The organism is Saccharomonospora sp., assembly GCF_027317685.1.
Taxonomy (GTDB): domain Bacteria; phylum Actinomycetota; class Actinomycetes; order Mycobacteriales; family Pseudonocardiaceae; genus Saccharomonospora.
On record NZ_DAHVQP010000026.1, the window covers coordinates 1 to 56,214 of the forward strand.

General features: G+C 68.0%; 61 protein-coding genes (1 of these 61 only partly in view). 22 read left to right on the forward strand and 39 right to left on the reverse strand.

Annotated features, from left to right (window positions below; genetic code table 11):
• The first annotated feature begins 103 nt into the window (after positions 1-103).
• The 3 genes from M7H19_RS02570 (at position 104) to M7H19_RS02580 (ending at position 3,040) form a co-directional block, all read left to right on the forward strand.
• The gene (locus M7H19_RS02570; protein WP_298176637.1) at positions 104-799 is read left to right on the forward strand and encodes a sigma-70 family RNA polymerase sigma factor; all 696 of its coding nucleotides are present in this window, start codon (positions 104-106) and stop codon (positions 797-799) included.
• A gap of 81 nt (positions 800-880) precedes the next feature.
• On the forward strand, positions 881-2,008 hold the full coding sequence (locus M7H19_RS02575) for a DUF5667 domain-containing protein (RefSeq protein ID WP_298176640.1): 1,128 nt from the start codon (positions 881-883) through the stop codon (positions 2,006-2,008).
• Positions 2,009-2,068: 60 nt separating this feature from the next.
• Positions 2,069-3,040 (forward strand): HAD-IB family hydrolase, encoded by a 972-nt coding sequence (locus tag M7H19_RS02580; protein WP_298176642.1) that lies wholly within the window; start codon positions 2,069-2,071, stop codon positions 3,038-3,040.
• A 53-nt stretch (positions 3,041-3,093) separates the two neighbouring features.
• Here the strand turns inward: M7H19_RS02580 and M7H19_RS02585 are convergent, their stop codons facing one another.
• From M7H19_RS02585 to M7H19_RS02660, 16 genes are all read right to left on the reverse strand, one after another.
• Positions 3,094-3,960, reverse strand: coding sequence for a lysophospholipid acyltransferase family protein (locus tag M7H19_RS02585; RefSeq protein ID WP_298176790.1), 867 nt, complete (start codon positions 3,958-3,960; stop codon positions 3,094-3,096).
• A 77-nt stretch (positions 3,961-4,037) separates the two neighbouring features.
• The gene (locus M7H19_RS02590) at positions 4,038-5,033 is read right to left on the reverse strand and encodes an NAD-dependent epimerase/dehydratase family protein (RefSeq protein ID WP_298176644.1); all 996 of its coding nucleotides are present in this window, start codon (positions 5,031-5,033) and stop codon (positions 4,038-4,040) included.
• A gap of 159 nt (positions 5,034-5,192) precedes the next feature.
• Complete coding sequence (locus M7H19_RS02595) at positions 5,193-5,294, reverse strand: AURKAIP1/COX24 domain-containing protein (RefSeq protein ID WP_298176646.1); 102 nt, start codon at positions 5,292-5,294, stop codon at positions 5,193-5,195.
• Between the two features lie 87 nt (positions 5,295-5,381).
• Positions 5,382-5,597, reverse strand: a complete 216-nt coding sequence (locus M7H19_RS02600; RefSeq protein ID WP_298176647.1) for a helix-turn-helix domain-containing protein — start codon at positions 5,595-5,597, stop codon at positions 5,382-5,384.
• 208 nt (positions 5,598-5,805) lie between these two features.
• A complete protein-coding gene (gene proC, locus M7H19_RS02605) occupies positions 5,806-6,615 on the reverse strand; it encodes a pyrroline-5-carboxylate reductase (RefSeq protein ID WP_298176650.1) in 810 nt (269 codons plus the stop codon).
• 63 nt (positions 6,616-6,678) lie between these two features.
• On the reverse strand, positions 6,679-7,503 hold the full coding sequence (locus M7H19_RS02610; RefSeq protein ID WP_298176652.1) for a thioesterase family protein: 825 nt from the start codon (positions 7,501-7,503) through the stop codon (positions 6,679-6,681).
• On the reverse strand, positions 7,500-8,426 hold the full coding sequence (locus tag M7H19_RS02615; RefSeq protein ID WP_298176654.1) for a proline dehydrogenase family protein: 927 nt from the start codon (positions 8,424-8,426) through the stop codon (positions 7,500-7,502). Before M7H19_RS02615 ends, M7H19_RS02610 begins: the two co-directional genes overlap by 4 nt.
• 88 nt (positions 8,427-8,514) lie before the next feature.
• The gene (locus M7H19_RS02620; RefSeq protein WP_298176656.1) at positions 8,515-9,315 is read right to left on the reverse strand and encodes a sugar phosphate isomerase/epimerase family protein; all 801 of its coding nucleotides are present in this window, start codon (positions 9,313-9,315) and stop codon (positions 8,515-8,517) included.
• A 15-nt stretch (positions 9,316-9,330) separates the two neighbouring features.
• Positions 9,331-11,130, reverse strand: a complete 1,800-nt coding sequence (locus M7H19_RS02625) for a hypothetical protein (protein WP_298176660.1) — start codon at positions 11,128-11,130, stop codon at positions 9,331-9,333.
• A gap of 52 nt (positions 11,131-11,182) precedes the next feature.
• Positions 11,183-12,154 (reverse strand): Ppx/GppA phosphatase family protein, encoded by a 972-nt coding sequence (locus tag M7H19_RS02630; RefSeq protein WP_298176662.1) that lies wholly within the window; start codon positions 12,152-12,154, stop codon positions 11,183-11,185.
• Positions 12,155-12,248: 94 nt separating this feature from the next.
• Positions 12,249-12,935: a response regulator transcription factor gene (locus M7H19_RS02635; RefSeq protein WP_298176665.1), complete on the reverse strand. Its 687-nt coding sequence runs from the start codon at positions 12,933-12,935 to the stop codon at positions 12,249-12,251.
• Positions 12,932-14,218 (reverse strand): ATP-binding protein, encoded by a 1,287-nt coding sequence (locus M7H19_RS02640; protein WP_298176667.1) that lies wholly within the window; start codon positions 14,216-14,218, stop codon positions 12,932-12,934. Before M7H19_RS02640 ends, M7H19_RS02635 begins: the two co-directional genes overlap by 4 nt.
• 179 nt (positions 14,219-14,397) lie before the next feature.
• Positions 14,398-15,147 carry a phosphoglyceromutase gene (locus M7H19_RS02645; protein WP_298176670.1) on the reverse strand — a complete coding sequence of 250 codons (750 nt, stop codon included), beginning with the start codon at positions 15,145-15,147 and terminating at the stop codon, positions 14,398-14,400.
• 539 nt (positions 15,148-15,686) lie between these two features.
• The gene (locus tag M7H19_RS02650; RefSeq protein WP_298176672.1) at positions 15,687-16,232 is read right to left on the reverse strand and encodes a YbjN domain-containing protein; all 546 of its coding nucleotides are present in this window, start codon (positions 16,230-16,232) and stop codon (positions 15,687-15,689) included.
• Positions 16,229-17,524, reverse strand: a complete 1,296-nt coding sequence (gene mshA / locus M7H19_RS02655; protein WP_298176676.1) for a D-inositol-3-phosphate glycosyltransferase — start codon at positions 17,522-17,524, stop codon at positions 16,229-16,231. The genes M7H19_RS02650 and mshA overlap by 4 nt, the downstream gene beginning before the upstream one ends.
• A gap of 4 nt (positions 17,525-17,528) precedes the next feature.
• Positions 17,529-18,374 (reverse strand): alpha/beta hydrolase, encoded by an 846-nt coding sequence (locus tag M7H19_RS02660; RefSeq protein ID WP_298176679.1) that lies wholly within the window; start codon positions 18,372-18,374, stop codon positions 17,529-17,531.
• Between the two features lie 95 nt (positions 18,375-18,469).
• Between M7H19_RS02660 and M7H19_RS02665 the strand changes: the two genes are divergently transcribed.
• The gene (locus M7H19_RS02665; protein ID WP_298176682.1) at positions 18,470-19,201 is read left to right on the forward strand and encodes an SDR family NAD(P)-dependent oxidoreductase; all 732 of its coding nucleotides are present in this window, start codon (positions 18,470-18,472) and stop codon (positions 19,199-19,201) included.
• Between the two features lie 18 nt (positions 19,202-19,219).
• Here the strand turns inward: M7H19_RS02665 and M7H19_RS02670 are convergent, their stop codons facing one another.
• Entirely contained in the window at positions 19,220-20,275 is a 1,056-nt protein-coding gene (locus tag M7H19_RS02670) for a UDP-N-acetylmuramate dehydrogenase (RefSeq protein ID WP_298176685.1), read from the reverse strand.
• A 25-nt stretch (positions 20,276-20,300) separates the two neighbouring features.
• Here M7H19_RS02670 and M7H19_RS02675 point away from each other — a divergent pair, with 25 nt between their 5' ends.
• Both M7H19_RS02675 and purU read left to right on the forward strand, forming a co-directional pair.
• Positions 20,301-20,795 (forward strand): DUF2505 domain-containing protein, encoded by a 495-nt coding sequence (locus M7H19_RS02675; protein ID WP_298176688.1) that lies wholly within the window; start codon positions 20,301-20,303, stop codon positions 20,793-20,795.
• 100 nt (positions 20,796-20,895) lie between these two features.
• On the forward strand, positions 20,896-21,753 hold the full coding sequence (gene purU / locus M7H19_RS02680; protein ID WP_298176689.1) for a formyltetrahydrofolate deformylase: 858 nt from the start codon (positions 20,896-20,898) through the stop codon (positions 21,751-21,753).
• Here purU and M7H19_RS02685 read toward each other — a convergent pair.
• From M7H19_RS02685 to M7H19_RS02705, 5 genes are all read right to left on the reverse strand, one after another.
• Positions 21,706-22,620: an ABC transporter ATP-binding protein gene (locus M7H19_RS02685; RefSeq protein WP_298176692.1), complete on the reverse strand. Its 915-nt coding sequence runs from the start codon at positions 22,618-22,620 to the stop codon at positions 21,706-21,708. The genes purU and M7H19_RS02685 overlap by 48 nt on opposite strands.
• Entirely contained in the window at positions 22,617-23,687 is a 1,071-nt protein-coding gene (locus M7H19_RS02690) for an iron chelate uptake ABC transporter family permease subunit (protein ID WP_298176792.1), read from the reverse strand. Before M7H19_RS02690 ends, M7H19_RS02685 begins: the two co-directional genes overlap by 4 nt.
• An 11-nt stretch (positions 23,688-23,698) precedes the next feature.
• Positions 23,699-24,754 carry an iron chelate uptake ABC transporter family permease subunit gene (locus M7H19_RS02695; protein WP_298176694.1) on the reverse strand — a complete coding sequence of 352 codons (1,056 nt, stop codon included), beginning with the start codon at positions 24,752-24,754 and terminating at the stop codon, positions 23,699-23,701.
• A 175-nt stretch (positions 24,755-24,929) separates the two neighbouring features.
• Positions 24,930-25,136, reverse strand: a complete 207-nt coding sequence (locus M7H19_RS02700) for an MbtH family protein (RefSeq protein ID WP_298176697.1) — start codon at positions 25,134-25,136, stop codon at positions 24,930-24,932.
• A gap of 66 nt (positions 25,137-25,202) precedes the next feature.
• Entirely contained in the window at positions 25,203-26,570 is a 1,368-nt protein-coding gene (locus M7H19_RS02705; RefSeq protein ID WP_298176701.1) for a lysine N(6)-hydroxylase/L-ornithine N(5)-oxygenase family protein, read from the reverse strand.
• Positions 26,571-26,739: 169 nt separating this feature from the next.
• On the opposite strand from M7H19_RS02705, the gene M7H19_RS02710 reads away from it, so the two are divergent.
• Positions 26,740-27,690, forward strand: a complete 951-nt coding sequence (locus M7H19_RS02710) for a methionyl-tRNA formyltransferase (protein ID WP_298176703.1) — start codon at positions 26,740-26,742, stop codon at positions 27,688-27,690.
• A 40-nt stretch (positions 27,691-27,730) separates the two neighbouring features.
• On the opposite strand, the gene M7H19_RS02715 is transcribed toward M7H19_RS02710, so the two are convergent.
• From M7H19_RS02715 to M7H19_RS02755, 9 genes are all read right to left on the reverse strand, one after another.
• A complete protein-coding gene (locus M7H19_RS02715) occupies positions 27,731-28,729 on the reverse strand; it encodes an NADP-dependent oxidoreductase (RefSeq protein ID WP_298176706.1) in 999 nt (332 codons plus the stop codon).
• Positions 28,729-29,172 (reverse strand): SRPBCC family protein, encoded by a 444-nt coding sequence (locus M7H19_RS02720; protein WP_298176709.1) that lies wholly within the window; start codon positions 29,170-29,172, stop codon positions 28,729-28,731. Before M7H19_RS02720 ends, M7H19_RS02715 begins: the two co-directional genes overlap by 1 nt.
• Before the next feature lie 42 nt (positions 29,173-29,214).
• Positions 29,215-29,754, reverse strand: a complete 540-nt coding sequence (locus M7H19_RS02725; RefSeq protein WP_298176711.1) for a YbaK/EbsC family protein — start codon at positions 29,752-29,754, stop codon at positions 29,215-29,217.
• A gap of 43 nt (positions 29,755-29,797) precedes the next feature.
• Entirely contained in the window at positions 29,798-30,097 is a 300-nt protein-coding gene (locus tag M7H19_RS02730) for a DUF2516 family protein (RefSeq protein WP_298176713.1), read from the reverse strand.
• Positions 30,098-30,162: 65 nt separating this feature from the next.
• Positions 30,163-30,843 (reverse strand): hypothetical protein, encoded by a 681-nt coding sequence (locus M7H19_RS02735; protein WP_298176715.1) that lies wholly within the window; start codon positions 30,841-30,843, stop codon positions 30,163-30,165.
• Positions 30,844-30,849: 6 nt separating this feature from the next.
• Positions 30,850-31,242 (reverse strand): helix-turn-helix transcriptional regulator, encoded by a 393-nt coding sequence (locus M7H19_RS02740; protein ID WP_298176794.1) that lies wholly within the window; start codon positions 31,240-31,242, stop codon positions 30,850-30,852.
• Positions 31,243-31,411: 169 nt separating this feature from the next.
• Positions 31,412-32,074, reverse strand: coding sequence for an AAA family ATPase (locus tag M7H19_RS02745; RefSeq protein WP_298176716.1), 663 nt, complete (start codon positions 32,072-32,074; stop codon positions 31,412-31,414).
• 8 nt (positions 32,075-32,082) lie between these two features.
• Complete coding sequence (locus tag M7H19_RS02750) at positions 32,083-32,493, reverse strand: zf-TFIIB domain-containing protein (RefSeq protein ID WP_298176718.1); 411 nt, start codon at positions 32,491-32,493, stop codon at positions 32,083-32,085.
• A 221-nt stretch (positions 32,494-32,714) separates the two neighbouring features.
• Positions 32,715-34,019, reverse strand: coding sequence for a DUF445 family protein (locus M7H19_RS02755; protein ID WP_298176720.1), 1,305 nt, complete (start codon positions 34,017-34,019; stop codon positions 32,715-32,717).
• Positions 34,020-34,048: 29 nt separating this feature from the next.
• Between M7H19_RS02755 and M7H19_RS02760 the strand changes: the two genes are divergently transcribed.
• From M7H19_RS02760 to M7H19_RS02780, 5 genes are all read left to right on the forward strand, one after another.
• Complete coding sequence (locus M7H19_RS02760; protein ID WP_298176722.1) at positions 34,049-35,212, forward strand: pyridoxal phosphate-dependent aminotransferase; 1,164 nt, start codon at positions 34,049-34,051, stop codon at positions 35,210-35,212.
• A gap of 151 nt (positions 35,213-35,363) precedes the next feature.
• Entirely contained in the window at positions 35,364-36,665 is a 1,302-nt protein-coding gene (locus M7H19_RS02765; RefSeq protein WP_298176724.1) for a hypothetical protein, read from the forward strand.
• A 520-nt stretch (positions 36,666-37,185) separates the two neighbouring features.
• Positions 37,186-37,824 (forward strand): hypothetical protein, encoded by a 639-nt coding sequence (locus M7H19_RS02770; RefSeq protein ID WP_298176796.1) that lies wholly within the window; start codon positions 37,186-37,188, stop codon positions 37,822-37,824.
• A 76-nt stretch (positions 37,825-37,900) separates the two neighbouring features.
• A complete protein-coding gene (locus M7H19_RS02775; RefSeq protein ID WP_298176725.1) occupies positions 37,901-38,692 on the forward strand; it encodes a protein phosphatase 2C domain-containing protein in 792 nt (263 codons plus the stop codon).
• A gap of 35 nt (positions 38,693-38,727) precedes the next feature.
• A complete protein-coding gene (locus M7H19_RS02780; protein ID WP_298176727.1) occupies positions 38,728-39,480 on the forward strand; it encodes a DUF998 domain-containing protein in 753 nt (250 codons plus the stop codon).
• Positions 39,481-39,593: 113 nt separating this feature from the next.
• Here the strand turns inward: M7H19_RS02780 and M7H19_RS02785 are convergent, their stop codons facing one another.
• Entirely contained in the window at positions 39,594-40,073 is a 480-nt protein-coding gene (locus M7H19_RS02785) for a hypothetical protein (protein WP_298176729.1), read from the reverse strand.
• Positions 40,074-40,225: 152 nt separating this feature from the next.
• On the opposite strand from M7H19_RS02785, the gene M7H19_RS02790 reads away from it, so the two are divergent.
• Both M7H19_RS02790 and M7H19_RS02795 read left to right on the forward strand, forming a co-directional pair.
• Positions 40,226-40,432 carry a hypothetical protein gene (locus tag M7H19_RS02790; protein ID WP_298176731.1) on the forward strand — a complete coding sequence of 69 codons (207 nt, stop codon included), beginning with the start codon at positions 40,226-40,228 and terminating at the stop codon, positions 40,430-40,432.
• A complete protein-coding gene (locus M7H19_RS02795; RefSeq protein WP_298176734.1) occupies positions 40,429-41,766 on the forward strand; it encodes a cytochrome P450 in 1,338 nt (445 codons plus the stop codon). Before M7H19_RS02790 ends, M7H19_RS02795 begins: the two co-directional genes overlap by 4 nt.
• Here M7H19_RS02795 and M7H19_RS02800 read toward each other — a convergent pair.
• On the reverse strand, positions 41,739-41,942 hold the full coding sequence (locus M7H19_RS02800; RefSeq protein ID WP_298176737.1) for a hypothetical protein: 204 nt from the start codon (positions 41,940-41,942) through the stop codon (positions 41,739-41,741). The genes M7H19_RS02795 and M7H19_RS02800 overlap by 28 nt on opposite strands.
• A gap of 155 nt (positions 41,943-42,097) precedes the next feature.
• Here M7H19_RS02800 and M7H19_RS02805 point away from each other — a divergent pair, with 155 nt between their 5' ends.
• Genes M7H19_RS02805 through glcF form a run of 3 tightly spaced genes read left to right on the forward strand, consistent with a single transcriptional unit; the run spans position 42,098 to position 45,971 of the window.
• A complete protein-coding gene (locus M7H19_RS02805; protein ID WP_298176740.1) occupies positions 42,098-43,549 on the forward strand; it encodes an FAD-linked oxidase C-terminal domain-containing protein in 1,452 nt (483 codons plus the stop codon).
• Positions 43,546-44,694: an FAD-binding protein gene (locus M7H19_RS02810; protein WP_298176743.1), complete on the forward strand. Its 1,149-nt coding sequence runs from the start codon at positions 43,546-43,548 to the stop codon at positions 44,692-44,694. Before M7H19_RS02805 ends, M7H19_RS02810 begins: the two co-directional genes overlap by 4 nt.
• Positions 44,691-45,971 (forward strand): glycolate oxidase subunit GlcF, encoded by a 1,281-nt coding sequence (gene glcF / locus M7H19_RS02815; protein ID WP_298176745.1) that lies wholly within the window; start codon positions 44,691-44,693, stop codon positions 45,969-45,971. The genes M7H19_RS02810 and glcF overlap by 4 nt, the downstream gene beginning before the upstream one ends.
• 138 nt (positions 45,972-46,109) lie before the next feature.
• Here the strand turns inward: glcF and M7H19_RS02820 are convergent, their stop codons facing one another.
• Genes M7H19_RS02820 through M7H19_RS02835 form a run of 4 tightly spaced genes read right to left on the reverse strand, consistent with a single transcriptional unit; the run spans position 46,110 to position 50,373 of the window.
• Complete coding sequence (locus M7H19_RS02820) at positions 46,110-46,703, reverse strand: ATP/GTP-binding protein (RefSeq protein WP_298176747.1); 594 nt, start codon at positions 46,701-46,703, stop codon at positions 46,110-46,112.
• Entirely contained in the window at positions 46,684-47,070 is a 387-nt protein-coding gene (locus tag M7H19_RS02825) for a DUF742 domain-containing protein (protein ID WP_298176751.1), read from the reverse strand. Before M7H19_RS02825 ends, M7H19_RS02820 begins: the two co-directional genes overlap by 20 nt.
• Complete coding sequence (locus M7H19_RS02830; RefSeq protein WP_298176753.1) at positions 47,067-47,477, reverse strand: roadblock/LC7 domain-containing protein; 411 nt, start codon at positions 47,475-47,477, stop codon at positions 47,067-47,069. The genes M7H19_RS02825 and M7H19_RS02830 overlap by 4 nt, the downstream gene beginning before the upstream one ends.
• A 7-nt stretch (positions 47,478-47,484) precedes the next feature.
• Complete coding sequence (locus M7H19_RS02835) at positions 47,485-50,373, reverse strand: nitrate- and nitrite sensing domain-containing protein (RefSeq protein ID WP_298176755.1); 2,889 nt, start codon at positions 50,371-50,373, stop codon at positions 47,485-47,487.
• Between the two features lie 606 nt (positions 50,374-50,979).
• On the opposite strand from M7H19_RS02835, the gene M7H19_RS02840 reads away from it, so the two are divergent.
• From M7H19_RS02840 to M7H19_RS02860, 5 genes are all read left to right on the forward strand, one after another.
• Positions 50,980-51,174, forward strand: coding sequence for a hypothetical protein (locus tag M7H19_RS02840; RefSeq protein WP_298176757.1), 195 nt, complete (start codon positions 50,980-50,982; stop codon positions 51,172-51,174).
• 138 nt (positions 51,175-51,312) lie between these two features.
• Positions 51,313-52,221: an ABC transporter ATP-binding protein gene (locus M7H19_RS02845; protein ID WP_298176759.1), complete on the forward strand. Its 909-nt coding sequence runs from the start codon at positions 51,313-51,315 to the stop codon at positions 52,219-52,221.
• Positions 52,218-52,955 carry an ABC transporter permease gene (locus tag M7H19_RS02850; RefSeq protein WP_298176761.1) on the forward strand — a complete coding sequence of 246 codons (738 nt, stop codon included), beginning with the start codon at positions 52,218-52,220 and terminating at the stop codon, positions 52,953-52,955. Before M7H19_RS02845 ends, M7H19_RS02850 begins: the two co-directional genes overlap by 4 nt.
• Positions 52,952-54,079 (forward strand): sensor histidine kinase, encoded by a 1,128-nt coding sequence (locus M7H19_RS02855; protein ID WP_298176763.1) that lies wholly within the window; start codon positions 52,952-52,954, stop codon positions 54,077-54,079. The genes M7H19_RS02850 and M7H19_RS02855 overlap by 4 nt, the downstream gene beginning before the upstream one ends.
• Positions 54,079-54,699, forward strand: a complete 621-nt coding sequence (locus M7H19_RS02860) for a response regulator transcription factor (protein WP_298176765.1) — start codon at positions 54,079-54,081, stop codon at positions 54,697-54,699. The genes M7H19_RS02855 and M7H19_RS02860 overlap by 1 nt, the downstream gene beginning before the upstream one ends.
• A 72-nt stretch (positions 54,700-54,771) precedes the next feature.
• Here M7H19_RS02860 and M7H19_RS02865 read toward each other — a convergent pair whose 3' ends face one another.
• Positions 54,772-55,644 carry a spermidine synthase gene (locus M7H19_RS02865; RefSeq protein ID WP_298176768.1) on the reverse strand — a complete coding sequence of 291 codons (873 nt, stop codon included), beginning with the start codon at positions 55,642-55,644 and terminating at the stop codon, positions 54,772-54,774.
• A gap of 103 nt (positions 55,645-55,747) precedes the next feature.
• Positions 55,748-56,214, reverse strand: partial view of a peptide chain release factor 3 gene (locus M7H19_RS02870; protein WP_298176770.1) — the 3' end only. 1,150 nt of this gene lie beyond the right edge of the window; the window shows 467 of its 1,617 coding nt (coding positions 1,151-1,617); its start codon lies off the right edge, out of view; it ends in the stop codon at positions 55,748-55,750.

Below are 56,214 nucleotides of genomic sequence, written 5' to 3' on the forward strand. Positions count from 1 at the left end.
CACACCACTACCTACTTCGCGGTAACAACACGTATGCTCCATCGGGCGACGTAGTGGCGATGATCACGCAAAGCCGGGAAAGGGCCCGGAGGAGGTGCGACACGTGAGCATGCCGATCGCTGTTGCGGCTGGTCCAGCGCCCGCGAGACTGAAATCGGTACGGCTGTCGAAAGCACGGCCCGACCACGACGCCCGGAACACCACGACCGACACCACCGAACCCACCGACTCGGCCGTGGCCGAGAACTGGGAACTCGTCCACGCCGCACAACACGGCGACACCACCGCCTTCGCCACGCTCTACCACCGGCACGTCGACAACGTCTTCCGTTACGTGCTCCTCCGCGTCGGCGACCGACACCTCGCCGAGGACGTCACCAGCGAGACGTTCCTGCGCGCCCTGCGCCGCATCACATCGATCTCCTACCAAGGCCGCGACGTGGGCGCCTGGTTCACCACCATCGCCCGCAACCTCGTGCTGGACCACGTCAAGTCCAGTCGGTTCCGACTCGAGATCGTCACCGACGAGGTCAGCGACCCCGGCGCACGCGACACCCGCGCCAACTCGGCCCCCGGGCCCGAACAGGAGGTCATCAGCAGGACCACCAGCGACGAACTGCTGCGCTGCATCGCCGACCTGGGTGATGACCAGCGCGAATGCATCATCCTCCGGTTCATCCAGGGCCACTCGGTGGCCGAAACGGCCGCGATCATGCAGCGCAACGAAGGCGCCGTGAAAGCCCTGCAGCACCGCGCCGTGCGCCGCCTCGCCAAACTGCTGCCCCACGGCCTGCGCTGAAAGCCCGCCGCGTAACCACAGCGGGCCGTGGCTCGTTGCTCGTTGCGACGAGGTCGACGAACGGTTGTGGAGGCGGAGGCGGTGAGCCGAGCGGCATGGTTCCGCACCCACAGACGTGACGACGAACGGTTCGCCCGCGCCGTCGACTCCGGGGTCGACTCGGACTCCTTCGACGCCGAACTCGCCGTCGTCGCGGCACTGCGCAAACTCGGTGACTCCGTCACGGTCGACGACCGGTCCCGCGAACGCATCGCCCAACGCCTCACCGCCTCGGCCCAGCCTTCCCGGGCTCGACCTCGGACCCGGACTCGGACGGCATCCGTGCCAGCCATCGCGTTCTCCGTGCTCTCCGTGCTTCTCGCGCTGACCGGTTGGGGAACATCGCTGGCGCAGGACGCCCTCCCCGGCGAACCGCTCTACCACCTCAAACTCGCCCAGGAGACCGTCACGCTCGGACTGACCTTCGACGCGGAGGACGATGCCGTCCGAAGACTGTCCTACGCCTCCCGCCGCCTCGACGAGATGACCACGCTAGGCCGACACGGAGCCCACGACGCCGACTACCACCTCGCCCTGCGAGAGTTCACGGAACACGCCACCGAAGGCACCTCCCGCCTCACCGCACTGGCCACCCGATCCGACGGAAAACTACTCTCCGTGTTGTCCTCTTGGGCTCAGCGGGAATCCTCTCGACTCGGTGAACTCGACCATGCCCTGCCCGCCACCGTGAACGACGACCTCGACACGCTCCTACGCCGCATCGAACACCGCACCACGGCGCTGTCCGAACGCATGGACTGCTACGAGATCACCTCGACACGCACCGACGACCTCGGCTCCCTACCCGCCACAGGGAGGTGTGCCGCCCCGCCTTCCCTCTCTCCCCACATCGAGGAGCCGCGCACCCAGGGACCACCGACCCGAACGGAACGCAAAGAGCGGACCGAACACACTCGACACGGCGTGCCACCGGCCCCGGAACCGCCACAGGTCACAGTCGTGGACCTGCCCCACACGACACGGGAACTCACCGACCCCGAACGACCCGAAGGGTCCATACACCCTGCCGACGTGGCACCGCCACCCGCCGTGTCCGCCCCCGTCCCGGCCCCCACACAGGCCCACATGCCCGACTCACCGCCGGAGGAACCCGCCCTGGTCAGCATCGCTCCGCTGCTACCGGGATTGCCCACCGTAACGATCGGATAGCCCTCCGGTGCACGCCCGTCTCTCGTTACTCTGTGACAAGGCGCCGGAGGCAACCTACGTATGGAGGCGGTGTGCGTGTCTCGATGGTGGGGGCGCGGTAAGAGACGGGAACGCGAGCGACTCGCGGCACTCGCGGGCGAGGCTTCGGCCGACGCCGCCGTCGCGATGGAAGCCGCTTCGCTCGCGACGGCCGAGGCGGAGACCGAACCGGATGCCGAACCGGAGCCACACGAAGCTGCCAAACCCCCGTCCGTTCCCCAAGACCTCACGGCAGCGGCGTTCTTCGACGTCGACAACACGATGATGATGGGCGCGTCCATCTTCCACTTCGCCAGAGGACTGGCCGCCCGCAAATACTTCAGCACCTCCGACCTGGCCGGGTTCGCCTGGCAACAGGTCAAGTTCCGCGTCGGTGGCAGGGAGAACCACCAGGGCATGCAGTCCAGCCGGGAGCAGGCGCTGTCCTTCGTGGCAGGCCGCACCGTCGAGGAGATGGTGGCCATCGGCGAGGAGATCTACGACGAGCTGATGGCCGACAAGATCTGGGCGGGCACCCGTGCACTCGCCCAGATGCACCTCGACGCGGGACAGCGGGTGTGGCTGGTGACCGCCACGCCCGTGGAACTCGCGGCGATCATCGCGCGCAGGTTGGGCCTGACCGGAGCACTCGGCACCGTCGCCGAGAGCGTGGACGGCGTGTACACGGGCAGGCTCGTCGGCGATCTGCTGCACGGCCGGGCCAAGGCGCACGCCGTGCGGGCACTCGCCGCGCGCGAGGGTCTCGACCTGCGTCGCTGCACGGCCTACTCCGACTCCCAGAACGACGTTCCGATGCTGTCGGTGGTGGGCACGGCCGTGGCCGTCAACCCCGACGCGGGGCTGCGGGAGGCCGCCCGCGCCCGGGGCTGGGAGATCCGCGACTTCCGCACCGGCCGCAAGGCCGCCAAGATCGGCGTGCCCTCGGTATTGGGAGCGGGTGCCGTGGCGGGCGCCGTGGCCGCGGGCCTGGCCCACCGCAAACGCGTCGCCTGACCCCTCCCCAGTCGTGTCCGCAGGCTGCGGACACGGCGTCGGTGTGTCGCCGTTCAGCCGGTGAACACACCTCGGCGCTGGGACAGCCTGCGGTACAGCAGGGTCTGGATGCTCTCGCGGATGCGGTCGGTGAGGGTCAGCACCAGCAGCTGGTCGTCGGCGGCGTCGGCGGCGTAGTCGTCGGTGCGGATCGGCTCACCGAACTCGATGTGCCATTTCGTCGGCAGTGGGATCGTCCCCAGTGGCCCCAGCAGCGGAAAAAACGGTGTGACGGGGAAATAGGGCAGTCGCAGTAGCCGGGCCAACGGTCGGATGTCGCCGATCTTGGGGTAGATCTCCTCGGCCCCCACGACGGCGCACGGGATAATCGGCACTCCGGTCCGCAGGGCCGCCGACACGAACCCCCCGCGTCCGAAGCGTTGGAGCTTGTACCGTGCCGAGAACGACTTGCCGACGCCTTTGAACCCTTCCGGCCACACTCCCACCAGCTCGCCGTCACACAACAGGCGCTCGGCGTCGGGGTGGCATGCCAATGTCTGGCCCGTCTTACGCGCCAGCGATCCGAGCACGGGGGTGTCGAACACGAGGTCGGCGCCGAGCATGCGCAGGAACCGTTGGGCGGGGTGTTCGTCGTGGATGGCGAGCGCGGTCATCACGGCGTCGAGCGGCAGCACGCCGGAGTGGTTCGACACCAACAGTGCGCCGCCTTCGGCGGGGATGTTGTCGAGGCCGTGGGTGCTGACACGGAACCAGTGGTCGTAGAGCGGACGCAGCAGCGGGAACAACACGGTTTCGGTGAGCTCAGGGTCGAATCCGAACTCGTCGACCCGGTAGTCGCCGGTGATCCGGCGGCGCACGAAATCGGTGAGGCTCGACGGACCGGTGCTTCGTTGGGGGCCGACGCGGCCGGGAAACGGCACCACATTCGCTCCTGTGTTCGGTTCGCCGCGCGAACCCGCCGAGGGCAGCGGCACCACCCGGGCCGCACCTTGCGGCTTCACTGTCGCAACCTCCCCCTCAAAGACGTGGTCGCTCTCACGGCCTCGTCGAACGCCTGTCGAGTCGTCCACCGAGGCGAGTACCCGAACTCACGGGTCAGTCTCGTCGTGTCCACGACACGGCCGAAGTTCAGTAGCCGCACGAGGTCGGCCGAGACGTTCACGGTGCGCGCGTTGCGGAGCACTTTGCCGACGGGTGACATGGCGAGGCGAGGAAGGGGTAGTGGCGCCCGCCCGGCTCGCCTGATCGCTTGGGACAGCGTGAGCACACCGTCGCCCGCGACGTTGAACACGCCCGGCTTCTCTTCGGTCGTGGCCCGTTCGAGCACGGCGAGCGCGTCCTCGGCGTGCAGAAACTGCAACCGCGAGTCGAATCCGAGCACGGTCGGGACGAGCGGCAGTGAGAAGTACCGGGAGAAAACGGTGTCGAAGTCGGGAGCCACGATGTCGGCGAATCGCAGCGTGGTCACTTCGACGTCGAGGCGGCGACGCGCGAAGCCGCGCACGTAGCCTTCCAGTTCGACGGCGTCCTTCGAGTAGCCGGACGCCACGGTGGGGATGAGTTCCGCGTCCTCGGTGAATACGGCCTGCGAACGCGGTGAGGCCCCGTAGACCGCCGTGGTCGAGGCCACGACGAGTTTTCGGACGTACGGCGAGTTCTGGCATGCCGCCAGCAGCCGCATCGTGCCGATGACGTTGGTTTCCTTGGCGGAGGAATCTCCGCCGGAGCCCGCGGGGTGGCACATGGGACCGGCGTGGACCACCGTGTCCACCTTCGCGGATGTCATGATCTTGGCTAACAGGGGGTTGCGGATGTCGGCCCGGACGAACTCGACCCGACCGAGTCGGCCGAGTTGACGTAACACACCTCTGCTCGGAGGCGAGGTGTCCACGCCGACGATCCGGTCGAAGCCGGGACAGGCGCCCAACCTCGACAACAACCGTCCGCCCAGCTCACCGGAGACTCCGGTGACCAGGACGATGTTCGACGGCATCAGACCCCCGTGTGACAGGCGCGGTCGCGACCCCGGACAGTGCTGGCCAGGGCGGATGCTACCCCGACACAGAGGCGCCGGGGTCGATCCGGCGCATGCGCCCGGCCTCTTCGACGATCGCTTCGTCGCGGCCGTGCCGACACCCGCGGGCCTGCGGCCTCACTTACCCTGCTTGCGACGCTGCACTCGCGTGCGGCGAAGCATCTTGCGGTGTTTCTTCTTGGACATGCGCTTACGGCGCTTCTTGATTACCGAGCCCACGCCACGCTCCTAACGGTCGGTCTCAAACGACCTTCCAGGTTACTCGGGCACTTCGGCGTGGCTGCGCGGCCCTCCTACCTCGAAGTGCTATCCCGCATCGAAGTAGGCGTTGTCGAGGTACCCGTGGACGGCCTTCTCGGGCACCCGGAACGACTTGCCGACGCGTACGGCGGGCAGCTCTCCGGAATGTACGAGTCGGTAGACGGTCATCTTGGAGACCCGCATCAGCGTGGCCACCTCGGCGACCGTCAGAAACTGGACGTGTCGGGTTTCCGGCCTGTCCTCTTGCTCATTCGGCGGCATAACAGTTCACCGTGTCCCTTGCCACGCGCCGTGCCGCTCGACTTCCCCACCGAGCGGTACCGACACGCGCGTGCTTCTGTCGAGGGTAGCGGGACCAACGGGGCTGGTGCGACGCCTGTCGAGGGGAAACAGGACACCCGGACGGAGGCAACACCGCAAGTCACCGACCGTGTGAGTAGCGAAGTGAGCGCCGAAACCGCCCTCGAAATCAGTCCTGCTGGGCCCGGCCGAGTTCGACCGACCGGTCCCGGGCCGCCTCGATGGCCGCCAGCAACGCCGCGCGCACACCGTGGTTCTCCAGTTCGCGGATGGCGTTGATGGTGGTGCCCGCGGGCGAGGTCACCGCTTCCCTCAGCAGAACGGGATGGCCCGTGCCCTCGTCGAGCATCTTGGCCGCGCCGACGGCGGACTGGACGATGAGTTTTTCGGCCACCGCCCTGGGCAGGCCCAACAGAATGCCCGCGTCGATCATCGCCTCGACGAGGTAGAAGAAGTAGGCCGGTCCCGAACCCGACAGCGCGGTGACCGCGTCCTGCTGCGATTCCGGCACCTCGACGACCTTGCCGACACAGCTCAACAGTTCGGTGACGATCCGCACGTGTTCTCGGGTGGCGTGGCTGCCGGGTGACACGGCGCTCATGGCCTCACCGACGAGCATCGGGGTGTTGGGCATCACCCGCACCACGGGTGTGTTCGCGGGCAGCCGTCGTTCGAACAGCGACGTGGGCAACCCGGCGCACAGGGAGACCACGAGCGAGGACGGCCGCAGGATGGGCGCGAGTTCGGCGAGCACGGGGTCGATGTCCTGCGGTTTGACCGCGAATACGAGCAGCTCGGCCCGGGCCGCGGCCTCCTCCAGGGTCACGTTCGTGATGCCGTAACGCGACTCCAGTTCCGCCGCCCTCTCGGGATGGCGTTCGGTGAACAGCAGGTCCTCCGCGGAACGGCCCCCGTTCAACAGTCCCGACAGCAGCGCCTCACCGATCTTGCCCGCACCCAGTACCGCGATGGTTCCCATACCCGCAACAGTAAGCCGTGTTTTCCCGGGCCCGCGCACCGGCCGCACGGGCCCGGCCGGCTGTCACGGCAGGGGCGACAACGCCAACTGCCTGGCCTGACACACGATGCGGCCCTGGCTGTCGACCACGATCGCGTCGGAGTCGAACCAGCCTTCCTGGACCACTCGGGAGTCGACCTGGATACGCAACCACCCCGGGTGTGGTCGGGCCCGCAGCAAAGCGGTGAGTTGGACCGTCGGCGCCCAGCCCGTTCGGCCGAGGTTAAACACCACAGGAGGGTTGAGATCACCGGCCAGCAACGCGAAGTACGGGTCGATGTCGCCGCGTCGAGGCCGGGCCCACAGCCGCAGTCGCGGCGGGTCGTCCTTGCGTCCGACGAGATAGCCGGCCGTGGCCGGGTCCACTCTCACATCGCAACCCCGGGCGAGGTGGAACAGACCTTCGGAGGTCCTGCCCGACAACATCACCGCGTTCGGGGGTGGTTCGGCGGGCAATGCGGGAACGTCGTTCCACGCGGGGGGCCTCAGAGGCAGTCTGCCCGCTGTCACGCGCGCCTCCACGCAACTGCGTCCCCGCTGTTCCAGGCTGACCGCCACCACGGTGACCCGCCTACCGATCTTGCGGATGTCGGTGCGCAACAACACCGGGCCGAGAGCGGGAGCGTACAAGAATTCGGCGCTCACCGCGAGTGGGTCCACGGGCGGTTCACCCGCCTCGGACAGTGCCCTGATCGCGGCCTTCGCCAACAGCGCCAACAGAAACCCGCCGTGCGGGTGCTTGTCGATCGACCACTCCTGCCGCAGATCGGCGGTGAACGTGCCATCCCCCAACGAACGCACGTCACAGGCGGCGGCGAGCGACACCGGCTCCGAGTCGATCGAGTTCACGAACGGCTGACCAAGGCTCGGAGGAACAACGCCAGGTTCGCGGGACGCTCCGCGAGCCGCCGCATCAGATAGCCGTACCACTGCTCCCCGAACGGCACATACACGCGCACGGTCTCCCCTTCCGCGGCCAGCCGACGCTGTTCGTCCGGCCGGATTCCGTACAGCATCTGGTACTCGTAGCTGCCTCGTTGCCTGCCGTACCAACGGGTCCGCTGCCGCAACACGTTCACCAGTCGGGGATCGTGCGTTGCGAACATGGCGTAGGCACCCCCTTCCAGCAAGGCGTTGGCGCACCGCACGTAGCTGAGGTCGACCTCGTGGTCGTCGACGAACGCGACCGCGGCGGGCTCGGCGTAGGCCCCCTTGCACAGTCGGACCCTCGACCCCTCGTACGCCAGCGCGGCGACGTCCGACTCGGTGCGACGGAGGTACGACTGCACCACGGCCCCCACCCACGGCCGGTTGCGGCGTGCCTTCTCGACCACCCGTAACGTCATGTCGGTGGTGGTGTGGTCCTCCATGTCGACGGTCACGGTGGTGCCGCAGTCGGCGGCGGCTTCGCAGATCCGGCCGAGGTTGCGGGAAGCCAGCACCTCGTCGCCGTTCACCGTCAGTGCGGACAGTTTCACACTCACCTCGGCGTGCTCGGCCAGCTTGCGCGCGGCCAACTCGTCCAACAACCGCAGGTAGGTACCAACCGTCCGTTCGGCCAACTCGGGATCGCTTGTGTACTCGCCCAGATAGTCCAATGTGGCGTGCCTGCCGTCGGCAGCAAGGGTCTGGACCACCCTCAACGCGTCCGCGACGGTGTCACCCGCGACGAAACGTGCGACGATCTGTCGACTACCCGGCGCTGTGGCGACCACCCGCCGGATCACGTCGTTGTCGGCGGCGGCGAGGATCAACGATCGCAGCGGCTCCACAACGCAAACTCTACGGGTCTGGAGCCGAAAAGTGGTGCCAACCCGCCCGATGATCATATTTTCCCCGGTTCGGCCGAGGGCCGCCCGGTCACTGGCCGAGATGAAGGCGGGCGAACAACAACGCCTCGGCGAGATCGGCCACCCGGCGGGCGGGGTACTTGGCCGCTCGCGTGTTGACCTCCAACACCACGCTGCCTTCGTAGCCCTGCTTCACCAGCCGCTCCAACAGTTCGGCACACGGCTGGTTGCCGCGGCCGGGCACCAGATGCTCGTCCTTGGGGGCTCCCGTGCCGTCGGCCAGGTGCACGTGCGACAGACCGGACCCCATCCGGTCGGCAAGCGCCAACGCGTCCATGCCCTCGGCGGCCGTGTGCGACAGATCGAGCGTGTAGTGCGCGTAACCGACATCGGTCGGGTCGATGGACGGCCGGAACGCCGACACCCGCACGTTGCGGCCACTACCGGGCGGACGCACCGTGAACATATTCTCCACCGCGATGGCCACCCCGCTCTCCTGTTCCAGCTCGGTCACGAGGTCGGCGAAGGCCGCGCCGTAGCGGCGCTGCCAACGGAACGGCGGGTGCACGACCACGGTGCGGGCCTCCAACTCCAGCGCGGCTTCCACCGAACGCCGCAGGCGCACCACGGGATCCGGCGACCACACCCGCTGTGTGATGAGCAGCGAGGGCGAGTGCACCGACAGCACGGGAACGCCGGTGGACTTGCTGTACTGCCGCAGCGCGCCCACGTCCTGGCTGTCGGGGTCGACCCACACCATCACCTCGACCCCGTCGTAGCCGAGGTCCGCGGCCAGTTCGAAGGCGCTCTTCGCTCTCAGCGGCCACACCGAGGCCGTGGAAAGCGTAACCGCGATCTCCGGACTCGCCACGTCAGAACATGCTCTCTACCGGGACACCAGCAACAACGCCGCGGGCGACACGGTGACCACCAATCCGACGAGCAGTGCGAGCACGGTGGTCTGGGTGTCCTCCGCCCTTCGCACCTTGCGCACCACCCACACGAGCCCGACGGTGACCACCAACGCCGCGATCAACGCGGCGGCGGGCAACCTGCCCCACAGCCAGTTGAAGCCCAGCCACACACCGGCGCCACCGGCCACGCCGAGTGCGAGCTGTCCGGCAAGCACGAGCCATTGCTTGGCCGGCGAACCGTCCACGTCGTCGGCGTCATCCTCGGCGGCGTCGGACGTATCGGCGGCGTCGGCGGTGTCGGCCTTGCGTGCTCTGCCGAACCTGCGTTTCCTGGGCGCGGGCTCGTCGTCGTTCTCGTCGTTCTCACCGCCCTCGCCGTCCTCGGAATCGTCGGCGCGCTCGTCGGAGTCGGCGTCACCGTAGTCGTAGTCGTCGGCGTACGAATCGGCGTACAGATCGTCGCCGTAGGCCGCGTACCGCGTGCCGTAGTCGCCAAGCGAATCGTCATCGTCCTCGCCGAGCGGATCGTCGCTGAGCACACCGGTCCGGTTACTCGGACCGTCGAAATCGTCCTCGTCGTCGTCGAAGTCGGGCACGTAGTAGCCCGTGTCCGCGCCGTCGTCATCGTCGGAATCGGACTCCAGGACGGCAGCGACACCGACCTGTGTGGCCTCGTTCGCCGACTCGGGCGAGTCCGTGGGTCGGCCGGTCTTACCGTCGCCACCGCGTCCGCCCGGCCAGCTCGACAATCCCGCGGGCGGCTCGTCGGGATGCACCGGCTCGGCCAGCGCCGTCTTCTCGGCGTCGTTCTCCGCCACGGCCGGAAACTGCTCGGTGCTGGGCTCCGGCGGCGGCGCGGGCGCCGTCCTCGGCGGCCTGCGCCTGCGCGACGGCATCGGAAACGCGCCGGAACGCGGCGTCGGACCGCCCTGCTGCGGCGTCGACGACTGGGCGGGCTGCTGGGTGTCCGGCTCGTCGGTGTCGTCGAGACCGTCGAGCCGTGCCGCCAACGTCCCCTCCTGCGCGGGTGCCTTCGTGGGCGGCGGCACCGGTGCGGGCACTCGGCGGGTGGCGTTCATCCGGTCCGCCACGTCACGCGGCGGCCCCTGCTGCGCCTGGTTCGGTTTCTGCGCGCCGGGACCCCCCGGCTGCGGACCCGCACCTCCCGACACGGCACCCCCACCGGGCGGCATCGGGCTGGACCCGGTGTTCTGCGGCGGCTGCTGTGGCGGCTGTGGCTGCTGTGGCGGCCGGAAACCGTTGGCCACCGGCTTGCCGTACCCGGTGCTGTGGGTGCTGCTGGGAGGAAGACTCGACTGCGTCGGTGGGGACGTCGGTGGGGACGCGGGCTGCGCGCCCTGCTGCCTGGCACCGCGGCCACGGGGCGGCAACGGCGGCCGCCCGGCGTCCTCACCGCCGGGAGCGGGATAAGAACCCGAGCCCTGCGGCGGCCGGGGCGGCAACTTCTGCGGTCCCGTACGCGGCTGGCCGACACGGCCACGACGAGGTTCCTCGCCTGCCTGGGAACGCCCGTTCGCGGGGCCACCACCACGTGAGGTCGGCCCGGGAGGCGGCGCCTCAGCACGGACCCGATCGATGATCGCCTGCGGAGCCGTGTCGGCGATCCCGGGCTGACGACCACCGGATGCGTCGCCGTCCTCGGCAGCGCGACGCCGCCGGCGGCGTGGTGTGCCACCGACCTGTCCGCCATGCTCGGCGAGAAGCTCGGCCACAGTCTTCTGTGCCCGCTCGCCGCCGCTGTCTCGAGTCATCCCTTCCACCGTGCCCGTCGCCTGCTCGTTACGTCCAGTCTGAACCCAGGCATCATGCGCCCCGCCTCCAGCCGGTCAACAGCGCGGTCCGGTCTGCGCCGTCGGAGTGGTCCAACCGTTGCAGAATGACACCCTCCCGGAGTGCCCAGGGGCAGATTTCCAGGGAATCCAAAGACAGCACCCGCATCGTGCTTTCCGCCACAAGAGCACCCGCGACGAGCTGGTGGGCCCTGCTGACGCTCACGCCCTCCAGCTGCGCCAGGTCGTCTGACGACATACGGGAGATGAAAGCGATGAGCTGGCGCAGCCCGGTGTGGTTGAGCACCCGACGGACATGAGGACCCGCCGACGACGGTGCCGCCCCGGTCAACCGCGCCAGGGACCGAAGAGTCTTGGAGGTCCCCACGACCCTGTCCGGCACGCCCACTGCGGAGACATGGTCGGCCAACTCACCGAGCCGGTCGTCCAACCACGCGGTCGTCGAAACCACTTCCGCCCGGGTCGGCGGGTCGTTGGCGAACCGGGTCCGGGTGATGCGCCCCGCCCCCACCGGCAACGACTCGGCCAGTTCGGGCTCCTCGTCGGCCCCCATGGCGACCTCCAGCGAGCCACCACCGATGTCCAGCACCAGCAGTCTGCCCGCCGACCAGCCGAACCAGCGGCGCACCGCCAGAAACGTCAACCTGGCTTCCTGCTCACCGGTCAGCACGCGAAGCTCGATGCCGGTCTCGTCGGCGATCCGCGCCAACACCGCGTCGGCGTTGTCGGCGTCCCTGATCGCCGAGGTCGCGAACGCCAGGAGCTCCTCGCAACCCAGCCGCTGAGCCGAGTCACGAGCCTGGGCGACCGCGAGCACCAGCTCGTCGACCACCTTCTTGTCCAGCTCGCCGTCGACACCTATCCGCTCGATGATCCTCAGCACCGCCTTCTCGGAGTGCATCGGCATCGGGCGGGCACCACGATGGGCGTCCACCACCAACAGGTGGACGGTGTTCGACCCGACGTCGAGTACCCCTAGGCGCACAAAGCCCTACGGTACCGTCCGCCCACGTGATCCCGCTGTGACCTAGGCGGTCGGACGTTCGGCGGTCGCCGTACTGCGGCGAACGACGCCTCGTTCAGGGCTCGAACTTATAGCCGAGGCCGCGCACGGTGACCAGGTAGCGGGGCGAACCGGGCTCCGGCTCGATCTTCGACCGCAGCCGTTTGACGTGCACATCCAGCGTCTTGGTGTCTCCGACGTAGTCGGCTCCCCACACCCGGTCGATGAGCTGGTTGCGGGTCAGCACTCGTCCGGCGTTACGAAGGAGATACTCCAAAAGGTCGAACTCCTTCAGCGGCAGCGACACCTCTTCGCCGTTCACCGTCACCACGTGCCGATCGACGTCCATACGCACGGGGCCACCGGTCAGCACGGGCTGCTCCTGCTGGGCATCGCCCGCCTCCCCGCCTCTGCGCAACACGGCCCGCACCCTGGCGATGAGCTCGCGCGCCGAATACGGCTTGGTGACGTAGTCGTCGGCTCCCAGCTCGAGGCCCACCACCTTGTCGATCTCGCTGTCCCGCGCCGTCACCATGATCACCGGCACGCTGGAGCGCTGGCGCAACTCCCGGCACACGTCGGTGCCGCTCATCCCGGGCAGCATGAGATCGAGCAGGACGATGTCGGCGCCGTTGCGGTCGAACTCCTCGAGAGCCTGCTGTCCGTCGGTGGCGACCGCCGCCGTGAATCCCTCCTTCCGCAGCAGGAAGGCCAGCGGGTCGGCGAACGACTCCTCGTCCTCGACGATCAGCACCCTCGTCACGACGCTTCTCCTCCTCCGGTGCTTTTCTGTGGGACCGCGTGCACGGCCTGCTCGACCCGCCTGTTCGGCTCGGGCGGAACGGCCGGGGCGGGCATGGCCGCCGGGACGGACGTGGCCGCCGGGGCGGACATGGCCACCGGGGCGGACGGGACCTGTTCCCGTACGTCCGTGGCCTCCGGGTGAACGGGGACGCGCAGTGTGAACGTGGAGCCCACGCCCGGGCTGCTCCACAACCGCACCTCCCCGCCGTGGTTGGCGGCGACGTGCTTGACGATGGCCAGCCCGAGGCCGGTGCCGCCCGTGGCACGGGAACGCGCCTTGTCGGAACGGTAGAAACGCTCGAACACGCGCTGCTGGTCGGCCTCGGCGATGCCGATCCCCCTGTCGGTGACGGCGACCTCGACATAGCCGTCCACCAGCTTTCGGCTGATCGACACGGGCGAGCCCGCCGGGGAATACGCCACAGCGTTGTCCAACAGGTTCGACAGCGCGGTGACCAACAAGGTGCGGTCGCCTTCCACGGCAAGACCGCTGGCGCTGTCGGTGGTGATGTCGATGCCGGCCGACTCGGCGGCGAGTCGCGTACGTCCCAACGCCTCGTCCACCACCGTGTCGATGTCCACGACGGTGAGCTCGGGCAGCTTCTCGGCGCCCTGTAGCCGCGACAGCGCGATCAGTTCGGTCACGAGCTTGCCCAGCCTGGTGGACTCGCGCAGGATCTTCTCGCCGAACCGGCGGACCTCGTCGGCGTCGTCGGCCGCGTCGAGCACCGCTTCGGCGAGCACCGCGATGGCTCCGACCGGGGTCTTCAACTCGTGACTGACGTTGGCCACGAAATCCCGCCGCGTGGCCTCCAACCGCACGGCGTCCGAATGGTCGGCGGCCTCCACCACGGTGAAACCGTCCCCGAGCGGTCTCACTTCGCCGAGCACGGCCTCGGGCCCCCGCCTGCGCACGGCCAGCGGGGACAGATCGATCTCGGTGGGCACTTCACTGTCCGCGACCTGCTCGGCTGCCTTACGCGCTCGCACGTCGACCCGGTTGTTCCGGACGAGACCGAGATCCTCGGCGCGGTGGTTGTGAAGCACCAGGTCGCCGAACCGGTTGAGCATCAGAACGCCGCTGTTGGACGAGCGGACGAACCGTTCCAGTAACTGAGCTGTCGTAGGTCCTTGCGGGCGCATGCGGTTGTAGGTGAGTCGGAACCGGCCGATGAGGAAGCCGACGAGCAGGCCGACCACTGAAGCGGCAAGGGCCAGCGCGAACGAAGCGGGCGCCGTCACGCTCGCATCGTAGACACGAAAACAGCCGAAAAGCCTAGTCTTGGAAGCCTTCTCGTGATGGTCGTGACACCTTCACGGCACTTGTTAGCCGTCGTGTCACCGACCGTTCACCGAATGGCCGTGGACGGCCCGGACGACGCCCGTCCGTCCACGGTCCTCGACACGACTCGGCGCTCGGCTCAACGCCCTTGGCTCGCCACGGCCGCGGCGGCCTTCTTCGCCTCCTCGGGGTCGAGGTAGGTACCGCCGGGGTTGGTGGGCTTGAGGGTCTCGTCGAGGTCGTAACGCAGGGGGATACCGGTGGGGATGTTGAGTCCTGCGATGTCGTCGTCGGAGATGCCGTCGAGCTGCTTGACCAACGCCCGCAGCGAGTTGCCGTGCGCCGCGATCAGCACCGTCTTCCCGGCCCGCAGGTCGGGGACGATGGCGGACTCCCAGTACGGCAGCAGCCGTTCCACCACGTCCTTGAGGCATTCGGTGGCCGGCATCCTGTCGCCGAGTCCGGCGTAGCGCGCGTCGCCGTCCTGGCTGTACTCGCTGCCGGGCTCGATGGGCGGCGGCGGAGTGTCGTAGGAACGGCGCCACAGCATGAACTGTTCCTCGCCGAACTGCTCCAGCGTCTCCTTCTTGTTCTTGCCCTGCAGGGCACCGTAGTGACGCTCGTTGAGCCGCCAGTCGCGCCGCACGTCGATCCAATGGCGGTCGGCGACGTCGAGGGCGATGTTCGCCGTCGAGATAGCGCGCCGCAGCAGAGACGTGTGGACGACGTCGGGCAGCAGGCCCGCCTCGACGAGCAACTCACCGCCGCGCCGGGCTTCGGTCTCCCCTTGTTCGGACAGCGGGACGTCGACCCAGCCGGTGAACAGGTTCTCCGCATTCCACGTGCTCTGCCCGTGTCGCAGCAGCACCAGGGTTCCAAGTTCGGCCATGCTCCAAGCCTGCCATGCGGCCGTTCGGGTGGGCGGCCCCGCGCTCACGCTCCGAAAAATCTACTGACCGTTGCACAGAGAAAGGTTGATCTTCACCCACTCCCCTGGCACGAGGTCAACAAACGTGTCGTCCCGGTTAAGAGAATCGCGGCGCGTTAACGATAGGGGCGAATTTCACCCGAACGAGGGACTGGGTAGTCTTGTGATTACAGCCCCGAGTCTGACAAGTTGACTACAACCCGCTCGGTCGGTCACCACGCACTCCCCGGCCGAAAGCGGGCACAGACGCAGCTCGTCTTCCCCCTGCCGAGCTGCGACCCGCCGGCCCCGTTGGCATCCCCCTCGCCACCGGGTCCAATGCGGCGGGACAGTCAGCGGGGCGGCTCGAGTTCGCGCCTCCCCCCTCCCTCGAGCCGCCCCGCGACACACAGCACGGGTACAGAGCACACAGCGCGTGTCGATGCGGTGTCCTCTCGGACCTCTCACCTTCTGCAACGTGCAGAACCGCGCTCCGGTTCCCGGTGTGACATCCGTCCTGTCTAGTCGGACATGAGTGAACCCGGAGTGTGAGGCGTCTCGGGGCGCACCAGATGCTCGAACGCCTTCAGGTTCGCCAGCGACTCGCCTCGCGACACCCGCCAGTCCCACTCCCTGCGGATCGACGTCGCGAAACCGAGCTCCAGCAGCGTGTTGAAGTCACCGTCGGCCGCTTCCAGGATCTGGCCGAGCACCTTGTCCACTTCGGCCTCGGTGACCGTGTCCAGGCCGAACCTGCCGGCGAGGTAGATGTCGCCGACCGCGTCGATGGTGTAGTGCACCCCGTACAACTTCGCGTTGCGGCGCAACAGGAATCGGTAGACATCCTCGTGCGCCTCGTCGGGGCGCCTGCACACGAACGCCTCCACGGCCAGCGAATGCTCGCGCGCGATGAACCAACAGTTGGTCTGCAGTTTCTTCACTCCGGGCAGAGTGACGAAATACACGCCCTCACGGCGACGGTTGTATTCCAACCCTGACGCGTCCAGCGTCGAGGCGATCACCTCGTCGACGCGATGGAACTCCTCCCGGCCGTTGCCGGCGCTCACACCGCCACCTCCAGTGCCGTGCCGCGGAAGGCCCTCATGGCCTCCCGGTAGATGTCCAACAACGCGTCGGTGGTGCGCTGCCAGGAGAACCGCTGTGCGTGTTCCCGCGCGCCGCGCGACAACGTCGCCCGCACCCCGGTACGCAGGGCGACCCGGGCGAGAGCGTCGGCCCAGTCCTCCGTGTCGTGTGTGGGAACCAACAGACCCGACACCCCGTCGTCGACCGCCACCGGCAGGCCTCCCACCCGCGCCGCCACCACGGGTGTTCCACACGCCTGCGCTTCCAACGCCACGAGCCCGAAAGACTCGTTGTGGCTCGGCACCGCCACAGCGTCGGCGGCGCGGTAGACGTTCACCAGGTCCCGGCCGCCCTGCGGGGGCAGGAAACGTGTGACGTCGTCGATACCCAATCCCGCGGCGAGATCCATCAGCAACCTGGGCTGTTCCAGCCCTGTACCCGACGGACCGCCCGCGACGAGAACCACCAGCCGCCGCCGCAGCGCGGGGTCACGTCGCACGAGCGCGGCGGCGGCACGCAGCAACACGTCGGGAGCCTTCAACGGCTGGATACGCCCCGCGAACGCGAACACCACCGCGTCGGCGGGGATGCCGAGCGCGGCTCTGGCCTCGGCCTGACTTCCCGGCCGAAACCGTTCCAGATCCACCCCGGGCGATGCCGTGCGCACGGCATCGGGATCGGCGTCGTACAACCGCACGAGCTGATCGGCCTCCACCTCGGTGTTCACCACCAGCCGGTCGGCCTCGGCCACCACCTGTTCCTCACCGATCACGCGCGTGCGCGGCTCGGGCGTGTCACCCGAGGCGAGAGCGGCATTTTTGACCTTGGCCAACGTGTGGGCGGTGTGGACCAGCGGCACTCCCCAGCGATCCCGGGCCAACCAGCCGACCTGTCCCGACAACCAGTAGTGCGAGTGGATGAGGTCGTAGTAACCCGGCTCCTGGAACGCCTCCGTGCGCAGCACACCCGAGGTGAAGGCACACAGCTGGGACGGCAGCTCACCACGCTCCAGCGGTTCGAACGGGCCCGCGGGGATATGGCGGACGAGCACTCCGGGAACGAGTTCCACCGCCGGTGGCTGATCGGACGACGTGGCGCGCGTGAACACCTCGACGCTCACTCCGCGGCGGGCCATCTCCACGGCCGTCTGCGAGATGTAGACGTTCATACCGCCCGCGTCCTTGGTGCCCGGTTGCTCCAACGGTGAGGTGTGGACGGACAGCACCGCGACCCGGCGTGGCCAGGTGGCCACCCGGTAGCCGGAGTTCGTCACCGCTTCACCTTTCTGCTCGGCCGACTGCGCCGTCGACGGCCTGTTCGGCGAACCACCTCAGTGTGGTGCCGAATTCGTGGGAGGACTCGACGAACGGCAGATGCCCTACTCCCTCCCACCAACGCGTGGCCGCCCCCGCAATCTTCCCGGCCGTGTACTCGCCCGCGGAGACGTCCACGACGGCGTCCTCGGTGCCGTGCAGCACGAGCGTGGGTACGTCGACGGCGGCGAGCACGTCGGCGCTGTCGACGTCACGGCGGAACAACGCTTTGCGCACCCTCGGTGGCACGGCGAGGCTCGCGCCCAACAGGGCCTGAGAGACGTGTCCGGGGACAGGTCCGGCGGCCATGCCGGTGGCCAACGTCCGCAACGCGGGCAGGGCGACATCGAGATCGCCGGAGAGCGCGTCGGGCAGTGCCGCCGACATCGCGGAGCCCACCCGGCCCCCGGGACGACCTTTGCCGATCTCGGTGATCGCACCGGCGAACACGATGCCGGCCAACCCACGCGTACCGTGGACCCGCAGATAGTCGGTGATCACCAGACCGCCGTACGACCAGCCCACCACCACCGCGTCCGGCCCGGCCACCTCGAGCACCGCGGCGAGATCGTCCGCCCACACCGTGGGATCGTCGTAGTCTTCCTCGGGCGTCTCGGAAACACCGTGCCCACGCAGATCGAGGGCCAGCAGCCGGAAACGCTCACGCAACCGTGGATCGGCGAACTGAAGATCCCATGCCCGGGCCGACTGGGCCCAACCGTGGACGAACACGATGGCGGGAGCGTCGAGTTCGCCGTCGACCCGTACCCCCAACCGGACACCAGACGCACCGACGACTTCCGACCTCATCCGCCTCGTCAATCCCCTTTCGGGTCCTTTCGAGTCACCGCACGCCCGTGCACCGCCGACGAGCATGTTTACATTACCTGGCAGCATCGGGGGACATGAGCACCCGAACGGCAGTCATCACAGGGGCAAGCGCCGGTATCGGCGCGGCGACCGCACGCGCTCTAGCAGCCGCCGGATTCCACGTCGTCCTCGGCGCACGACGCCTGGAGAAACTCCAGCCACTCGCCGAGGAACTGTCCGGCACCGCGCACCGACTCGACGTGACCGACGCCGAGTCGGTGACGTCTTTCGCCGAGCGGATTCCGGAGTGCCACGTGCTGGTCAACAACGCCGGTGGTGCGCGGGGCCTCGACCGCGTCGAACACGCGGACGAGGAGCGCTGGCGGTGGATGTGGGAGGCCAACGTGCTGGGCACGCTCCGGGTCACCAAGGCGTTGCTGCCGAAACTGCTGGCCTCCGGTGACGGGCACGTCATCACCGTGACGTCCATCGCGGGTCACGAGACCTACGACGGCGGCGCGGGGTACACCTCCGCCAAGCACGCCCAGTCGGCACTGCACCGGACGTTGCGTTCGGAACATCTCGGTGACCCGCTGCGCCTGACCGAGATCATTCCGGGGATGGTGGAGACCGACTTCTCGATCAACCGGTTCGAAGGCGACACCGAACGCGCGGCCAAGGTCTACGAGGGGTTGACGCCACTGACGGCCGAGGACGTCGCCGAGGTGATCGCCTTCGCCGCCACGCGACCCTCGCACGTCAACCTCGACCAGATCGTGCTCAAGCCGAGAGCGCAGTACAGCGGCAGTCGAGTGCACCGGGAGTGACCCGGACGGCCACCACTGCTAGAGCGCGCAGTTCACCAGCAGCGGCTCGGGCCGCAGTTCGACCCCGAACCGCTCGTACACACCGTCGCGCACCTGCCTCGCCAGGGCCAGCAGGTCGGCGGTGGTGGCCCCGCCTCGGTTGGTGAGCGCCAGCGTGTGCTTGGTGGAAAGCGACACGCGGCCACCGGGCCCGGGGTGTCCCTTGGTGAACCCGGCGCGTTCGATGAGCCACGCCGCCGACAGTTTCACCCCGTCGTCGGCGGGATACCGCGGCACAGCCGCGTCCTCCCCGACCACCTCGGCGATCCGTTCCAACACCCGCGGCAGGTCCGCCTCGGTCACGATCGGGTTGGTGAAGAACGAGCCCGCACTCCACGTGTCGTGGTCCTGCGCGTCGAGAACCATGCCCTTGCCTCGCCGCAGGGCGAGCACCGCGGCCCGCGCTTCGGACACGGGCACCCTGGTGCCGATCTCCACCCCGAGGGTGCGGGCCAGCTCGGCGTAGCGGACGGGAACCGACAGGCCGTCGTCGAACAGGCGGAACCGTACGGACAACACCACACCGGAGTCGGTGCCCTTGAGCACGCTGGTGCGGTAGGCGAACCCGAGCTCGTCGGCCGGGACCGTCCGTACCTCGCGGGCACGGCGGTCGTACAGCTCGATCGATTCGACGACCTGGCTGACCTCACACCCGTACGCGCCGACGTTCTGGATGGGCGTCGCACCCGCACAGCCCGGAATGCCCGACAGGCACTCCACCCCGCCGAGTCCCGCCGACACCGTGGCCGCCACGTAGGCATCCCAGTCCTGGCCGGCGGCCGCCGTACGGAAGTCGTCGCTCCACCCCGTGGTGGCGATGCGCACGACCGTGCCGTCGAAGCCGTCGTCGCCGATGACGAGGTTCGAGCCACCGCCGACGAGCAGCACGGGCTCACCCGCGTCGTCGAGCTCCCGCACGGAAGAGACGAGGTCGTCGGCGGTCTCGGCCACGACGAACCGCCGCGCGGGCCCACCGAGCCGCAGAGTGGTGTACTCACGCAGCGATTTCCGACCGACCGTTTCGACAATGCTCACGCCTTCAAACGGTACTGTCCCTCGCATGGCCACCCGTATCGAGCACCGTGCCACGTTCGCGCACGACGTCGCCGACGTCTACGACGCCCAGACCGGCGAGCGGGCCCTGCGTGCACGGCTGGAGCAGATCGGAGGCGCGCACGCCGAGCTGCGCGGCCATGAGGTGACGGAGCACGGTGCCCGGTACACGCTGATCCAGGGCATCGCCGCCGACAAGCTGCCTTCGCTGGTGCGAAACCTCCATTCCGGTGACCTGATCGTGCGACGCGAGCACGTCTGGACCGTCCTGGGCGACCGCCGCACCGGGACGATCACCGTGGGAGTTTCCGACGTGCCCGGCCGGATCACGGCCGACGTCGAGCTCTCATCGAACGCCGAGGGATGCGTGCAAACCACGCGCGGCGAGGTGGCCGTGCGGATTCCCCTCATCGGCGGCAGGATCGAAAGTTTCGTCGCGGACCAGGTGACGAGACTACTCGAACTCGAAGCCCATTTCACGACGCAGTGGCTCGCGCACTGAAACCGGTCACTCACCGACACACGCCGTCCGACGTCTCTCTCGTCACTCCCGGCGGGAGCACCGTGTACGACGCCACGGTGACCAGGGAGAATGTCTTACCGTGCACGAGCGCCAGTACGTCATCACCTTCGGCTGTCCCGACCGCAAGGGGATCGTCTCCCGCATCTCCTCGTTCCTCGCCGAGATCGGCGGATGGATCGTCGAGGCCGCCTACCACACCGACCCGGACACGGGCTGGTTCTTCACCCGCCAGGCGGTGAAGGCCGACTCCGTTCCGTTCGACATCGACGAGCTGCGAGCCCGCTTCGCCGGCGTGGCGCGGTCACTGGGTTCGGAGACCGACTGGAGCGTGGACGACACCGGACAACGTCCCCGAGTGGTGATCCTGGTGTCGAAGGAAGGTCACTGCCTGTACGACCTGCTGGGCCGAGTCGCGTCCGGCGAGCTCGACGCCGACGTGCGCGCCGTCATCGGCAACCACGACGTGCTTTCCGACATCACCCAGGCGCACGGTATCCCGTTCCACCACGTCCCCTTCGACGGTGACGGCGCGAACGCGTTCGACCAGATCGCCAAGCTGGTCGACGAGCACGATCCGCACGCCGTGGTACTCGCCCGGTTCATGCGCATCCTGCCGCCCGAACTGTGCGAGGCGTGGGCCGGCAGGGCCATCAACATCCACCACAGCTTCCTGCCGTCGTTCATCGGCGCACGCCCCTACCACCAGGCGTACGCGCGAGGCGTGAAGCTCGTGGGCGCCACCTGCCACTACGTCACTCCCGACCTCGACGCGGGGCCGATCATCGAGCAGGACGTCATCCGCGTCGATCACCGCGACACGGTGTCGGACATGGTGCGCAAGGGCCGCGACATCGAGAAGGTCACGCTGGCTCGGGGGCTGCGGTGGCACCTAGAGAGGCGCGTGCTCGTGCACGGCAACCGCACCGTGGTCCTCTGAGTCCTTCTCGTCCTTCTCGTCGTTCGAGTCCTTCGAGTTCTTCGGACTCGAACGGCGCCGTGCGGCGGGCACGATCATCGGCGTCCCCGTCTCGGGGTCGTCCATGATCCGACAGGGCAGCCCGAACACGTCGGCGATCAACTCGGCCGTGACGATCTCGCTCGGGTCGCCCTGCGCGGCGATGCGCCCACCCGGTGCGAGCACGATCAGGTTCGTGGCGTAGCGGCACGCCTGATTCAGGTCGTGCAGCACCGCCACCAGGGTGTGGCCGGAGTCGGCGTTGAGGTCGGCGCACAGCTCCAGCACCTCGATCTGGTGGGCGATGTCGAGGAACGTGGTCGGCTCGTCGAGCAACAGGATGGGTGTCTGTTGTGCGAGCACCATCGCCAACCACACGCGCTGCCGCTGGCCGCCGGAGAGCTCGTCGACGAGACGGTCGGCGAGATCGGCCACGCCCGTGCGGCTCATGGCCTCCACCACCACGGCCTCGTCCTCCGACGACCATTGCCGCAACAGTTTCTGGTGGGGGTACCGGCCCCGGGCCACCAGGTCGCCGACGGTGATGCCGCTGGGGGCGATGGAACTCTGCGGCAGCAGTCCGAGTCTCCGCGCCACCTCGCGCGAGCGGTAGCTGGTGATGGCCTGCCCGTCGAGGTACACCGTGCCCGTGCTCGGCTTCAACATCCGGGCGAGCGCTTTGAGCAGCGTTGACTTGCCGCACGCGTTCGGTCCCACGATCACGGTGAACGACCCATCCGGCACGGTGACCCCGAGGTCGCGGGCCACGACGCTGTCGTCGTAGGCGAGGGTGAGGCCCTCGGCGCGGAGCCTGCTGCTCGCGCTTCCGTCGCTGCTTTTCCCAGTCACGCGTACCTGCCCTTCCCGCGCCACTCGGACGCCAACAGCCACATCAGGTACAGCCCGCCGAGGCACCCCGTGGCCGTGCCCACGGGAAGTTGCGCGGCGGGGAACAGTCGTTGCATCGCCAAATCACCCACGGTGAGCAGCAACCCGCCCATCAGCGCCGACGTGACCAGTCCCGGGTTCGGCGAGCGCGTCAGTCTCCGCGCGAGCTGCGGCGCCGCGAGCGCGACGAACCAGATCGGGCCCGCGGCGGCGGTGGCGAACCCCGCCAGCAGCACGCTCGCCACGATGAGGACGGCCCTGCTGCGCTGCACCCCGACACCGAGCGCGGTGGCCGTGTGGTCACCGAGCTCCAGCATCGACAGCGCGCGGGCTTGCCCGAGAGCCAGCGGCAACAGGACCGCCAACGCCAGGCCGGAGACGGCGACATGGTCCCAGTCGCGGCCGTTCACGCTGCCCACCAGCCACGCCTGGGCGCTCACGGCGTCGTAGATGTCCGCCCTGGTGATCAGATAGGAGTTCACCGACAGGGCCAGGGCGTTGATGCCGACACCCATGAGCACGAAGCGATAGCCCTGCACGCCCCGCCGGTACGACAACGCGTAGATGAGCACCGACGTCACGATGCCGCCGACCAGCGCGCCGACCGCGACCTGCGTCATGCTCCCACCGACGGCGATGATCACCATCAAAGCGCCGGTGGACGCGCCGTTGGTGAAGCCGATGAAGTCCGGGCTGCCGAGCGGGTTGTGGGTGAGGCTCTGCAGGATCGCACCGCTGACCGCCAGCGCCGCGCCCACGAACAGCGCCGTGAGCAACCGGGGCAGGCGCAGTGTGTTGACGATGAAGTCGGCGGCACCCTCGCCCTGGCCGGTGATCGCGGCGAGCACCTCGGCCACGGACAGTTCGTACTCACCCGTGGTCAACGTGATCGCCATCGTGACGAGCAGAGCGAGCGTCAGCGCGGCGCCCACGAACACGGTGCGCGGTGCCACCCGCAGGGCGACGGTCTCGCGACGGGTCCGCAGCACTCTGCCGGTGACGGGCCGGGTCGTCGAGGTCCGGGTCATGATGTCGTCACTCACAGGCTGGCCAGCCTCCGCCGTCGGCACAGAGCACAGAACACGGGCACCCCGATCACCGCGGTGACGATGCCGACCTGCACCTCGCCCGGGGACGCGATCACGCGGCCGATCACGTCCGAGCCCACCAGCAGCAGCGGCGCGAGCACCAGCGAGTACGGCAGCACCCAACGTTGGTCCGGGCCCACCAGCAGTCGAGCCGCGTGCGGCACCGCCAACCCCACGAACGCGACCGGACCGATCGCCGCCGTCGCCGACCCGCACAACAGGGTCACCGCGATCGCCCCGAGCACCCGGGTGCGGTTCGGGTGGGAACCGAGGGCCCTGCCGAGGTCGTCGCCCATAGCCAGCGCGTTCAACGACCGCACCAGCGGCAACGCGATGACCACGCCGACGACCACGAACGGCAGCAGCGGCATCAGCACGTCGTAGTAGCGGCCCGCGAGTGAGCCGACCATCCAGAACCGGTACTCGTCGTAGGCCTCGGTGTCCGACAGCAGCACCGCCGTGTTGAACGCGTACAGCACCGCGGTGAGCGCCGCCCCCGCCAGAACCAGCCGCTCGGGGCTGGCCGCTCCGCGTCCCGTGGCACCGAGCACGTAGACGACGAACGAGGCCACCGCGGCCCCTACCAGCGCGAACCACACGTAGCCGACCACGGAGGTGATGCCCAGGAAGGCGATGGCCACGACCATGCCCGTCGACGCGCCCGTGTTGACCCCGAGGATCCCGGGTTCGGCCAAGGGGTTGCGGGTCAACGCCTGCATCAACGCCCCGGCCAGCCCCAACGCGGCCCCCACCATGATTCCGAGCAGGGTCCGGGGAATCCGATAGTCGTGGATGATGATGGCTGCGTCGGAGTCGCCGGAACCGTCCAGCAGGACGTTCCAGGTCTCGGTGAACGGAATGTCCTTGGAGCCGAGCCAGACGCTGAGCAACGCGACGAACGCGAGAGCGAGCACGGCGGCCAGCAGCCCCAACGCCCGCAGCGCGTGCGCCGACCGCCGGACGGAAACGGCGTGCTCGGACGCAGTCTCGGGCGCGGCAATCGACATAAGGTAAGGCTAACCGAACGAACGCCTCGGAACTCAAAACAGTAAGCTACACCATTCCGCCGTTCACGCGGTCCCGTGCATTCGGCTCGGCATTCCGGCCCGGCATTCCGGCTCGGCGCCTCGACACATTCTCCGAGGCCGAAGAGCCAGTCCCCACATCCTTCTCAGGCCTTCTTCAGCCCTCGACGGCCCGCAGACTCGCCGGACGCAGATCCGTCCAGTGTTCTTCCACGTAGTCCAGGCAGGCCTGCCTGGTGTCCTCGCCGAACACCACGCGCCAGCCGCCGGGCACGTCGACGAACGACGGCCACAGCGAGTGCTGCTCCTCGTCGTTCACAAGCACGTAGAACCGCCCCTCGGGATCGTCGAACGGGTTCGTCACAGTCGCTTCCCTTCCTTCGTGGTGCCTTCCGTGTCTTCCTCGTCCGCCCCCGCCCGCCGCTTTTCGTCAACCGGCCATGCCGACGATTTCGTGGGCGTAGGCGGACCGCCCCTCGGAATCGGTGGTTCCGGGCCCGGGCTCTCCCCCTTTCGTCTCGGAAACCCGGGCCACGACCGAGTCGAGGATCTCCTGCGCTCGCACGGCGTTGTTCGACAACAGAGACGACGTGATGCCGTGGGTGTGCTCGGTCGAACCGCCCTGGACGTACACGGCGGCACCGGAGTCCGGCGTGGTGAGCAGCCGGTAGTCCCGCGCCACGAGCGGCCTGCCCTCGTCGTCCCGGCGACAGATCGACGCGGCGTCACCGAGCAGTGTCGTCACTTCACTGGGCCGATAACCGGTGGCGCAGACGAGGGCGTCGGCGTCGAGCACCGTGTGCGTGCCCGTGGTCAGCGATTCCACCGTGACGCGCACGGCGGAGTCGGTCTCGGCCAGTTCTGTGATCCGCGAGGTGCGGAAGATACGAAGCCGCTCGACTCCCAGCACCTTCTCGCGGTAGTGCCGGCGGTAGAGCTCCTCGATCAGATCGAGATCGACCACCGAGTAATTGGTGTTGGAGTGGTAGTCCAGGATCCGCTTGCGGACCTCGGGCGGCGCGTCGTGGAACTCGTCCACGGTTTCCGGGTCGAAGACTCGGTTGGCGAAGGGACTGTCATCGGAAGGGCTGTAGCCTGACCGCGAGAACACCGCGCACACCTCGGCGTCGGGGAAGCGGTCGTGCAGCAGCGCGGTGGTCTCGGCGGCGCTCTGCCCCGCTCCCAGCACGACGAACCGCGACGCCGAGGCCAAGCCATCCACTTTGTACAGCAAATCGCTGTTGTGCCACACGCGTTCCGACTCGGCGATCCCTTCGGGCAGCGAGGGGACCAGGCCGGTGGCCATGGCCAGATTGCGCGCGGTGTACACTTTGCCGGCGCTCGTGTGCACCTCGAAACACGCGATCTCGGCACCGTCCACCACGGGACGCACGGCCGTCACCTCGGTGTCGTACCGCACCAGGTCGCCGACCCGCTCGGCCGCCCAGCAGAAGTAGTCGTGGAACTCTATCCGCAGCGGGAACAGCGTCTTGTGATTGATGAAGTCGGCCAACCTGCCCCGCTCGTGCAGGTAGCACAGGAAGCTGAAGTCGCTGGCCGGGTTGCGCATGGTGACCAGGTCCTTCAAAAACGACACCTGCATGGTGGCGTCGTCGATCAACATCCCGCGGTGCCAGCCGAACGTCTTCTGGCGCTCGAGGAACCGGACGTTCAAACACGGACCTCGCGAGGCGGCGTTGTGTTCGGACACGGCGATGGCGAGAGCCAAGTTGGATGGTCCGAATCCCACGCCGAGGAGGTCGTAGACCGGTCCCTCATCTCGCAGCACTGTCGACATACGTGTCCCATCGCGGTCGGTGAACTCCGAACTCAGGGAACCCTAACCTAAGTTAGCCAAGCCTTAGTTAGCCCCATTCGGTGATCTTTTCCCTAGCCGCACCGCCTTGCGAACTTAGGCAAGGCTTGCTTAACTAGGCCCGCTTGCCGTCGACAGCCTGGGAGGGACGATGCGGATCGCGATGTTCGGCTACCAGACCTGGGGGCACCGAACCCTGCGGGCACTGCTGGAATCCGAACACGACGTGGCGCTCGTCGTCACCCACCCACAGTCCGACCACGCCTACGAACGCATCTGGGCGGACTCCGTGGCGGACCTCGCGACGGAACACGGCGTCGAAGTGGTGCTGCGCAACCGTCCCGACCAGGCACTCGCCGACCGACTCGCCGAACTGGAACTCGACCTCATCGTCGCCAACAACTGGCGCACCTGGATCCCACCGGAGATCTTCCGCCTGCCCGAACACGGCACGCTCAACGTGCACGACTCCCTGCTCCCGGCCTACGCGGGCTTCTCCCCGATCATCTGGGCACTGCTGAACGGCGAGAAGGAAGTCGGCGTCACCGCCCACATGATGGACGACGAACTCGACGCCGGGCCCATCCTGCTGCAACGGGCCGTCGAAGTCGGCCCGCGGGACACCGCCACCGACCTGTTCCACAAGACGGTGGACCTCATCGAACCTTTGGTGTCGGAGTCGCTCGAACTCATCGCCTCCGGCCGTGCCAACCCCGTGCCCCAGGACCGGAGCAAGGCCAGCTTCTTCCACAAACGTTCCATCGAGGACAGCCGCATCGACTGGGCCTGGCCCGCCGAGGACATCGAGCGGCTGATCCGCGCCCAGTCGGACCCCTACCCGAACGCCTTCACCTACTACCGCGACCAGCGCATCAGGATCACTGAGGCGTTCGTGACGGAACGGTCCTACGGCGGCACCCCGGGCCGGGTCTTCATCAGGGAAGGCGACGGCGTGGTCATCGTCGCGGGAGCGGACGCGCGATACGGACGCAACCCCGGCCTGGCGATCGAACGTCTACGCACCGATGACGGCGTTGAACACGCCGCCACCGATTTCTTCCGCTCCATGGGCGGCTATCTCACCCGGTACCCGGAAAGCTGAGACGAAACGGGGCGCTCCAGATGCCCCGCCGTCACAACCGTCACAACCGGACGAGCATCTTGCCCGTGTTACCGCCCGCGAGCAGGTCGAGGAACGCCTGGGGCGCCTGCCGGATACCGTCCACCACGGTCTCCTTGTAGACGATCTTGCCGTCCCGCACCAACGGCGAGACCTCGTCCAGAAACGTCGGCCGCAACTGCTCGTGGTCGCCGACCAGGAACCCGCGCATGGTGAAGCGCTTGGCGATGATCTGTGCCAGGTTGCGTGGCGCCGGCGTCGGCTCGGTGGCGTTGTACTGGGAGATCATGCCGCACACCGCGATCCGGCCGTGCACGTTCAGCGCGCCGATGGCCGCTTCGAGATGCTCGCCACCGACGTTGTCGAAGTACACGTCCACACCGTCGGGTGCGGCCTGGCGCAGTTGCTCCCGTACCGGGCCGTCCTTGTAGTTGAACGCGGCGTCGAAGCCCAGCTCGTCACGCAGCCACCGCACCTTCTCCGCCGAACCGGCGCTGCCGATGACCCGCTTGGCACCGCGCAGCTTGGCGAGCTGGCCGACCAGCGAACCCACGGCCCCGGCCGCACCGGACACGAACACCGTGTCGCCCTCACGCATCTTCGCCACGTCGAACAACCCGGCGTACGCGGTCAAGCCGGGCATCCCCAGCACACTCAGGTGCGCCTGCACCGGCGCGGCAGCGGGATCGAGCTTGCGCGCGTGGGCCGGGTCGAGCACGGCGTGCGTACGCCAGCCGAGACCGTGCAGCACCACGTCACCGACGGCGAACTCATCGGTGTTCGACTCGACGACCTCACCGATCGCACCGCCGTCCATGACCTCGCCCACCTGGAACGGCGCCACATACGACTTCGCCGAGCTCATCCGGCCCCGCATGTACGGGTCCACCGACATCCACGTGTTCCGGACAAGGATCTGCCCAGCACCCGGCTTCGGCACCTCCACGTCGACGATCTCGAAGTTGTCCGGGGTCGGCATCCCCTCCGGACGAGCCGCGAGCCGAACTTCCGTCGCCGCCATCAATTACCCCGCACTTCCTCGGCGAGCTTGCTCAGCACGCCGTCGTAGATCCGCTGCAATCCCTTGGGCGCGAAGATCCTCTCGAAGAAACCACCGATGCCACTCGCGCCCTGCCACGTGGTCTCCACCCGCACCACACTGCGATCGCCCTCGGGCCGCACCGTCCAAGTGGTGACCATGCTGGAGTTCGTGTCGGTCTCCACGAGCGTGCCCGGCTGCGGCTCGCTCACCGTGGCGTGGACGTCGCGCACACGTTTCGACGTGGCCTGCAACTTCCAGCGCGCCACCGTTCCCTCGCCGTCACCGCCCTCCACGAGGGTGTAGTCGCGGTACTCCTCCGTGAGGATGCGGGGCCGGACTTCGCGATAGTCGGCGAGCTTCTCCCGCACTTTCTCGGCGGGCGCGTCGACGCTCCGCTCGGCCGTGGCCGTGACCCTTCCCATCCAGCCCATACCTTTCTGCGATTCCGCTGTGTCGGCTCGCACTCACTTGGCGAGTCCGTCGATCACCTCGGCGCCGGGCAGCTTCGCCAACGCCGCGCCGGTGACCAACACCTTGCTACCCCGGATGCCGCTGCCGACAACCACTTCCGGCGCAGAAGCCACGGCCTGGTCGATGAGGATCGGCCAGTCGGAAGGCAAACCGATCGGCGTGATACCGCCGTAGGCCATGCCGGTGAGTTCCACCGCCTCCTCCATGGGGGCGAACGACGCCTTCCGCACGTCCAACCTGCGGCGGATCACGTTGTTGACGTCGGCGCGCGTGGTGGCGAGCACGAGCGCGGCGGCGTAGCGGACCTCGCCCGCGCGCTTACCGGAGACGACCACGCAGTTGGCCGAGGCCGACAGCGGTGACGAATACGCCTCGCAGAACTCAGCGGTGTCGGCCAGGTCAGGGTCGATCTCCACCACGGCCACCGGGCCGTCGACCGACTCCAAGGCGTCGGCCACGGGCTCGGCCACCAGATCACGCCGCTCGGAGACCGGGACAGGCATCAGCGTCCCCGCGATGCTCCAGTTACTCAAACGCTCACCCCCTGTTTTGTTGCCGGCGCCTTACCGACAGGCTTTACCACCAGTTGGATCCGCCTCGCTGGACCTCGATGAGTTTCGGCCGCACGTCCACGACGTAGACGAGGCTGGCGACGAGCGCGGCGAGCCAGAAGATCATGCCCGCACCGTAGAACTGGAACAACAGCATCGCGAGGGTCGCACCGCCCGTGATGGCCATCCACGCCGGCTTGCTCAACCGATCAGCCGCCGTGAATGCGTCGGCTCTCTGTGTCACGGCGTGCACGAAGGCGAGAAGGCCGACGAGCACGCCCGCCCAGTCGATGACCAAGACGATCCAGTATGCGAAAAGCGGCACGATTCCAGCCTACGTCAGGACGCAGGCAGGGCCGAGAGCCAGCGAAACACATCACCGCACACCGGTCAGTTACTGCCAGTAGTGTCTCCCTTGCTCCGAGTGCCGTTGTTCCGCTGCTCTGTGGACGTCACGGTGCGGCTGGTGCCGGGCCTCATCACCTTCTCGCGGGCTGACCTGGCGGCCTCGACGACCCCGATCGACTCGACCGACTCGGCCTTGACCGGGCCGGGCTTTTCGGTGGACTCGTCCGAGACACCCGAGGACGCGTCGGCTTCCTGATCCTCGTGGCCCCGACGCATAAGCAGCTTGACCATCTCATCGACCCGCTCACGTGCGTCCGTGGCGGCACCGTCCACCCGCTGCTGCGCCGCGCGCAGAGCCTCCTCGATCTGCTCGATACCGCGCTTGACCTGGGGCTCCACCACTTCGCCCCACGTCTGCTCGCCCGAAGCGGCCAGTCGGCGGTAGAGCTTCAACGCCGCGTCGGTGTATTCGTCCAGGGTCTTGCGCAGCTCGGCGGGTTCGAGTCGACCGCGGAGTTCCTCCAGCTCAGCCGGCAGCTCCTCGACGTTCTTCTTCGCCGCCTCGCTACTGGAGTTGACGCGTGTCTTCGCCTTGGCCACGGTGTCCGCCACGGCCCGCCCGGCCAGGCTGCTCGCCCCCAACGCCGCCAGCAGCGATGTCCTGACCTGCTCCTTCGCCGTGTTCACCACCTTGCGGACGTCCTCGGTTCGTGTGGTCTCCATCGTGACTCACTCCCTGTGGTCCTGATCGGGGTGCCGCTCACCCACGGTCTCCTTCCCTCGGTTCTCCCGAAGGAACGACTCGTACACGTCGAGCAGCACCTGCTTCTGTCGTTCGGTCAGCGAGGTGTCGGCGCGGACGGCGTCGACCACGGGGCCGCCGACGGGGCGGTCGAGAATCCCCGCCTGGACGTACAGGGTCTCGGCGGAGATACGCAGCCCCTTGGCGATCTGCTGAAGGATCTCGGCGCTGGGTCTGCGCAGTCCCCGTTCGATCTGGCTGAGATACGGATTGGAAACCCCGGCAAGTTTCGCGAGCTGCCGCAACGAGATCTCGGCGTTGTTGCGTTGTTGCCGGATGTAGGCGCCGATGTCCCTGCCCAGGCCGGCGACTCGCTCCATCGGGCCGTCCGACTCGGTTGCCTCAGCGGCCTCGGTGGTCGACGAGTTGTCGTCGTGGTCGTCGTGATCGTCCCGCGTCGGTGTCGTCGGTGTCGTCGATGTCTGTGCCATGACGCCGGACACCTCCTCCATTTCGACCGTACGCCCGAGTGCTAACTCCTGCAAGCACTCAGCTAGCACCCGATCGGGCGGCTTCGGCGTCCCGGTGCGCAGCGAGAACACGGCGCACCCAACGCTCGGCGTGATCGACCGATTCGACCAACGGCACATCGGTGGTATCGAACAACTCGACGGGTGGGGACATCGTCGCCGCCTCACGGCGCAACCACTCGGCGAACTCCAACATCTCCGCGATGCGCGGTTCGTCCCAGCCCCGCCAGGCCGGACGGGCCCGCAGACGCCGGGCCAGCACGTCCGGGTCGGCCACGAGCGCCAGGTAGTGGATATCGGTGAAGAACATCCGCTCCGGCAGCGGCTCGAATTCGGGCGGGACCACCGTTCCGCACAACACCACCGGCCGCCCGCTCTGGTGGATCATCGCCGCCATCCGCAACCACGTCGACCGGAAAGTCGGATGGCCGTCGACATCGTCGCGCAGGCCGCCCGTCCACAGGACGTCCTGCTCCAACACCACCACCTCGCTCGCCAGCCTGCGAGCGAGCTCGGGCCCCACCGTGGACTTGCCTCCCGCGCTGGGACCGGTCAATGCGAGCAGGGGCAGCCGGCGGAACGCGGCGCGATGACCGCACACCGCGCAGACCAGCCGCCCCTCCTCCACGACCGGCCGTCGCGCCCGATCACCACAAGCCGGACAGATCTTGAGATCGAGCACGTTCGGGGTCAGTCGAACAGGCTTTCCAGGAAGCTACGCCTGCGCCGGTGCCCGCCGTACGGCCTGGGCGAGTCGCCGTAGTAACCGCCCTGGTAAGGCCTGGGCGAGTCGTTGTAGTAACCACCGCCCCGATAGGGCCTGGGCGAGTCGCCGTAGTAGGCACCCTGGCCGTAGCGCTGGGTGGGTGGTGGCGCGGCATGTGGCGCGGCCGGCGGTGCGGCAGGCGGCGCGGGCGGTGGCTGGGAGGTCGGGCTGTAGGGCGGCGGAGGCGCGGAGCTGTAGAAGGAGCTCTCCGCGCTCACGATCTGTTCGAGTTCGCCCCGATCCAGGAAGATGCCTCGGCAACCACCGCACTGCTCGATGTGAACGCCGTTCTTGTCCACCGTCGTCATCACGTTCTGGCACTTAGGACAGATCACGAGCGACAGGCTACGCAGTTTCCACCCGATCGTGGAACACGCCCCGGCCGGTTCGGATGGTCGGGCCGCGGTGGGCAAAGCAAAACTCCGGGCAGCCATTCACAAATCCACAACCGTCCACATCACTCATATGGAGTAAGCCTGTGGATAACTCCGTGGATAACCCCCAAACTGTGGATAACTTCACCCCGCGGAATGGATACCGGCGAGTAGGTAAGGCGTCAGAACAGAACCTGCGCGACCGAATAGATCACCAGCCCCGCCAACGCGCCGACCACCGTTCCGTTGATCCGGATGAACTGGAGATCCCGCCCCACCTGGAGTTCGATTTTGCGCGAAGTCTCCTCGGCGTCCCACCGCTCGACCGTGTCGGTGATGATCGTGGTGATTTCCCGCGAATAACGCGTCACCACGTACGCCGCCGCACTCTCGACCCAGTTGTCCACCTTCCCCGACAACGCCGGGTCGGTCTGCAACCGCTGCCCGAGCGAGGCCAAGCCGGTGAAGACACGTCTCCTCAACTCGCTCGACGGATCCTCCGCCGCGGTCAGCAGCATGTCCTTCGTCGTGGACCACGCCGAGTCGATGATCTTGCGGACCTCGGGGTGCTCCACCAGCTGCTGCTTGACCGTCTCGGCCCTCGCCATCGTGTCCGGGTCGGCCTGCAGGTCCTGCGCGAACTCGGTGAGGAACCGGTCCACCGCCAGACGCATGGGGTGGTTGACGTCCGTCTTCACCGCCCACGCGAACGACAGCACCTCGCCGTAAACCTTGTCGGCGAGCATCGTGTCGACGAACCGCGGCGACCACGACGGCGCCCGGTCCGACACCACCCGCAACACCGTGTCGTGGTTCTCGCGCACCCATTCGTACGCCCTGTCCACCACGAGATCCACCAGACGGTGATGCGCGCCGTCGGTCAACACCTGCTGCAACAGCTTGCCCAGCGGCGGCCCCCACTCCTTGTCCACGACCCGGCGCACGACCGCCTGCTCCATGACGGCCTGCACGTCCTCGTCGCGCAACACGGTCACGGCGCCCCGCACCACGGTCGCCAATTCCGCGGTGACGCGCTCGGCGTTCTCGGGCCGGGCGAGCCACTCCCCGACCCGTCTCGACGTCTCGACCCGGCGCAACTTGTCCCGCACCACGTTCTCCGACAAGAAGTTCGCGCCCACGAAGTCACCGAGACTGTTACCGAGCACGTCCTTCTTGTTCGGGATGATCGCCGTGTGCGGAATCTTCAGCCCCAGGGGATGCCGGAACAACGCCGTGACCGCGAACCAGTCGGCGAGCGCGCCCACCATGCCCGCCTCGGCCGCGGCACGCACGTAGCCGACCCACGCGGGCCATCCCGCGGACTGTGCCCAGCTGGTCAACAGGAAGATCACCGTCGCGCCGAGCAGGAAGGACAGCGCGACGAGCTTCATCCTGCGTAGGTCTCGCCGTTTGGCCTCATCGCGCTCTCGCGCGTCCGGTCGAGCCGACCGCCCCACAGGGGCCACAGCGGACCTCGTTTGCTCCATGTCGCGATTGTCCTCAAGGATGGTTTCTCGTGCGTGAACCTGTACTCGTCGAACGCCTGCGGCCGTTCACCTCCACGATCTTCGCCGAGATGACGGCGCTGGCGAATCGAACCTCGGCCATCAACCTGGGGCAGGGTTTCCCGGACACCGACGGCCCCGACGGCATGCTGGATGCGGCACGAAACGCCCTGTTCGGCGGCGCGAACCAGTATCCACCGGGTCCCGGGCGTCCCGAACTGCGTGAAGCCATCGCCGCCCACCGCCTGCGCTACGGCACCGAATACGACCCGGAACGGGAGATCCTCGTCACGGCCGGTGCCACGGAAGCCATCGCCGCGAGCCTGCTCGCACTGGCGGGCCCCGGCGACGAGGTGATCGTCATCGAGCCCTACTACGACTCCTACGCCGCCGCGGTGGCGATGGCGGGTGCCACCCGGCGCGTGGTGCCGCTGGTCTCCGACGGCGACCGTTTCGCACTCGATCTCGACGCCGTGCGCGACGCCATCGGACCGAGAACGAAAGCCGTTCTCGTCAACTCCCCGCACAATCCGACGGGAACCGTGTTCACACGCGCGGAGTTGGCCGGACTCGCGGAAGTATGCGTCGAACACGACTTGATCGCCATCACCGACGAGGTGTACGAGCATTTGATCTTCGACGGCGCCGAACATCTGCCGCTGGCCGGTTTCCCGGGGATGTCCTCCCGCACCGTGACGATCTCCAGCGCGGGCAAGACGTTCAACTGCACCGGATGGAAGATCGGCTGGGTCTGCGCGACACCGGAACTCACCTCGGCCGTACGGGCGGCGAAACAATTCCTCACTTTCGTCTCGGGCGGCCCGCTCCAGCCCGCGGTCGCGCATGCGCTGCGGCACGAACTGCCGTGGGTCGAGTCGCTACGCGAGTCGTTGCAGGGCAAGCGCGACCGGTTGAGCGCCGGACTGGCCGATGCGGGCTTCGCCGTACGGCCGAGCGCGGGCACTTATTTCGTCTGTGCGGACGTTAGGCCACTCGGATTCACCAATGCGGAGGAACTCGCCTGGCGCCTACCAGAATCAATTGGAGTCGCAACAGTACCCGTCAGCGTGTTCACCGATCACCCAAAAGAGTGGAATCATTTGCTTCGTTTTGCTTTCTGTAAACGAGAGGAGGTGCTCGACGAAGTGATTCAGCGGTTGCGTACCTTGTCATAGGTTGCGCCGTCCGGGGCGGATCGCACACCGACGGGGTGAAACACTCGTCCGGAGTGCTAAAAATAGCAGTCTCGGGGTAGCCGGAACGCGATCGTGATCTCGCTACCAGCGGTAGACCGGAAGTAACAACACGCATACGAGGACACGACAGGTGGTGGTAGCGGTGAGGCCTGCGGCCTTCGCGGTCTTTCCGACCGACGCGCGCCGCCACAGCCTGCTGTCCTCCGCCCTGCGTCGACTGCTTCTGGTGCTCGGTCTCGCCGTCGGCGGATGGGTCGTCTCGGCGCTACTGGCCGGCTCCGCCTCGGCCGAGGAGACGTCGGGTACCGACCTGGCGCACGACACCTCCGCCGCCTGCGCCGACGAAGCCACGGCGAACGGCCCTCGGGACCGCTCCGACCTCACCTCCTGCCTCGACGAACTCGCCGACACCGAGAACGGAACGCCCGCTACCGACCCCGGCACCAGCCCGGTCGGCGACCACGACACCACCTCGGACGATCCTGCCACCGACAGCACCGGCCCGACCCTGCCCGCCGAGACGATCCAGCCCGCGGAAGCGGCGGAGCAGGCGGCGAAGGAATCGGACTCGACGGAGCTCCCCGAGACCTCCGAGCAGGCAGGGAACCCGGAGACCTCGGAAGACGCCGAGGCCACCGAGGACACCGAATCGGCGAAGCCGGAGGGTTCTGAGGATTCCGAAGATGCCGAGGAGACCGAGGAACCGGCGGAGCGCAGGCCCTTCGGCTCCCAGCTGCTACAGGCGACCGCCGACACCCTCCTGGCCACCACGTCCGAGCTCGTCCACACCACCGTCCACACCACCAGCAGCCTCACCGGGATGTTGGTCGAGTCGCTGCCGCAGATCACCGGTCCGCTCGACGACGCGATCGAGAACGTCGTCGACATGCCGGCGCACCTGCCCGACGTCGGTCCCGGGCTAGGGGAAACCCTCCCCGAACTCAGGCTGCCCCCGCTTCCGGGTGGGCTCGACGACCTCGACGACCTCATCGGCCTGGAACCGGACGTCGACCGCCCCGACGACACCCCGCCCGGCGAGCTTCGCGCCGAACCCCTCACACCGGCCGAGCCTGAGCTCGAATCACCGGCCGCCCCCGCTGTCCCGACTCCTGTCTCCACCACCCAGCTCGACCAGCAGGCGGCGGTGCCCACGTGGTCACCGCCTCACCCGAGTGACGACACGGGAGCGAACGAGAACCCGTCACGTCCGTTCGGTCCCGTCGCCCCCTCGCCCTCCGCTCCCGCGTCCGTCGCGGGTCCGTCGACAAGCGTGGCCTCGTCCCAGGACAACTCGCACACACACCGCAGCGAGCACAGCGTCCTGAACAACACCCCCACGCTCACCCAGCTAAGGCTGCTCGGCACCAGTCGGGACCAAGACACCGTCGGTGCCGGCAAAGAAGCAGCACTTCCGACAACCTCACCCGACTGATCGACCCCGGGTAGCCGGTCGCGCGCGAAAACGCGTCGCTGTACGCACGTCACCGGTGACGGTCACTTCCACCGACCGCTGTTTACCAAGAGGTTGTTCCGTGTATCCAACTCTTCCCGCTCGGCCGACCGCGCCCGGCCGTGACGGGTCATGGCCTCGGCTCCGCGTTGCCCCCGTGGTGACACCGAGGCTCACGAGTGCGCGTCGGCGGTTTCCGTCCACCGCGCCGGATGGAAACCCCGTACCGATGCGTACTTGAGCCGATAGGCCTTCCCAGCATGGCGAGGGGCGATGCTGGGAACGGCCTGCGGCATCCGTGCCCTCCCCCCGGGCACGGCCACAAGCCGGTGCGCCGGATGCCACACCGTCCTTTCCCTGGAGTGACGGACCTATATCGCATCCGGCGCACCGGCTTTCCCCATCCCGGGCTCGCCGGATGTGTCGCACAACACCCCCGTCGGCTACGTGACCGCCCTGTTCACGCGTTCGGAGCACTCGTCATAGTGGCCTGGTGGCTTCGGTGAGAACTCCCGTCGAACTCAGTCCGATCCCCGTGACCACCGCTCCCGCGACACGGTTGACACGGTTGTTCGCGGGTCTGGTCTGCTACGGCACGAGTATGGCGATGATGACCCGGTCGGGTCTGGGCCTGAATCCGTGGGACGTGCTGCACGAGGGCGTGGCCGACCGTACGACGCTCACCTTCGGCATGGTGACCGCGTTGACGGCCGTGCTGGTGCTGTTGTTGTGGATTCCCCTGCGCCAGCGTCCCGGTGTCGGCACCGTGGCCAACGTCGTGGTCATCGCCGTGGTCGTGGATGTGGTGCGGGCGTTGCTGCCCGATGCGCACCAGTTGGGGTGGCAGATCGGGTTGTTGCTGGGCGGGATCGTGTTGAACGGTTTCGCCACGGCCGTCTACGTCGGGGCGCGGCTCGGCCCCGGGCCGAGGGACGGTCTCATGACCGGCCTGTCGGCGCGCACGGGTCGGTCGGTGCGGTTGGTGCGTACGGCCATCGAGCTGATCGTGCTGGCCGCCGGTTGGTTGCTCGGCGGCACGGTCGGGGTCGGCACCGTTCTCTACGCGCTGGCGATCGGCCCGCTCACCCAGTTGTTCCTGCCGTACGTCACCTGGTCGCCGCGTACGAGGCGAGCGAGGTGAGCGAGGTGAGTGTCGCCGGGAGTCCGGCCCGCCCTTCGGCTCGGTGGTGTTCACCGGCGACCGCTACGGTCGAACCGTGCCCCGCATCGACATAGCCGAACGTGCGGGCGTGGGCCTGGACGGCCGAGAACGCCCTACAGAGGACCGCGTCGTGATCACCGACAACACCGCCGTGGTGCTCGACGGAGCGACCGAACAACGCGAAGGCCTGCCCAGTGGCGGCTGGTACTCCCGGCGTCTCGCCGAACGACTCGAAACGCTGCTGCGGGGCCGGCCCGACGAGGACCTCACCACACTGCTTTCCGCATCGATCGACGCCGTGGCCGCGGAGGAGGGTCTCACTCCGCGCTGTTCGCCGTCGAGCACGGTGGCGATGGTGCGCTGGGGTTCCGAGTACGTGGAAGCGCTCGTGCTGGCCGACAGTCCGGTGGTCGCGTTCACCGCTCACGGCCCCGAGGTCCTGCTCGACGACAGGCTCGACCGGCTCCGCGCGGCGGGGCTCCTTCGTACCCGGGCCGACGTGGACCGTCTGCGCAATAGCGAGGGCGGCTTCTGGGTCGCCGAGGCCGTGCCTGAGGCCGCGACTCAAGCGTTGCGCCGCCGTTGGTCGCGAGGCGACGTCGAGGCGGCCGTCCTCGCCACCGATGGAGTCTCGGCCGGGATCGACACCTACCGCGTGCTCGACTGGCCCGATGTGCTTCGACTGTCGCGGAAGAACGGGGCCGACGCCGTGCTCGACGTCGTCAGGGACGCCGAGGTCGCCGATGCCGACTGCCGCCGCTGGCCTCGCTCGAAACGACACGACGACCAGGCCCTCGTCGTGGTCGACTTCACCGTGGACCAGGGAGTAATCAGGGTCAAACCCTGACGACAATGCCTGATCACTGAGAGACACTGGTCCTCATGGGGCAACTGGGGACAAAAGCGGCATCCACCGAGACCGCCACGGCCCGGGTGCATACCTGGACTTTCGCGGCCGCCGCAGCACTGGGTTGGGCTCTGTTCCTGCTGACGATCCTGCACCTGGTGAGTTCGTTCGATCCGATCCTCGACCCCGTCAGTCGCTACGCCTTCACCGACGCCGGACAAGGAATGCTGGAGGTCAGCCTGCTGTCCTTCGCCGTCGGTGTGATCGCCGTGCGTGGCGCGCTGCTCTCGTCCGGCCTGCGGGTCAGTCGTACGACCACCATCCTCATCATCACCACGGCCGCGGGTCTGGTGGCCGCCGCACTGTTCCCGGCGACGTACACCTCGGAGATCGACCCGGCGAGCGGGTTGATCCACCAGTACGCGAGCCTGCTCGCCTTCCTGTCGTTACCGGGCGTGGCCGTGAGCATGCTCGACCAGATCCGGGACGTCGACGAGCTTCAGCGCACCCGCCGCATGCTCGTGTGCCTGGTGTGGATCGCGCTGGGCGCCCTCGCCCTGTTCGGGCTCAGCTACCTCTCCGACAAGGTCACGTTCGGCTTCGCGCCGCTGTCGATATTGCTGTCGCTGCCGGTCGGCCTGCTTCAGCGAGTGGTCTTCGTGCTGGACTTCCTGATGCTGGCAGGCTTGCTGGTGTTGGCGAACCGAGCCGTCTGGTCGCGGGCCACCGATGACGCGGTCGGTAGTCGCATGTCACCCGTTCAGTCGTATTCGATTAGCGATCAGTAGCTTACTGTGTGCAACATTGGGGCGTGGGCTTGACCGACCTCACGACCTACGCCCTCTCGGCTGTCTCCGGTGGCCTCCGGCGACAGCCGAGCGGTCGAGGACGCCCGCCGCGATCAGTTCGTCTGGTCCTCGATCGGCGGACTCATCCGAGGATCGCGGCCCTGCTGGCCGGGCACGGGTGCCACCACGGAACCACGCTGCAACTGGATGTTCGTGCTGATGCCTGTGCGCGGGGCCGGGCGTACGTACCGGTCGTCGGTGAGGCGGGAATCGTACATCTGGGACATGACCGCCATCGTCACCGCGTGCACAAGCGCGAGCAGCAACAGCAGAATGCCGAGATTTCCGATGAGAGCGCGGACCGGATGTCCGCCGAAGTCGAAGCTCAGCACAGACAACAATGCCAGGAAGCCGAACATGACGAGGTGGAACAAAACGGTGACAAGCTTGGCCATCGAATAGATCGAGTCACCGTCTGAGTCGGAATCCACGTCGGACAGGTAGCGCTTCCCGCTGTGATAGAGAAGTTGACCGTCCGCCACAACCATGATCAGACCCAGGGCGATGAACGCGAGGTAAGCGTCGGTACCCACGTCAGCCTCCTTTCCGTGGCCTGGGGAAGCCACCTGACCGCTCGTACCCAGTCACCTGCGGTGGGAAACCGGACGTGTAGCGCAGGCACCCTCCGGGTATGTCAGCGGCGATGAAAAACACCCATGAATCACGAAACCGATCGGGAGCAGCCGTGAACACACACAGCTCGACCGCTCCGAGCCAAAACCCCAGGCCGGCGCTGCCTTACACCGAAGAACCCGACCCCGAACAGCGCCGCAAGGCGGTCCGCGCCGTCGCCTCGGCGGCCGTCGACGCCAAGGACTGCGCCGAGCTCCTGGAAGCGCTGGGCCTGGCACCCGAGGAGGGCAGGCCGATCCCCGCCCAGCGCATTCGATGACACGGAGCGCCGGTCTCGGGGACACGGCCAGGGTCATCGGCGAGGCGCTCGCACCCACCATCGCGGGTGGCGTGATCCGACGCAGGCCCCGGGCTATGGCACTGATCGACCGGCTGGGACTCGACCGCGCCGCTCTGCGGCTGTTCGCGGGCCTGCGTGCTCGTTACGGCCCCGGCCCGGTGCTGTTGCGCATCCCCGGGCGTTCGATCGCGCTCCTGCTCGAACCGGAGGACGTGCGCCGGGTGTTGACCTCGACGCCGTCGCCGTTCTCACCCGCAGCGCGGGAGAAGCGCGCGGCGTTGAACCACTTCGAACCGCACGGGGTGTTGGCCACGCCCATGCCCGAGCGGGCGCCGCGCCGCCGGTACAACGAGCAGGTGCTGGAGAGCGAGCGCCCGGTGCACTCCCTCGCCGAGCGCGTGCGGGAAGTCGTCGGCGAGGAGACTCGCCTGCTGCTCGAAGACACCACCGAGCTGGACTGGGACCGTCACGCCCGGACATGGTGGCGCATCGTGCGCCGCGTGGTCCTCGGCGATCACGCCCGCGACCAGGACGAGGTCACCGACGAGCTGACCGCTCTGCGGCTGCGCGGTAACTGGGCGTTTCTGCTGCCCAAGGCCAAGCGCCGTCGAGACGCGTTCCAGAAACGGCTTAACGACCACCTCGACCGGGCGGAGCCGGGCAGCCTCGCGGCCGTCATCGCGGAACACGAGCCCGAGAACAGTGCCGTGGATCCCTTCGGGCAGGTGCCGCAGTGGTTGTTCGCCTTCGACGCCGCGGGCATGGTCGTCCTGCGCGCACTGGCGTTGCTCGCGACACATCCCGACCAGGCCGCCGCGGCACGGAAGGAGTCCGCCGTGGACGACGCCCGCGCGTGGGCGTACATCCGGGCGTGTGTCCTGGACACCCTACGGCTGTGGCCCACCACGCCGCTGTTGCTGCGGGAGAGCACCACCGCCACGTCGTGGCGTGGGAAGCAACTCCCACCGGAAACGCTGTTCGTCGTGTTCGCCACCTATTTTCACCGGGACGCCGAACTCGTGCCGTTCGCCGACACGTTCACGCCGGAAGCCTGGTTGGACGAGCGGGCCCGGGAGCTTCCCGGGCTGGTGCCGTTCAGCGCGGGACCCGCCCGATGCCCCGGCGAGAACCTCGTTCTGCTCGTGGCCAGCGCCATGCTGGTGGAGTTCCTCCGAGCCGGCGAGTACCGGCTACTCGCTCCGAAGACTCTGCGCTCCCGCAGTCACGCACGCGACCGGCTGCCTGCGACCGTGGACAACTTCGGTATCCGGCTCGCCTTCACGCCTCACGAGACGCGTGGCAGCTCCGCGTAGAACGTGGCCTGGCAGTCGCATCCGCCTTGGATGCTTCCGCACTCGACGACGAGCGCGTGACGTGCGGGTTCGGCATCGGAGCAGTGGGGATCGGTGCATTCCACGCCACCGGATTCGTGCAGCATCACCGTGCCATGACAGTGGTCCAGGCCCATCCGACAGCTCACGCACCTCATGGATTTTTGGTACCACCCCACGCCGATGTCGTTGCGGAGACACGCCCACAACGAGAGCCGTTCAACAGTGCGCGCACATCTTGACCATCCCCGCCAGAGCGGTAATGTTTTCTTAGAGCGGTAGTGGCATTCCGTAAAGCGGAAAGTGGGTGCTCATGCTCGACGCAAGGGTGCGTTCGGACCTGGCGGCCGCGGTCGGCGAGGACAACGTCATCTCCGACCCGGTGGGCCTGCGTAGCTACGAATGCGACGGCCTGACCGGCTTCCGGGTGATCCCCGAACTCGTCGTACTGCCCACCGACACCGACAGCGTCGCCGCCGCCGTGCGCGCCTGCCACGCCCACGGTGTCCCGTACGTCGCCCGCGGGGCGGGCACCGGGCTGTCCGGTGGCGCACTGCCCGTCGCCGACGGCATCGTCATCTCGCTGCAACGGCTGCGCCGTGTGCTGGAGGTCGACCCGCTCGACCGGCGGGCCACGCTCCAACCCGGCGTCACCAACCTCGACGTCACCAAGGCCGCCGCACCCTACGGGCTGTACTTCGCACCCGACCCCTCCAGCCAGCAGGTGTGCACCATCGGCGGCAACGTCGCCGAGAACTCCGGCGGCGCGCACTGCCTGAAATACGGCTTCACCACCAACCACGTCCTGTCGATGACCGTCGTCCTGCCCGACGGCGAGGTCGTCACCCTCGGCGAAGACACGAACGAACAACTCGGGCCGGACCTGCGCGGCGTGTTCATCGGATCGGAGGGCACGCTCGGCATCGTCTGCGAGGTCACGGTGCGGCTGCTGCCCGTGCCCGAGACCGTGCGCACGCTGCTCGCCGATTTCAACTCGGTGCGCGAAGCGGGCGAGGTGGTCAGCGACATCGTGGCGGCGGGCATCGTTCCCGCCGCCGTGGAGATGATGGACAACCTCGCCATCCAGGCGGCCGAACAAGCGGTGCACGCCGGATACACACTCGACGCGGCCGCCGCGCTCGTGGTGGAACTCGACGGCCCGGCCACCGAATGCGCAGCACAGTTCGAACAGGTCAAGGCGATCTGCGAACGGCACAACTGCACCCGCCTGCACATCGCGGGCAACGACGACGAGCGGGCGAAGATCTGGAGAGGCCGCAAAGCCGCGTTCGCCGCGGTCGGCCGCATCAGCCCCGACTACTTCGTCCAGGACGGCGTCGTACCCCGCACCCGCCTGGCCGAGGTGCTGGAGCGCATCGAGGACATGGGCCGAGCCGCGGGACTGCGCGTGGCCAACGTCTTCCACGCAGGCGACGGGAACCTCCACCCCCTGGTGCTGTACAGCGCGGCCGCCGGAGAACAGGACCGTGCGGAGGAGCTGTCGAAACAGATCGCGGAACTCTGCGTCGAACTGGGCGGATCGCTGTCCGGCGAACACGGGATCGGCACGGACAAGGCGTGTTCGATGCCGCGCATGTTCAGCACCGACGACCTGACCACGATGGACCGCGTGCGCTCGGCCTTCGACCCGCACCGGCTGTGCAATCCGGGCAAGCTGCTGCCCACCCCGAGACTGTGTGGCGAGGCGCCCGGCCCCTATCGCCCCCACCCGCTGGAGGAGGCTGGAGTGATCGAACGGCTATGACCTCGACGACCTCGCCCTCCCCGGGCTCTTCGACTCCTCCGACCGTGCTCGCTCCCACCGACCTCTGGGAAGCCCACGAGGCCCTGGCCGACACGAGCGGCTCCGTCGAGATCCGCGGCACCGCCACCGCGTCGAACTGGGCCGACCCACCCAAGCCCACCGATAACGTGCTGGACACCACGCGGATGACGGGCGTGCTCACCTACAACCCCGCCGACATGACCGTGTCCGTTCGAGCGGGCACACCGCTGCGGGAGCTCGCGGCGGAACTCGCCCCCAACGGACAGCGGGTGGCGTTCGACCCGGCCAGCGTCGAGCAGGGAGCCACGGTCGGCGGGCTCATCGCCACGGCCGACTCCGGGCCGCTGTCCCTTTCCTACGGCTCCCTGCGCGACCTCGTGATCGGCGCGACGGTGGTGCTCGCCGACGGCACCGTGGCACGCACGGGAGGGCACGTCATCAAGAACGTCGCGGGCTACGACCTCGCCAAGCTCCTGCACGGGTCCTACGGCGCGTTCGGCCTACTCGCCGAAGTGGTACTCCGACTGCACCCGCTTCCCTCCGCGACACGCACAGTGCGCGCAGAACTGCCCCTGTCCACCGCCGCCGAGAAAGCCGTATCGGTGCTGCGCGGGCAGAGCGAACCCGTGTCGCTGGAGTGGTTCGAAGGGCAGCTTCTGACTCGCCTCGAAGGCACCGTGGAGGGCACGGAGGCGCGAGCCCGCCGACTCGCGGCCGAACTCGGCGGCACCGTGCTCGACGAGGACACCGCCCACGCGGCGTGGGCGCGGCACGCCGAGCTGGTGCGGCAGGCGAACGTACGCATCGGAGTGCGGCCCAGCAGACTCACCGGGGTGGTCACCGACTGCGGCCGCGCCGACGACACTCACGCCACCGTCGGCCTCGGCACCGGCGTGGCGGCCCTGGCCGTTCCCGACGCCGAGATCGAGCGAGTACACGACATCACCACCGCCGCGAACGGAGTGTCCGTGCTCCGCCGCGCCATCCCCGGTGCGCGCGCGTGGGGCCGGACCCCGTCGGCGGTGCGGGTACTGCGTGCGGTGAAAGACGAACTCGACCCGGAACGGCGACTGTGTCCCGGTCGCCTCGAATCGTGGTTGGAAGAACGAAAGGCAGCACCGTGACCGAGCGACAGTCGAGTTTCGACTCCCACAACCCACCGGCACGCGACCTGCTCGACGACTGTGTGCACTGTGGATTCTGTCTGCCGACCTGCCCGACCTATCAATTGTGGGGCGAGGAAATGGACTCGCCACGCGGTCGGATCTACCTCATGGACCTGGCCGAACGCGGGGAGATCGAACTCGAAGGGGCGTTCACCCAGCACATCGATGCCTGCCTCGGCTGCATGGCCTGCGTGACCTCGTGTCCCTCCGGCGTGCAGTACGACCGGCTGTTGGAAGCCACCCGGCCCCAGCTCGAACGCAACGTCGAACGTCCGGTGTCCGACCGGTGGTTCCGCAACGTCGTCTTCGCGCTGTTCCCCTACCGGCGCAGGCTTCGCGTCGCGGCCGTGCTGGGCCTGGCCTACCAGAAGTCGGGGCTGCCGAAACTGCTGGAACGAGTACTTCCCCCGCGACTGCGCGCCGCTCAGGCACTGTTGCCGCCCGTACGGTTGCGGGAGGCGTTCGCGGCCCTGCCCCGGCGGGTGCGGCCATCGGGGCCGGTGCGGCGACGCGTCGCGCTGCTGTCCGGGTGCGTGCAGGACGTGTTCTTCCACGAGGTCAACGCGGCCACCCAGCGAGTACTCGCCGCCGAGGGCTGCGAGGTGCTGACACCCAGACGGCAAGGGTGCTGCGGCGCCCTGGGCCTGCACGCGGGACGGGAGGAACACGCCGTCGACCGCGCCAAACGCACCATCGCAACGTTCGACAAGCTGCCCGTGGACACCATCGTCGTGAACGTGGCCGGGTGCGGTTCGTCGATGAAGGAATACGCCGACCTGTTGGCCGACGACCCCGAATGGGCGCAGCGGGCGCGGGACTTCAGCGCCAAAGTGCGAGACGTCAACGAACTGTTGGCCGAACTCGAACCCCGTGCGCCCAGGAAGCGGGTGGACGCCAAGGTCGCCTATCACGACGCCTGCCACCTCTCCCACGCCCAGCGCGTGCGCGAGCAGCCGAGGGCTGTGCTGCGCACGATCCCCGGAGTGGAGCTCGTCGAACTACCGGAGGCCGAACTGTGCTGCGGTTCGGCGGGAATCTACAACATGGTGCAGCCCGAGCCCGCTGCCGAACTCGGCGAACGCAAAGCGAACAACATCCGCGCGGTCACGCCCGACCTGCTGGTGACCGCCAACCCGGGGTGCCTGCTACAGATCCGCCGTTATCTCGACGACGACATCCCGATGCTGCACCCGGTGCAGCTACTCGACCAGGCCATCAACGGTAAACCGAGCTGACGCTCACTCGCCCGACAGTGTGACCGCGGCCCGCTGAACAGTACTGCGCAACCTGCGGACACGGCTACGCAGACTGCGGACACGACGACGCAGGCTGCGGACACGGGGTGCGGGGGCCGCACCCGGGTCAGTACCGGGTCAGTACCGGGCCGGGGCCATGTTCGCCGAATACATCACGTGCTGGATCAACGTGACGAGGACCTGCTTGGTGGACTGACGGTCCCGCGCGTCACACAGCAACACCGGCACACCCGGGTCCACGTCCAGCGCGGCACGCACCTCCTCGGTGCCGTACCGGTAGGCGTTGTCGAAACAGTTCACCCCGACGACGAACGGCAGGCCCCGACGTTCGAAGTAGTCGACGGCCGGGAAACACGTCTCCAGCCTGCGCGTATCGGCCAGCACCACCGCGCCGAGGGCTCCCTGGGCGAGCTCGTCCCACATGAACCAGAACCGATCCTGCCCCGGTGTGCCGAACAGGTACAGGATCAACTCCGGGCTGATCGTGATACGCCCGAAGTCCAACGCGACCGTGGTGGTGGTCTTCGATTCCACCCCTGAGAGATCGTCGACGCCTTCCGACGCCGAGGTCAGCATCTCCTCCGTCCGCAACGGAGGGACTTCACTGACTGAGCCCACCATGGTGGTCTTGCCGACGCCGAAACCACCGGCGATCAGTAGTTTCACCGCCGTCGCGGTGAGGCGTCGGTCGTTAGAGTTTGCGGATGCCATCGAGAACCGCCTGCAGTATGTGCTGGTTGGGTGTTTCGCTCGGGGGCGCGGACTTACGGAAGATCACGTAATTCTGCTCGATCAAATCACTGAGCAGAACCTTCACCAGCGGTAGGGGGAGATCGATGTGACCTCCGACCTCCGCAACGGACATCGGGCGCTGGCACAGGCGCACGATCCTCTCGTACTCGGTGGGCAGATGCGCGGCCTCGTCCGGGGAGCACAACGCCACCACCAGCGTCATCATGTCGAGCCCGTAGTTGTCCGACCGGGTCCGGCCGCCCGTCACCACGTACGAGCGCACCAGGCTGGCGCTGCCCTCCTCGAACCACGTCTCCTCGTCGTTGCCGATGTCGTCGTCAGTCATGGCGTGGCGTGGGGCTCCACCCGTGGCGCGGCACTGAGCACCGCGCCGACCCGTTTCACCATCATGTTCATGGCGTAGGCGACCATGCCCATGTCGATGTCCTCCGCCGTCAACAATGCCAGACACGCGCCTCGCCCGGCCGCCGTCACGAAGAGGAACGCGTGGTCCATCTCCACGACGGTCTGCCGAACCTGCCCGCCACCGAAGTGGCGTCCTGTGCCCCGGGCGAGGCTCTGGAACGCCGAAGCCACGGCGGAAAGATGTTCACCGTCCTCTTCGGACAAGTTACTCGACCTGCCGATGAGCAGGCCGTCGGCCGACAACACGACAGCCCGATCGGCTCCGGCGACCTGGCTCACCAGGTCGTCGAGCAGCCAGTCCAGTTCGTTGACTACCGAGTTCGCCATGGTGTTCTCAGTCTCCAGAATCGTCACTGCCGATGTGGTGCTGTCGAGCTCGGCGGGTTCCCTGTTGGAACGCCGAAAGCCTGCTTCGGGCCTGCTCCGGGGTGGTGGTGTACTCGTCGTCGTCGCCACCCGTGCCGATGCCTGTGAGGTCGGTGGAGGTGGTGCTCTCCTTCAACTGCGGCGCCAGGTTCTGCTGTCGCCGTCGTCGTGGCAACGGTGGCCGGTCCTCGTTGAGCGCGCCCGAGCCGCGTGACGGCACAGCCGACGAATGGCGGCCACCCGACTCGCTCTGCCGGAACGGCAGATCGGGTGCCGGGCGCGTCTCGTGCCGGGGTCGGGGCCCGGAGGGCGGGCGTACGGCTCTCGGCAGCTCCCTCGGCAGCCTGGGTATGTGTTGTGTCGGGTTGGACTGCGTCGGTTCGGGCAGCAAGCCCGTCTCCGACATCACTTCGGGCGACTCCTCCACCTCGCGCCGGCCTCTCGTGGCGGCATGCCTGCCGAGGCTGTCCGAGATCGACTCGTCCTGTCCCTGTTCCGGCGTGGGGTCCTGGGGCAGTTGTCCCTGCACGGCTCCGACTTCACTGCCGTCCTCGGATGGTTCGCTGGTCGCCCTACGGCGCGCGCGGCGAGGCAGTTCGGGGCGCGTCGAGTCCGTCGGGGCCGAACGGTCGGCTCCTCCGGTGGACAGCTCCTCGGGCTCCTCCACGCGCTCGGGCTCAGGGCGGCGTACGGGCGTACGGCGCACGGTCAATGCGCCCGTCTCCCCACCCGAAGAGGAACTCGGAAGCAAGGTGCCGTTGAGCTGCTCACTGCCGTTACGCCGCGGCAGCTCCCTCGCCGCCGTCGCCGCCCTCGCCGTCCGCGTCATCCGGCTGAGCGCGGGGGCGGAACCGCCGCCACCCGCCGGGACCGAGGCCGTGAGCGCGGTCGTCTCCTCCGCGCCGATCGCGTTGTCGCCGTCGTCCTCGACGTCGGTGGGGATCTCGCTGAGCAGTTCGGAACGCACCAGCACGATCGCCCGTGTGCCGCCGTAGGCCGAATCCCGCAACGTCACCGAGAAGTTGTGCTTGGCCGCCAACCTGGCGACCACGAACAGACCCAGCCGGGGCTCGTCGGACAACGCCATGAAGCTGAAGTCCGGCGGGTTGCGCAACATCTCGTTGAAGCGCTCCAGCTCCTCGTCCTCCATGCCGATGCCCTGGTCCTCGATCTCGATGACCACGCCTCGGCCCACGAGCTCGCCCCGCACCTCGACCCGCGACTGCGGAGGTGAGAACGACGTGGCGTTGTCGATCAGCTCGGAGAGCAGGTGCACGAGGTCGCTGACCGCCGGGCCCGCGACGGCGGTCCCCGGCATCTTGTTCGTGCTGACGCGCTTGTAGTCCTCGGTCTCGGCGATCGCGCCCCGCACGATGTCGATGATGGGCACCGGGTTGCGGAACTGTCGGCCCGGCTGTTCCCCACCGAGAATGATCAGGTTCTCGGCGTTGCGCCGCGCCCGCGTGGACAGGTGGTCGAGGCGGAACAGCAGGTCGAGCTGGTCGGGGTCCTCCTGCTTGCGTTCGGCGGCGTCCAGCACCGAAAGTTGTCGGTGCACAATCACCTGGCTGCGGTGGGCAATGTTGAGGAAGACCTTGCGGGTACCTTCCCTGGTCTCGGCCTCCTCGACGGCGGCGGCGATGGCCGTGCGCTGTGCCTTGTTGAACGCCTCGGCGACCTCACCGATCTCGTCGTCACCGTGGTCCAGGTAGGACACCTCGCTTTCGAGGTCCACCTGTTCCCCTTTGCGCAGCCGCTCGACGATGCGGGGCATGCGTTCGTCGGCGAGTTCGAGGGTGGCCTCGCGCAGCGACACCAGACGTTTGGCCAGCCGGTCGGACAACCGCCACGCCAACAGTGACACCGCCAGTGCCACGGCGATGACGCCCGCACCGGCCAGGATCGACGTGATCAGCGTCGAGTCGGCCTCGTCGAGCGCGAGCTCGGTGGCCACGGTGCTCTGCTCCACGTAGAGGTTCCACAGCGTCCCGCTGACCTCGCCGGCGGCGGCATGCCACGCGGGCTCGGCGACCGGAAGATCGGTGGTGTTGCCCCGTAGGAAGGCGTTCTCGACGCGGGTCAACGTCTCCCACGCGTCGCTGGCCACGAGTTGTTCGTACTGCTGCCGGACCGACGGGATCATGTCCGGAACCGCTTGTTCCAGCGTGTTGTGGTAGGTGCCGACCTGGCTGATGTAGGCCCGAAACTCCTGTTCGGTCAGTCCGCCGCTGGTGATGCCCGCCGCGGCCAGGGCGTAGCCTCGGGACATACCGTCCGCGCTGACGAACAACGGCATCGCCACCATGCGTTTGTAGGCGGTCTCGGCGTTCGGCGTTTCCTGCGCCACGCCGTTCAGTCCGACCGTGTAGGTGTCGATGATCTCGTTGTAGAAGTCGTACGCCTCCTGCAGCGAGGCCTGTCCACGGTCCACTCGCTGCCGGAACTCGCCCAGTTGCGCCACTCGCTGCTGCGCGAGCCTGATGCTCTCCCGCACGTTCTCGGGCGCGTCCTCGGCGATGCCTTCGAGGTCCTCGGCCATTCGCCGGGCCGCTTCGTCGGTCCGCTGGCGCTGCTGCTCCAGCTCCGACCGCAGTGATCTCGTGGTCGCGATCTCCTGCAGCGTCAACCTGCGTTCCTCACGCACGTTGGCGAACAACACACCCGCGGGCTGGGCGGCCTCGTGGACCTTGGTGCTGAAGGACCGCACCTGGATGGCGTCGTTGACCAGGTAGCCGGCTATCGCGACACCGGTTAAGAGAAAGACAAGGCTCGGGATGAAGGCGATGGCGAGCACTCGGGTGCGGATGGTCGAACGCCCACGACGTGGGGCAGCACTCTTGTTCAACAACGCGCTCAAGGCCCTTCCAGCGACACGTATTTGTTTCTGGGCCCCCAACCCGATGCTTCAAGCTTCACGCAACGCCCACCATACTAAGCCGTCGCTTAGCGCGTGAGACTAAACAGCGATCTTCGCTTCAGTCAACATGATGCGCGTCCACGCAAGCCACGAGTGCAGTGACCGGCCATGCGGCCAGAGGCCCGCCTCACAGTCGTGAAATATCGACTCCACACTCTATTTGTGACGGCAAGTCCGGCATAGGCGTCTGTGATGTGAGTCCTCACCACGGCCTCGCCGTCCCGCACACCTCGACGCAGGGCACATCCGTTTCCACTGTTCAGCACCGGCGAGGACGCCGCGCCCTCCGCGGTGGGTGTGCCCGGTTTCACGGCCGGGACCCGCGCCGTTAATTGCTTCCCACAACGTGAAGTGACTGATTCGTCGCATTGAGACACGGAACGCCCGAGGTGAAATTCCCAGGAACGAAAATGCCGTTTCTCTCCTTCTCCCGCGGTGACGCCTAAGACGCCACAGGATGTGTTCTCGACCACCGTGGAGAAGGCGTAACTTCCGACGCGAGACGTGCGATACCGGACATAGCCCGCAGCAAGGAGGCCGGTGCCCATGCCACGACGCACGTCGAGACGGTGGCCCCCGACCCGTCTTGTCCTATTTGTCCTATCGCTGGCGTTCGCGGCAACGGCGGCGATCCAGGCGTTCCTGGCCCTGTCGACGTCCGAGTGGTGGCCGGGGGTGGTGGCCGTCGCACTCGCGGCGGCCGCCGTGTGGTGCCTCACCACGGCGCTCACTACGCGGTGACGAAAGGAACACTCGGAAAAGGAGCGAACCACTCGGACCACGGTTGACATTCGTCATCTCCTCGTGGTGTCACGACGTCACTACCCACGACCCCCACCGAAAGAGCACGGTGTCCCACAGGAACAACGGGGAGGAACCGTGCGAACAGTGCTGACAGTCCGGGGGGTAGGGCACCGCTACGGCGGGACAGTGGCCCTCGACGCCGTGGACCTGACCGTCGGGGCGGGGGAATGTGTGGCGCTGCTCGGCCCCAACGGCGCGGGAAAGACGACACTGGTGAATCTGGTCGTGGGGCTTCTACCCCGGCAACAGGGTGAGATCGACCTGGCCGGTGGTGATCCGCGAAACGCCCGCACCCGCCGCGGTCTGGGAGTCGTGCAGCAGTCGCTAGGTTACCCGGGGACGCTCAAGGTCGGCGAGCTCATCTCCGGCGCGGCCGTTCGAGGGGGACGGCCGCGCTCAAGTGCGGCACCGATCATGGCGGAACTGGGACTCACCGACCTCACCGAGCGCCGCGTGGCGAAGCTGTCCGGAGGTCAGAAACAACGCGTGCAGCTCGCCATGGCGCTGGTCACCGACCCGAAGCTGCTGGTGCTGGACGAACCGACGGTCGGGCTGGACGTGCCCACACGCAGGAGGTTCTGGCAGGTCCTCGAACAACGGCGGGCGATGGGCACGGGAATACTGCTGACCACACACCTGATCGACGAGGCGGCGGCCGTGTCGAACAGGGCCGTGGTGCTGGACCACGGCCGAGTGCTGGCCTCGGCGCCCCCGGAGGAACTGGTCTCCCGGCTGCCGGACCGCACGATCACCGCGCGCACGGACCTCGGTGACGAACGACTCACCGCGCTGCCCGAAGTGGTCTCGTTCGAGCGGAACGGTGGTCTGGTCCACATCGGCACGCGGTATCCCGAGCGGCTACTGCGACTGCTGCTCGCCGAGGACCCCGGGCTGAGCAATCTCCAGGTCGAGGGCGCGAGCCTGGAAGAAGCCGTCGTGGCGCTGACCTCGCCACACAACGTGGGGCGGGAGGTGGCCCGATGAACCGGCGGTTGCTCGGCGTGGAACTCCTCGACGAGATACGCGGCATCGTTCGGGAACCCACCGCGCTGTTCTTCTCGATCCTGATGCCGGTGGGCTTCTTCGCCCTGTTCGTGTCGATGTTCGGCCACCATCCGGCCGAGGACCTGTCCTCGGGCACCCGGATGTTGGCCACCTTCGGCACGTTCGGCGTGCTGGCCGTGACCTTGCTGAACCCGGGAATCGGCGTGGCACAGGACCGGCACATCGGATGGTTACGCGTGAAGCGGGTGCAGGCGGTGCCGTTGCCTGTGACGCTCGCGAGCAAAGTGCTCGCCGCAGTGCCGTATTCGGGCGGAGTGCTGCTGGCGATGACCCTCACCGCGGCGTTGACAGGGACACTGCAGGCATCGCCGCTTCAACTGCTGCGTCTGTACGTCGTGCTGCTGCTCGGCGCGACGCCGTTCGCGTTGCTCGGTCTGGCGGTGGGTTTCCTGGCGAGTCCGAACGCTACGACGGCGATACTCAACGCGATCCTGATGCCGACCGCGGTCGTCTCCGGACTGTGGATGCCGTTGGCCGTCCTGCCCGACTTCTTCGGCACCGTCGCGAACGTTCTGCCGACGTATCACCTCGCGGAGCTGGCGATGGCCCAGCTCGACGGCGCGGCCGTCGCCGGGCATCTCGCGGTGTTCACCGGTTGGACCGCGGTCATGGTGGTCATGGCCGCGCTGGCCTATCGTCGGGCACGGCCATGACCACCACCGAACACGCTTCCCACGAAGGACCGGCGGCTTCCACCGACGGTCCTTCGTGGTGGTCGGAGTTCGGCTGGATCCACCTCGTCTACCTCGTCTTCCTCGTCATACACCCGATCTACGACCCGGGCTCGGGCCCGTGGGGCTGGGCGCTGGTGGTGGGCGTCGTCCTGGTGTTCCTGCCCATGTACATGCTCGCCTGGGCGCGTCCCGAACTGGCCCGCTGGGGATCGGTCGTTCCCATGACGATGCTCGGGGTCGTCACCACTCCGCTGAACTCGGGTGCCGCGGTGTTGTTCGTCTACGCCGCGGCCATAGCCGGTATCCGGGAATCACGGCGGGTGGCGCTGCGCTGGTTCGGCGGGCTGACGGTGGTGTTGTGCGCGCTGTTGGCGCTGTCCCCGATACCGTTGCCACAGCGGCTGTGGGGGCTGGGGCCGCCGCTGCTGTTCATCTGGATCATCGGCTTCACCCAGATTGAGCAGGCGGGGCGCGACCGGAAGGCGGCGGAGCTGAGACTGCGCAACGCCAGGATCGAGCACCTCGCCACCGTCTCCGAGCGGGAACGCATCGCCAGGGAACTGCACGACCTGCTCGGTCACTCGCTCACGTCGGTCATCATGCACGCACAGCTTTCCCAGAACCTCGTCGACACGGACCCGGATCGTGCTCGTGACGCGGCGGCCAAGGCCGAGAGGACCGCACGGGCCGCACTGACCGAAGTGCGCGCCACCGTCAGCGGTCTTCGGCAGACGAATCTCGACACCGAGCTGGAGTCGGCGCGGGAGACACTGTCGAGCGCGGGCGTGGAACTGATGACTCGATGCGACAGGTCGTTGAAGCTCGTCGGGTCCACCGAACACGAACTGGCGCTGGCGTTGCGGGAGGCGATCACCAACGTCGCCAGGCACGCCTGCGCGCGGACCTGTTGTGTCACCCTGTCGGTGGTGGACGAGGAACTGCGGTTGGTGGTCGCCGACGACGGAGTCGGTGGGCGGCACCGGGCGGGCAACGGACTGACCGGGATGCGCGAACGGATCAGCGTGCTCGGCGGCCGGGTCGAACACTCCGGCTCGGCGGGCACGACGGTGACGATCGCGGTACCTCTGCAGGTGGCGACCTGATGTCCGGCGGCGGTGACAAGATCAGGGTGGTGCTGGCCGAGGATCAGACGATGGTCGTCGAGGCGTTCGCCGAGTTGCTCGACCTGCAACCGGACATCACGGTGTGCGCCACCGCGACGAACGGGGCCGACGCGCTGGCCGCGGTCGCGGAGCACGACCCGGACGTGCTGGTCACCGACATCGAGATGCCCCGCGGAAGCGGCCTCGACGTGGCCGCAGAACTGCATCGACGCGGAAGTCGCGCCCGGGTGCTCATCGTCACGACCTTCGCCCGCAGCGGCTATCTGCGGCGCGCCATGAGTGCCGGGGTCACCGGTTACGTGCTCAAGGACGCGCCGATCGGCGAGCTGGCCGATGCGTTGCGCAAGGTCCACGCAGGCGGAACGATCGTCGCCGCCGAACTGGCGTTGGCTGCCTGGGACCACACCGACCGGCTCACCGACCGCGAACGCGAACTGCTGCGCCAGGTGGCCGACGGGGCGACCAATCGCGACATCGCACGACGGCTGCACCTGGCCGAGGGCACCGTCCGCAACTACCTGTCCGCCGCGATGGCCAAATTGGACGCCCGCAACCGCACGGAAGCGGCCAAGAAGGCCCGGGAACGCGGCTGGCTCTGACGGCGGACCCAGCCGCGACGACGGCACAAGCGACACGGCTCTAAGCGCTCGCGGGCCGCCCGGGCCGGTCGGTCACGAAGCGATGCCCTCCTTGCGCAGCGTGTACGGCAGGACGCTGTTGGCCACCAGTGCCTCGGCGTCCAGGGTCACCGGGCGATACGGCAGCTCGGCGAAGCGCTCGAGCATCCGCGCCGTCGGGTCGGCCACCACATCCGGCCTGCCCACGCAGAACGCCCAGTCGAACTCGTCGGAGCCGTGGTAGGCCACGGTGCCGAAGACCTCGGAGAACCGCGCCAAAGCCCGCCGCAACATCGTGTTCAGCCACAGCGTCGGACAACCGACCTGCGACGTCACCACGCCGCCCTCGCGCAAAGCGCCCACGCAGTGACGCAGGAACTCGGTGCCGAAAAGCCGGTTGTGTTGCGCGTCGTCCTCCCGTTCGCCGGGCAGGTCGGCGACGATGACGTCGTACTTCGTGTCCTCGTCGTCGTTCTCGGCGGCCCGGCGCACAAACTCCCAGCCGTCGCCGTAGTGCATCCTCACCGGTCCGTCGCCGCGCACGGCCCGTTCCAGTTCGTCGGGCGTGTACCCGTACGGCAGGTGCTCGGCGCACAACTCGACCACCTCGCGGTCGATGTCCACGTGGTCGACGTGGGTGGCCCCGGCCGCGACGGCGAGCTGACTGACCACGCCCTCGCTGGAGCCGACGACGAGCACCCGCTCGACGCGTTCGGCGAGCAGAGCGGCGGGAACGAACAGGGCGTCGTGGTAGTGCTGTTGCGCCAGCTCCGTGCTCTGCGGGTCGCTGTCGCAAAACAGCGACACTCCCTGTTCCGTCTCGGCGATGACGACGTGCTGGAAGGCCGTGTCCCCCTCCCAGATCACTTCGTCCAGCTCCCACAGCTGCGACAGTCCTCGCGTCAACGGCTCCCTCAGCTCCGGCAACGATCACTCCTTTCCCGCGGCACCGCCGTTCGGCGGTCCCACAGTCTTCATCGCGCGTTCACAGTCGTGCCTGTCGCGCACGATAAGGGTGTTCGGAGCGGCGTCACTCACCCGCCGCGACCAGCGGCTCCAACCGCAGGTCGGGGTGGCGGCGCAGGAGGATGCGCATGCTCATGTCGTCGGCGAACAGGGCGAGGTCGGTGCCGTCGGCGCGGGTGAGCACCTCGCTGCTGCGTCCGGCGTCCACCAGCGCCCGCTGGGCGGGGTCGACGAGCCGGCGCACCGTCGAGTAAGGCAGTCGGTCCAGCTTCACCGGCGAGTTGAACTCGTGCTCCATCCGGTGCGCGGCGACCTCGAACTGCATGGGTCCCACGGCCGCGAACACGGGGGCGGCGTCCCCTCGCAGGTCGGAGGTCAGGATCTGCACCACGCCCTCGGACCCGAGCTGTTCCACGCCCTTGCGGAACTGCTTGGACTTACTGAGGTCGGCGGGCCTGGCCACGGCGAAGTGCGCGGGCGCGAAGCTCGGCAAGCCGGGGAATCGCACCGCGGGTCTGCCCGAGTACAGCG

What these genes read in the sequence shown, in the direction of transcription:
- M7H19_RS02580 (WP_298176642.1), top strand. Translation starts at nt 2,069, where the DNA reads ATGGAGGCGGTGTGCGTGTCTCGATGGTGGGGGCGCGGTAAGAGACGG.
- M7H19_RS02590 (WP_298176644.1), bottom strand. Translation starts at nt 5,033, where the DNA reads ATGCCGTCGAACATCGTCCTGGTCACCGGAGTCTCCGGTGAGCTGGGC.
- M7H19_RS02600 (WP_298176647.1), bottom strand. Translation starts at nt 5,597, where the DNA reads ATGCCGCCGAATGAGCAAGAGGACAGGCCGGAAACCCGACACGTCCAG.
- proC (WP_298176650.1), bottom strand. Translation starts at nt 6,615, where the DNA reads ATGGGAACCATCGCGGTACTGGGTGCGGGCAAGATCGGTGAGGCGCTG.
- M7H19_RS02625 (WP_298176660.1), bottom strand. Translation starts at nt 11,130, where the DNA reads ATGACTCGAGACAGCGGCGGCGAGCGGGCACAGAAGACTGTGGCCGAG.
- M7H19_RS02645 (WP_298176670.1), bottom strand. Translation starts at nt 15,147, where the DNA reads ATGGCCGAACTTGGAACCCTGGTGCTGCTGCGACACGGGCAGAGCACG.
- M7H19_RS02660 (WP_298176679.1), bottom strand. Translation starts at nt 18,374, where the DNA reads ATGAGGTCGGAAGTCGTCGGTGCGTCTGGTGTCCGGTTGGGGGTACGG.
- M7H19_RS02665 (WP_298176682.1), top strand. Translation starts at nt 18,470, where the DNA reads ATGAGCACCCGAACGGCAGTCATCACAGGGGCAAGCGCCGGTATCGGC.
- M7H19_RS02675 (WP_298176688.1), top strand. Translation starts at nt 20,301, where the DNA reads ATGGCCACCCGTATCGAGCACCGTGCCACGTTCGCGCACGACGTCGCC.
- M7H19_RS02690 (WP_298176792.1), bottom strand. Translation starts at nt 23,687, where the DNA reads ATGACCCGGACCTCGACGACCCGGCCCGTCACCGGCAGAGTGCTGCGG.
- M7H19_RS02695 (WP_298176694.1), bottom strand. Translation starts at nt 24,754, where the DNA reads ATGTCGATTGCCGCGCCCGAGACTGCGTCCGAGCACGCCGTTTCCGTC.
- M7H19_RS02705 (WP_298176701.1), bottom strand. Translation starts at nt 26,570, where the DNA reads ATGTCGACAGTGCTGCGAGATGAGGGACCGGTCTACGACCTCCTCGGC.
- M7H19_RS02710 (WP_298176703.1), top strand. Translation starts at nt 26,740, where the DNA reads ATGCGGATCGCGATGTTCGGCTACCAGACCTGGGGGCACCGAACCCTG.
- M7H19_RS02715 (WP_298176706.1), bottom strand. Translation starts at nt 28,729, where the DNA reads ATGGCGGCGACGGAAGTTCGGCTCGCGGCTCGTCCGGAGGGGATGCCG.
- M7H19_RS02720 (WP_298176709.1), bottom strand. Translation starts at nt 29,172, where the DNA reads ATGGGAAGGGTCACGGCCACGGCCGAGCGGAGCGTCGACGCGCCCGCC.
- M7H19_RS02735 (WP_298176715.1), bottom strand. Translation starts at nt 30,843, where the DNA reads ATGGAGACCACACGAACCGAGGACGTCCGCAAGGTGGTGAACACGGCG.
- M7H19_RS02740 (WP_298176794.1), bottom strand. Translation starts at nt 31,242, where the DNA reads ATGGAGCGAGTCGCCGGCCTGGGCAGGGACATCGGCGCCTACATCCGG.
- M7H19_RS02755 (WP_298176720.1), bottom strand. Translation starts at nt 34,019, where the DNA reads ATGGAGCAAACGAGGTCCGCTGTGGCCCCTGTGGGGCGGTCGGCTCGA.
- M7H19_RS02780 (WP_298176727.1), top strand. Translation starts at nt 38,728, where the DNA reads ATGGGGCAACTGGGGACAAAAGCGGCATCCACCGAGACCGCCACGGCC.
- M7H19_RS02795 (WP_298176734.1), top strand. Translation starts at nt 40,429, where the DNA reads ATGACACGGAGCGCCGGTCTCGGGGACACGGCCAGGGTCATCGGCGAG.
- M7H19_RS02800 (WP_298176737.1), bottom strand. Translation starts at nt 41,942, where the DNA reads ATGAGGTGCGTGAGCTGTCGGATGGGCCTGGACCACTGTCATGGCACG.
- M7H19_RS02805 (WP_298176740.1), top strand. Translation starts at nt 42,098, where the DNA reads ATGCTCGACGCAAGGGTGCGTTCGGACCTGGCGGCCGCGGTCGGCGAG.
- M7H19_RS02810 (WP_298176743.1), top strand. Translation starts at nt 43,546, where the DNA reads ATGACCTCGACGACCTCGCCCTCCCCGGGCTCTTCGACTCCTCCGACC.
- M7H19_RS02820 (WP_298176747.1), bottom strand. Translation starts at nt 46,703, where the DNA reads ATGGCATCCGCAAACTCTAACGACCGACGCCTCACCGCGACGGCGGTG.
- M7H19_RS02825 (WP_298176751.1), bottom strand. Translation starts at nt 47,070, where the DNA reads ATGACTGACGACGACATCGGCAACGACGAGGAGACGTGGTTCGAGGAG.
- M7H19_RS02830 (WP_298176753.1), bottom strand. Translation starts at nt 47,477, where the DNA reads ATGGCGAACTCGGTAGTCAACGAACTGGACTGGCTGCTCGACGACCTG.
- M7H19_RS02840 (WP_298176757.1), top strand. Translation starts at nt 50,980, where the DNA reads ATGCCACGACGCACGTCGAGACGGTGGCCCCCGACCCGTCTTGTCCTA.
- M7H19_RS02850 (WP_298176761.1), top strand. Translation starts at nt 52,218, where the DNA reads ATGAACCGGCGGTTGCTCGGCGTGGAACTCCTCGACGAGATACGCGGC.
- M7H19_RS02855 (WP_298176763.1), top strand. Translation starts at nt 52,952, where the DNA reads ATGACCACCACCGAACACGCTTCCCACGAAGGACCGGCGGCTTCCACC.
- M7H19_RS02860 (WP_298176765.1), top strand. Translation starts at nt 54,079, where the DNA reads ATGTCCGGCGGCGGTGACAAGATCAGGGTGGTGCTGGCCGAGGATCAG.